Annotated in this window: 57 protein-coding genes, 2 tRNA genes and 1 riboswitch (1 of these 60 only partly in view); of the genes, 25 read left to right on the top strand and 34 right to left on the bottom strand. The window is 63.9% G+C overall.

The genetic code is table 11. The features are described from left to right. Window positions 1–298: 298 nt before the first annotated feature. Both NKH60_RS00550 and NKH60_RS00555 read right to left on the bottom strand, forming a co-directional pair. Window positions 299–1,366 carry a cyclic nucleotide-gated potassium channel gene (locus NKH60_RS00550; protein ID WP_352831094.1) on the bottom strand — a complete coding sequence of 356 codons (1,068 nt, stop codon included), beginning with the start codon at window positions 1,364–1,366 and terminating at the stop codon, window positions 299–301. A 446-nt stretch (window positions 1,367–1,812) separates the two neighbouring features. Next, window positions 1,813–1,897: transfer RNA gene (locus tag NKH60_RS00555), tRNA-Leu, on the bottom strand. Window positions 1,898–2,072: 175 nt separating this feature from the next. Between NKH60_RS00555 and lipB the strand changes: the two genes are divergently transcribed. Continuing rightward, window positions 2,073–2,816 (top strand): lipoyl(octanoyl) transferase LipB, encoded by a 744-nt coding sequence (gene lipB, locus NKH60_RS00560; RefSeq protein WP_352870848.1) that lies wholly within the window; start codon window positions 2,073–2,075, stop codon window positions 2,814–2,816. Between the two features lie 388 nt (window positions 2,817–3,204). Here lipB and NKH60_RS00565 read toward each other — a convergent pair whose 3' ends face one another. The 24 genes from NKH60_RS00565 to NKH60_RS00680 all read right to left on the bottom strand — a co-directional run bounded on the left by NKH60_RS00565 (window position 3,205) and on the right by NKH60_RS00680 (window position 26,690). Beyond that, the gene (locus tag NKH60_RS00565) at window positions 3,205–3,888 is read right to left on the bottom strand and encodes an ABC transporter ATP-binding protein (RefSeq protein WP_254818120.1); all 684 of its coding nucleotides are present in this window, start codon (window positions 3,886–3,888) and stop codon (window positions 3,205–3,207) included. Then, window positions 3,885–5,171: a lipoprotein-releasing ABC transporter permease subunit gene (locus tag NKH60_RS00570; protein ID WP_352539627.1), complete on the bottom strand. Its 1,287-nt coding sequence runs from the start codon at window positions 5,169–5,171 to the stop codon at window positions 3,885–3,887. The genes NKH60_RS00565 and NKH60_RS00570 overlap by 4 nt, the downstream gene beginning before the upstream one ends. Beyond that, window positions 5,168–6,496: a proline--tRNA ligase gene (gene proS / locus NKH60_RS00575; RefSeq protein WP_352539626.1), complete on the bottom strand. Its 1,329-nt coding sequence runs from the start codon at window positions 6,494–6,496 to the stop codon at window positions 5,168–5,170. The genes NKH60_RS00570 and proS overlap by 4 nt, the downstream gene beginning before the upstream one ends. Window positions 6,497–7,056: 560 nt before the next feature. Continuing rightward, on the bottom strand, window positions 7,057–7,341 hold the full coding sequence (locus NKH60_RS00580) for a DUF1467 family protein (RefSeq protein WP_352470241.1): 285 nt from the start codon (window positions 7,339–7,341) through the stop codon (window positions 7,057–7,059). Further along, window positions 7,338–7,742: a methylmalonyl-CoA epimerase gene (gene mce / locus NKH60_RS00585; protein WP_352539625.1), complete on the bottom strand. Its 405-nt coding sequence runs from the start codon at window positions 7,740–7,742 to the stop codon at window positions 7,338–7,340. The genes NKH60_RS00580 and mce overlap by 4 nt, the downstream gene beginning before the upstream one ends. Window positions 7,743–7,862: 120 nt before the next feature. Continuing rightward, window positions 7,863–9,533 (bottom strand): ribonuclease J, encoded by a 1,671-nt coding sequence (locus NKH60_RS00590; protein WP_352831097.1) that lies wholly within the window; start codon window positions 9,531–9,533, stop codon window positions 7,863–7,865. A 119-nt stretch (window positions 9,534–9,652) separates the two neighbouring features. Beyond that, window positions 9,653–10,474 (bottom strand): biotin--[acetyl-CoA-carboxylase] ligase, encoded by an 822-nt coding sequence (locus NKH60_RS00595; RefSeq protein ID WP_352870852.1) that lies wholly within the window; start codon window positions 10,472–10,474, stop codon window positions 9,653–9,655. Between the two features lie 4 nt (window positions 10,475–10,478). Further along, window positions 10,479–11,915, bottom strand: coding sequence for an NADH-quinone oxidoreductase subunit NuoN (gene nuoN / locus NKH60_RS00600; RefSeq protein ID WP_352870854.1), 1,437 nt, complete (start codon window positions 11,913–11,915; stop codon window positions 10,479–10,481). A gap of 17 nt (window positions 11,916–11,932) precedes the next feature. Then, entirely contained in the window at window positions 11,933–13,438 is a 1,506-nt protein-coding gene (locus tag NKH60_RS00605) for an NADH-quinone oxidoreductase subunit M (RefSeq protein ID WP_352681670.1), read from the bottom strand. Continuing rightward, on the bottom strand, window positions 13,438–15,411 hold the full coding sequence (nuoL, locus tag NKH60_RS00610; protein ID WP_352817111.1) for an NADH-quinone oxidoreductase subunit L: 1,974 nt from the start codon (window positions 15,409–15,411) through the stop codon (window positions 13,438–13,440). The genes NKH60_RS00605 and nuoL overlap by 1 nt, the downstream gene beginning before the upstream one ends. A gap of 10 nt (window positions 15,412–15,421) precedes the next feature. Continuing rightward, window positions 15,422–15,730 (bottom strand): NADH-quinone oxidoreductase subunit NuoK, encoded by a 309-nt coding sequence (gene nuoK, locus NKH60_RS00615; RefSeq protein ID WP_023676620.1) that lies wholly within the window; start codon window positions 15,728–15,730, stop codon window positions 15,422–15,424. Window position 15,731: 1 nt separating this feature from the next. Further along, window positions 15,732–16,352: an NADH-quinone oxidoreductase subunit J gene (locus NKH60_RS00620; RefSeq protein ID WP_352831101.1), complete on the bottom strand. Its 621-nt coding sequence runs from the start codon at window positions 16,350–16,352 to the stop codon at window positions 15,732–15,734. A gap of 118 nt (window positions 16,353–16,470) precedes the next feature. Beyond that, window positions 16,471–16,962, bottom strand: coding sequence for an NADH-quinone oxidoreductase subunit NuoI (nuoI, locus tag NKH60_RS00625; RefSeq protein WP_352745068.1), 492 nt, complete (start codon window positions 16,960–16,962; stop codon window positions 16,471–16,473). Next, window positions 16,959–17,216, bottom strand: coding sequence for a hypothetical protein (locus NKH60_RS00630; RefSeq protein ID WP_352745070.1), 258 nt, complete (start codon window positions 17,214–17,216; stop codon window positions 16,959–16,961). Before NKH60_RS00630 ends, nuoI begins: the two co-directional genes overlap by 4 nt. Then, complete coding sequence (nuoH, locus tag NKH60_RS00635) at window positions 17,216–18,259, bottom strand: NADH-quinone oxidoreductase subunit NuoH (protein ID WP_352831103.1); 1,044 nt, start codon at window positions 18,257–18,259, stop codon at window positions 17,216–17,218. The genes NKH60_RS00630 and nuoH overlap by 1 nt, the downstream gene beginning before the upstream one ends. Window positions 18,260–18,261: 2 nt before the next feature. Next, window positions 18,262–20,343, bottom strand: a complete 2,082-nt coding sequence (gene nuoG / locus NKH60_RS00640) for an NADH-quinone oxidoreductase subunit NuoG (protein ID WP_352870858.1) — start codon at window positions 20,341–20,343, stop codon at window positions 18,262–18,264. Window positions 20,344–20,417: 74 nt separating this feature from the next. Beyond that, window positions 20,418–21,113: a helix-hairpin-helix domain-containing protein gene (locus NKH60_RS00645; protein WP_352831107.1), complete on the bottom strand. Its 696-nt coding sequence runs from the start codon at window positions 21,111–21,113 to the stop codon at window positions 20,418–20,420. A gap of 80 nt (window positions 21,114–21,193) precedes the next feature. Continuing rightward, window positions 21,194–22,498, bottom strand: a complete 1,305-nt coding sequence (gene nuoF / locus NKH60_RS00650; RefSeq protein ID WP_023676626.1) for an NADH-quinone oxidoreductase subunit NuoF — start codon at window positions 22,496–22,498, stop codon at window positions 21,194–21,196. Window positions 22,499–22,508: 10 nt separating this feature from the next. Continuing rightward, the gene (gene nuoE, locus NKH60_RS00655) at window positions 22,509–23,576 is read right to left on the bottom strand and encodes an NADH-quinone oxidoreductase subunit NuoE (protein WP_352831109.1); all 1,068 of its coding nucleotides are present in this window, start codon (window positions 23,574–23,576) and stop codon (window positions 22,509–22,511) included. Further along, a complete protein-coding gene (locus tag NKH60_RS00660) occupies window positions 23,577–23,957 on the bottom strand; it encodes a hypothetical protein (RefSeq protein WP_352831111.1) in 381 nt (126 codons plus the stop codon). Continuing rightward, the gene (locus tag NKH60_RS00665) at window positions 23,954–25,144 is read right to left on the bottom strand and encodes an NADH-quinone oxidoreductase subunit D (protein WP_352850166.1); all 1,191 of its coding nucleotides are present in this window, start codon (window positions 25,142–25,144) and stop codon (window positions 23,954–23,956) included. Before NKH60_RS00665 ends, NKH60_RS00660 begins: the two co-directional genes overlap by 4 nt. Next, window positions 25,145–25,747: an NADH-quinone oxidoreductase subunit C gene (locus NKH60_RS00670; RefSeq protein ID WP_352831114.1), complete on the bottom strand. Its 603-nt coding sequence runs from the start codon at window positions 25,745–25,747 to the stop codon at window positions 25,145–25,147. 5 nt (window positions 25,748–25,752) lie between these two features. Continuing rightward, window positions 25,753–26,334 (bottom strand): NuoB/complex I 20 kDa subunit family protein, encoded by a 582-nt coding sequence (locus tag NKH60_RS00675; RefSeq protein ID WP_023720749.1) that lies wholly within the window; start codon window positions 26,332–26,334, stop codon window positions 25,753–25,755. Then, window positions 26,325–26,690 (bottom strand): NADH-quinone oxidoreductase subunit A, encoded by a 366-nt coding sequence (locus tag NKH60_RS00680; RefSeq protein WP_023676631.1) that lies wholly within the window; start codon window positions 26,688–26,690, stop codon window positions 26,325–26,327. The genes NKH60_RS00675 and NKH60_RS00680 overlap by 10 nt, the downstream gene beginning before the upstream one ends. A 335-nt stretch (window positions 26,691–27,025) precedes the next feature. Here NKH60_RS00680 and NKH60_RS00685 point away from each other — a divergent pair, with 335 nt between their 5' ends. The 8 genes from NKH60_RS00685 (at window position 27,026) to NKH60_RS00720 (ending at window position 37,256) form a co-directional block, all read left to right on the top strand. Further along, window positions 27,026–28,225 (top strand): winged helix-turn-helix domain-containing protein, encoded by a 1,200-nt coding sequence (locus tag NKH60_RS00685; RefSeq protein ID WP_352470229.1) that lies wholly within the window; start codon window positions 27,026–27,028, stop codon window positions 28,223–28,225. A 29-nt stretch (window positions 28,226–28,254) separates the two neighbouring features. After that, window positions 28,255–28,458, top strand: a riboswitch (cobalamin riboswitch). A gap of 38 nt (window positions 28,459–28,496) precedes the next feature. Next, the gene (locus NKH60_RS00690) at window positions 28,497–28,931 is read left to right on the top strand and encodes a DUF1636 family protein (protein WP_352458247.1); all 435 of its coding nucleotides are present in this window, start codon (window positions 28,497–28,499) and stop codon (window positions 28,929–28,931) included. Further along, window positions 28,928–29,968: a cobalamin biosynthesis protein CobW gene (gene cobW, locus NKH60_RS00695; protein WP_352831116.1), complete on the top strand. Its 1,041-nt coding sequence runs from the start codon at window positions 28,928–28,930 to the stop codon at window positions 29,966–29,968. The genes NKH60_RS00690 and cobW overlap by 4 nt, the downstream gene beginning before the upstream one ends. Window positions 29,969–29,985: 17 nt before the next feature. After that, on the top strand, window positions 29,986–33,630 hold the full coding sequence (locus tag NKH60_RS00700) for a cobaltochelatase subunit CobN (protein WP_352831118.1): 3,645 nt from the start codon (window positions 29,986–29,988) through the stop codon (window positions 33,628–33,630). Next, on the top strand, window positions 33,627–35,096 hold the full coding sequence (cobG, locus tag NKH60_RS00705) for a precorrin-3B synthase (protein WP_352831120.1): 1,470 nt from the start codon (window positions 33,627–33,629) through the stop codon (window positions 35,094–35,096). Before NKH60_RS00700 ends, cobG begins: the two co-directional genes overlap by 4 nt. Next, window positions 35,093–35,740, top strand: a complete 648-nt coding sequence (locus tag NKH60_RS00710) for a precorrin-8X methylmutase (RefSeq protein ID WP_502893717.1) — start codon at window positions 35,093–35,095, stop codon at window positions 35,738–35,740. The genes cobG and NKH60_RS00710 overlap by 4 nt, the downstream gene beginning before the upstream one ends. Beyond that, window positions 35,737–36,495 (top strand): precorrin-2 C(20)-methyltransferase, encoded by a 759-nt coding sequence (locus NKH60_RS00715; RefSeq protein ID WP_352831122.1) that lies wholly within the window; start codon window positions 35,737–35,739, stop codon window positions 36,493–36,495. Before NKH60_RS00710 ends, NKH60_RS00715 begins: the two co-directional genes overlap by 4 nt. Continuing rightward, window positions 36,492–37,256, top strand: coding sequence for a precorrin-3B C(17)-methyltransferase (locus NKH60_RS00720; RefSeq protein ID WP_352831124.1), 765 nt, complete (start codon window positions 36,492–36,494; stop codon window positions 37,254–37,256). Before NKH60_RS00715 ends, NKH60_RS00720 begins: the two co-directional genes overlap by 4 nt. Here the strand turns inward: NKH60_RS00720 and NKH60_RS00725 are convergent. Beyond that, window positions 37,220–38,005: a cobalt-precorrin-6A reductase gene (locus NKH60_RS00725; RefSeq protein ID WP_352831126.1), complete on the bottom strand. Its 786-nt coding sequence runs from the start codon at window positions 38,003–38,005 to the stop codon at window positions 37,220–37,222. The genes NKH60_RS00720 and NKH60_RS00725 overlap by 37 nt on opposite strands. On the opposite strand from NKH60_RS00725, the gene cbiE reads away from it, so the two are divergent. The 9 genes from cbiE (at window position 38,004) to NKH60_RS00770 (ending at window position 45,057) form a co-directional block, all read left to right on the top strand. Further along, window positions 38,004–39,245, top strand: a complete 1,242-nt coding sequence (cbiE, locus tag NKH60_RS00730; RefSeq protein ID WP_352870864.1) for a precorrin-6y C5,15-methyltransferase (decarboxylating) subunit CbiE — start codon at window positions 38,004–38,006, stop codon at window positions 39,243–39,245. The genes NKH60_RS00725 and cbiE overlap by 2 nt on opposite strands. Then, on the top strand, window positions 39,242–39,622 hold the full coding sequence (locus NKH60_RS00735; RefSeq protein WP_352539604.1) for a cobalamin biosynthesis protein: 381 nt from the start codon (window positions 39,242–39,244) through the stop codon (window positions 39,620–39,622). The genes cbiE and NKH60_RS00735 overlap by 4 nt, the downstream gene beginning before the upstream one ends. After that, entirely contained in the window at window positions 39,619–40,383 is a 765-nt protein-coding gene (gene cobM / locus NKH60_RS00740) for a precorrin-4 C(11)-methyltransferase (protein WP_352831130.1), read from the top strand. The genes NKH60_RS00735 and cobM overlap by 4 nt, the downstream gene beginning before the upstream one ends. Then, complete coding sequence (gene cobA, locus NKH60_RS00745; RefSeq protein ID WP_352831131.1) at window positions 40,380–41,186, top strand: uroporphyrinogen-III C-methyltransferase; 807 nt, start codon at window positions 40,380–40,382, stop codon at window positions 41,184–41,186. Before cobM ends, cobA begins: the two co-directional genes overlap by 4 nt. Further along, entirely contained in the window at window positions 41,183–42,496 is a 1,314-nt protein-coding gene (locus NKH60_RS00750) for a cobyrinic acid a,c-diamide synthase CobB (protein WP_352831133.1), read from the top strand. Before cobA ends, NKH60_RS00750 begins: the two co-directional genes overlap by 4 nt. Then, a complete protein-coding gene (cobS, locus tag NKH60_RS00755; protein WP_352817159.1) occupies window positions 42,493–43,254 on the top strand; it encodes an adenosylcobinamide-GDP ribazoletransferase in 762 nt (253 codons plus the stop codon). Before NKH60_RS00750 ends, cobS begins: the two co-directional genes overlap by 4 nt. 24 nt (window positions 43,255–43,278) lie before the next feature. Continuing rightward, window positions 43,279–44,289, top strand: coding sequence for a nicotinate-nucleotide--dimethylbenzimidazole phosphoribosyltransferase (gene cobT / locus NKH60_RS00760; RefSeq protein ID WP_352831135.1), 1,011 nt, complete (start codon window positions 43,279–43,281; stop codon window positions 44,287–44,289). Between the two features lie 26 nt (window positions 44,290–44,315). Next, window positions 44,316–44,735 (top strand): hypothetical protein, encoded by a 420-nt coding sequence (locus NKH60_RS00765; RefSeq protein WP_352831137.1) that lies wholly within the window; start codon window positions 44,316–44,318, stop codon window positions 44,733–44,735. 70 nt (window positions 44,736–44,805) lie between these two features. Next, entirely contained in the window at window positions 44,806–45,057 is a 252-nt protein-coding gene (locus NKH60_RS00770) for a hypothetical protein (RefSeq protein WP_352681703.1), read from the top strand. Window positions 45,058–45,158: 101 nt separating this feature from the next. Here NKH60_RS00770 and NKH60_RS00775 read toward each other — a convergent pair. Both NKH60_RS00775 and NKH60_RS00780 read right to left on the bottom strand, forming a co-directional pair. After that, window positions 45,159–45,234: transfer RNA gene (locus NKH60_RS00775), tRNA-Lys, on the bottom strand. Between the two features lie 105 nt (window positions 45,235–45,339). Continuing rightward, window positions 45,340–46,245 (bottom strand): PhzF family phenazine biosynthesis protein, encoded by a 906-nt coding sequence (locus NKH60_RS00780; protein WP_352831139.1) that lies wholly within the window; start codon window positions 46,243–46,245, stop codon window positions 45,340–45,342. Between the two features lie 111 nt (window positions 46,246–46,356). On the opposite strand from NKH60_RS00780, the gene NKH60_RS00785 reads away from it, so the two are divergent. From NKH60_RS00785 to NKH60_RS00800, 4 genes are all read left to right on the top strand, one after another. Beyond that, window positions 46,357–47,649: an efflux RND transporter periplasmic adaptor subunit gene (locus NKH60_RS00785; RefSeq protein WP_352539596.1), complete on the top strand. Its 1,293-nt coding sequence runs from the start codon at window positions 46,357–46,359 to the stop codon at window positions 47,647–47,649. A gap of 2 nt (window positions 47,650–47,651) precedes the next feature. After that, window positions 47,652–48,362, top strand: a complete 711-nt coding sequence (locus NKH60_RS00790; protein ID WP_352681709.1) for an ABC transporter ATP-binding protein — start codon at window positions 47,652–47,654, stop codon at window positions 48,360–48,362. A gap of 2 nt (window positions 48,363–48,364) precedes the next feature. Beyond that, window positions 48,365–49,582, top strand: coding sequence for an ABC transporter permease (locus NKH60_RS00795; protein WP_352815349.1), 1,218 nt, complete (start codon window positions 48,365–48,367; stop codon window positions 49,580–49,582). 114 nt (window positions 49,583–49,696) lie between these two features. After that, window positions 49,697–49,939 (top strand): hypothetical protein, encoded by a 243-nt coding sequence (locus NKH60_RS00800; protein WP_352636669.1) that lies wholly within the window; start codon window positions 49,697–49,699, stop codon window positions 49,937–49,939. Here NKH60_RS00800 and NKH60_RS00805 read toward each other — a convergent pair. Next, the gene (locus NKH60_RS00805; protein ID WP_352831143.1) at window positions 49,936–50,664 is read right to left on the bottom strand and encodes a hypothetical protein; all 729 of its coding nucleotides are present in this window, start codon (window positions 50,662–50,664) and stop codon (window positions 49,936–49,938) included. The two genes, NKH60_RS00800 and NKH60_RS00805, sit on opposite strands and share 4 nt — an antisense overlap. A 7-nt stretch (window positions 50,665–50,671) precedes the next feature. Next, the gene (locus NKH60_RS00810) at window positions 50,672–51,784 is read right to left on the bottom strand and encodes an endonuclease/exonuclease/phosphatase family protein (RefSeq protein ID WP_352539592.1); all 1,113 of its coding nucleotides are present in this window, start codon (window positions 51,782–51,784) and stop codon (window positions 50,672–50,674) included. Between NKH60_RS00810 and NKH60_RS00815 the strand changes: the two genes are divergently transcribed. From NKH60_RS00815 to NKH60_RS00825, 3 genes are all read left to right on the top strand, one after another. Further along, the gene (locus NKH60_RS00815) at window positions 51,783–51,920 is read left to right on the top strand and encodes a hypothetical protein (RefSeq protein ID WP_352470206.1); all 138 of its coding nucleotides are present in this window, start codon (window positions 51,783–51,785) and stop codon (window positions 51,918–51,920) included. The genes NKH60_RS00810 and NKH60_RS00815 overlap by 2 nt on opposite strands. Before the next feature lie 49 nt (window positions 51,921–51,969). Next, on the top strand, window positions 51,970–52,554 hold the full coding sequence (locus tag NKH60_RS00820; RefSeq protein ID WP_352539591.1) for a BA14K family protein: 585 nt from the start codon (window positions 51,970–51,972) through the stop codon (window positions 52,552–52,554). Between the two features lie 175 nt (window positions 52,555–52,729). Then, complete coding sequence (locus NKH60_RS00825) at window positions 52,730–53,014, top strand: PilZ domain-containing protein (RefSeq protein WP_352470452.1); 285 nt, start codon at window positions 52,730–52,732, stop codon at window positions 53,012–53,014. Between the two features lie 10 nt (window positions 53,015–53,024). On the opposite strand, the gene NKH60_RS00830 is transcribed toward NKH60_RS00825, so the two are convergent. The 3 genes from NKH60_RS00830 to NKH60_RS00840 form a co-directional block, all read right to left on the bottom strand. Further along, entirely contained in the window at window positions 53,025–53,648 is a 624-nt protein-coding gene (locus tag NKH60_RS00830; protein ID WP_352831145.1) for a hypothetical protein, read from the bottom strand. Then, the gene (locus tag NKH60_RS00835; protein WP_352539589.1) at window positions 53,641–54,162 is read right to left on the bottom strand and encodes a hypothetical protein; all 522 of its coding nucleotides are present in this window, start codon (window positions 54,160–54,162) and stop codon (window positions 53,641–53,643) included. The genes NKH60_RS00830 and NKH60_RS00835 overlap by 8 nt, the downstream gene beginning before the upstream one ends. 494 nt (window positions 54,163–54,656) lie before the next feature. After that, a protein-coding gene (locus tag NKH60_RS00840; protein ID WP_352831147.1) for a DUF3592 domain-containing protein crosses the window boundary here: on the bottom strand, window positions 54,657–54,983 show its 3' portion. The gene runs 651 nt beyond the window's last position; only the last 327 of its 978 coding nucleotides appear in the window; its start codon lies beyond the right edge, outside the window; its stop codon occupies window positions 54,657–54,659.

Genomic DNA, 54,983 nt, shown 5'->3' on the forward strand with positions numbered 1-54,983 from the left:
GCCATGCCCGCCGATGGCCACTTCGCATAAGCCAAACTGGCGACCGCAATCAGGCAAAAAGCACGTGCCCCGACAACTCCCTGCCGTGCTCGAATTCAACGGGCAAGAGAATCCGCTTTCGAATTTAATGGTGCGGTCGAGATGCCGCGTTGATTTTAAAGCATTTTTCTACGATTCCATGGCGATTTGTATTGAGGGTGGTTCGACAGCGGCAAAGCATGTAGTTCCAGCCAGCCACCATCGGCAGGCAGCTGGCAGCCTTGCCATCGCATCCTCCTCTGACGAACACCTAGTACGGTCAAGCCTTAGGTGCCGCGCCGCGCCGCTCGAGCGCGGTCTTGCGGATGGTTTCTGCGATCTCCGGGCTGCTGCTGCACAGCATCTGGAAATCCGCCGAGTGTAGCGACAGGAGTGAGACCACCGTTGTGGCGCTGACGGTCGCCGAGCGCGGTTCGCCGGTGATCAGCGCCATCTCGCCGAAGAAGGCGCCAGGGCCCAGATCCACCGGGTTCGGCGTCGCGACGCTGACGCGCCCCTCCACGACGAAGAACATCTGGTCACCGGTCTCGCCATTGCGGCAGATCACAGCGCCCGCCGGCACGATGCGAGGTCGCAATGCGCGCACGATCTCGACTAGCGTGGCCGGGCCGAGCTTCTGAAACAACGGCACGGCGGCGACCAATTGCCAATTGCGGACGAAATCCTCGCGACGGACTTCTTGATAAAAGCCGGTGGCAAGAATGCCAGCCCAGAGCGCGAAGATGCCGATGCCACTCATCATGACCGCCCCGGCAAGGACGCGGCCGGCGAAGCTTTCCGGAATAGCGTCGCCATAGCCGGTGGTGGACAGCGTGACCACCGCCCACCACATTGCCTGGGGGATGCTGCCGAACTGTTGCGGTTGGACGTCGCGCTCGATGACATAGGCTGCGAGCGCAAAACCGAAAAGAACGATGCCGAAGACCGTGGCGACGCCGATCAGGTTGCGCGCTTCGTTGGTCAGGATTCTGCCCAGCAGCGGGAAGAACGTTGAATCGCGCAGCGGTTTCAGCAGCCAGACAGCACAGTAGAGGCTCCGGTCAGGCGTGCCGACGAGCAGAAATGCGGCGAGTGGAACCAAAACCGCGAGCACATCAATGGCGATTGCCGGCGTCCTGTCCCGAACGTCTCCCGCCCGGCGCTTGAGCAGTTTCTCCGCCAATTCCAGGAGATAGACACCCCAAATGACCGCGAGCACGGCAGCCAAAGCCAGTCTGCTTCGTCCGGGCATGTCCGGTATCGTGAGCGTAGCCACCGCCACAAGCCCAGTCGCAGCCAGCACCGCGTTGAGCAGCGCGTAAATTCTTAAGAAAGGCAGTACCGACATTCTATGCCCACGAGCGGATACTACCCGCCAGAATAGGATGCCTTCAAGGCAAGCGCAAAGGTGCTTATTTTCGCTGCGATCGTCGCTGGACCATAGGCCATGAACCATCCGATCAGCGTCGAGATCGAGCTGGCCCTCGAACCACACCCAGCGCCGGCTCGTTCTCGGTTGGACCTTTACAGGCCTGATCCTGTACGGATCGGTGTACACTGGCTGCCACTATGCCGTGGACGGCTACGTACCGATCGTTGTTGTATTTGTGATCCGGTGGGCAATCGGACGCTTGGTGCGCGAATAATCATGTGCGCCTATCAATAGATGGCCCGATGGCCTCTTCGCATGGGCAAAACTCGCGATCGTAATCAGGCAAAGGGCACGTGCCCCGACAAGGACGCTCCCCGCCGTGCTCGAATTCAACGTGTAAGAGATTCCGCTTTCGAATTTGATGGTGCGGTCGAGAAGACTCGAACTTCCACGGGTTGCCCCACAGCGACCTCAACGCTGCGCGTCTACCAATTCCGCCACGACCGCACGTGGTAGGAGCCGGAACCAACCGGCCCGCGGCGTGTAGCAAATCGTTTCCGGTGAAACAAGTGCGCGGCCAGCAATAATCGGCCGGACATCGGCATAACTGTTCAAGGGCCGAACGTGCCGGAACTGGACGTTTGTACCGATTGCCGCCATATGAGTGGCGAGACGAGATATCATGACAGAACGCAGCCAGATCGCCACGTCGTTCCTGCCCTTGCCCGGCTCGGCGCCGGTCGAATGGCGCATCGAGCCGGGGCTCACCGCCTATCCCGATGCGCTCGCCGTGATGGAGGCGCGCGCCGAGGCAATCCGCAGCGGCGCCGCCGGTGAGATGGTCTGGCTGGTCGAGCACCCGCCGCTCTACACCGCCGGCACCAGCGCCCGCATCGAGGACCTGATCGAGCCGGACCGTTTCCCGGTCTTTGCCGCCGGGCGTGGCGGCGAATACACCTATCATGGGCCGGGCCAGCGCGTCGCCTACGTCATGCTCGACCTGAAGCGGCGGCGCCAGGATGTCCGCGCCTTCGTCGCCGCACTCGAACAATGGATCATCGGCTCGCTGGCCGCCTTCAACGTACGCGGCGAACGCCGCGAGGACCGCGTCGGCGTCTGGGTGGTTCGGCCGGACCGCCCCGCTTTGCCCGACGGCTCGGCGGCCGAGGACAAGATCGCCGCCATCGGCATCAGGCTGAGGCGCTGGGTGAGCTTTCACGGCATCGCCATCAATATCGAGCCGGACCTTAGCCATTTCAGCGGCATCGTGCCGTGCGGCGTCCAGGATCACGGCGTCACCAGCCTTGTCGACCTCGGCCTTCCCGTGACCATGGCCGACCTCGACCTGGCGCTGAAATCCGCTTTCGAGGACGTGTTCGGGCCCGCCGCGGTGTCGCCTGTCGAAGTGTCCCGCAAGGCCGGCTGAAACACTCGCTCAATGCTGCGCCACTATGCGAAGGCGGCCCTCGCTCATCAGCATCAAGCCCGCCCTTGAGCTCAATTCTCACATCGCGCCGATCCAGATTGCCATGGAAATGAGGAACGTGCTCATGCACACCAGCGAGACGACATCCTGAACAAGATCGGTCATAACTCTCTCCTGTTGTTAGTATGTTCGTATTTTGTTCTAATTTTGTTCGAATGTCAACGATCGCAGTCCGGACGTCACCGGAATTTGCGCCCGGTCAATTCGACAGGGTTAAGAAAGGGTTGAGAGGGAAATGCCGAGCGTTTCGCGGCCGACAGGCGCGCGAAAGGCGGCGGGACGGCGCACGGCAGCTCGCAGGCCGTCATCGCCTCAATTGCAGCGCACCCTAAAGCGGCACGACCTTGCCGTCGGCGAGCGTCACGCGGCGGTCCATGCGCGAGGCGAGCTCGTGATTGTGGGTGGCGATGAGCGCCGCCAGGCCCGATTGCCGGACCAGCGCTGCCAGCGCCTCGAACACATAGGAAGCGGTCACCGGGTCGAGATTGCCGGTCGGCTCGTCGGCCAAAAGCACCAGCGGCGCATTGGCGACGGCACGCGCAATGGCGACGCGCTGCTGCTCGCCGCCGGAGAGCTCGGAAGGACGATGCTGCGCGCGCTTGCCGATCTGCATATAGTCGAGCAATTGCGCCGCCCGCTCGGCCGCCTCCTTGCGCGGCAGCCCTTTTATCAGCTGCGGCATCATGATGTTTTCCAGCGCAGAAAACTCAGGCAACAAATGATGGAACTGGTAGACGAAGCCGACATCGTTGCGGCGGATCGCCGTGCGTTCGTCGTCGGAAAGCCGGCCGCAGGCGCGCCCCGCCAGGATCACGTCGCCGGCGTCCGGTCGCTCCAGCAGCCCGGCAGTGTGGAGCAGCGTCGACTTGCCGGTGCCCGACGGCGCCACAAGCGCCACCATCTCGCCACGCTTCAGCGAAAAATCGGCGCCGTTCAGGATGGTCAGCTTGCGCGGCCCCTGTACATAGTGGCGTTCGACGCTCTTCAGCTCGATAATGGCCTCGGCCATCATTCGTACCTCAGCGCTTCGACCGGATCGAGCCTGGCAGCGCGCCATGCCGGAAACAGTGTCGCCAGGAATGACAGCGCCAAAGCCATGAGAACGACCGAGATCGTCTCGCTGGCATCCATGCGGGCCGGCAGCTGGCTCAGGAAATAAAGCTCGGGATTGAACAGCCGCTCGTTGGCCAGCCAGGAGAAGAACTGGCGGATGCGCTCGACGTTGAGGCAGATCACGATGCCGAGCAGCACGCCGGCGATAGTGCCGACAACGCCGATCGCAGCCCCGGTCATCAGGAAGATGCGCAGGATCGCGCCGCGCGTGGCGCCCATGGTGCGCAGGATGGCGATGTCGTGGCCCTTGTCCTTCACCAGCATGATCAGGCCCGAAATGATGTTGAGCGCCGCCACCAGCACGATCAGCGTCAGGATCATGAACATGACGTTGCGCTCGACCTGCAGCGCGTCGAAGAACGTCTTGTTACGCTCCCGCCAATCGACAAGGCTGATCGGCCGCTGCGCCGCCTCTTCGACCTTCGGCTTCAGCGCGTCGATATTGTCGGGATTGTCGGCGTAGATCTCGATCGTCTGCGCCCTTCCGTCCATGTTGAAGTAAAGCTGCGCTTCGGAAAACGGCATGTAGACGATGGAACTGTCATATTCCGACATGCCGACCTCGAAGATCGCGGTTATCGGATAGCCTTTCATACGCGGCGTCGTGCCGAGCGGCGTGATGTCGCCCTCGGGCGAGATCAGCGTGATGGTATCGCCGAGCACAAGGCCGAGATTTTCGGCCATGCGGCTGCCGATGGCGACGCCTTCGCCGGTGTCGAAGCCGACGATCGAGCCCTCCTTGATGTTGTTGGCGACGATGGTGATCTTGCCGAGATCCTCGCCGCGTATGCCGCGCACCAGCGCGCCGGTGCCGCCGCCGACATTGCCTTGCGCCAGCACCTGCCCGTCGATCAGCGGGATGGCGTATTTGACGCCGGGCACGCCGTTGATGCGGCCAGCGACCTGGGCATAGTCCTCCAGCGGCATGTCGAGCGGCTGCACGATCAGGTGCCCGTTGACGCCTAGGATGCGCGTCAGCAGTTCGGCGCGAAAGCCGTTCATGACTGCCATGACGACGATCAGCGTGGCGACGCCCAGCATGATGCCGAGGAAGGAGATCGAGGCGATCACCGAGATCACCGTCTCCTTGCGACGCGAGCGCAGATAGCGCCACGCCACCAAGCGTTCGAAGCCGGAAAAAGGCCCGGCGCCCGGTGGTCTTGCTGCCGCCGCTTCGTTCATGCGGCGGCACCGAAACGCTTTTTCACGTCGCCGATCGGCAGCGTCTCGCGCTCGCCGGTCCTGCGGTTCTTGATCTCGACCTCGCCGGCGGCGACACCACGCGGCCCGACGATCACCTGCCACGGGAGCCCGATCAGGTCGGCGGTGGCGAACTTGCCGCCCGGCCGCTGGTCGGTGTCGTCGTAGAGCACCTCCTTGCCGGCGGCGGCAAAGGCGGCATTCAGCTCGCCGCAGACGCGGTCGCATTCGGCATCGCCAGCCTTCATGTTGATCAGGCCGACATCGAACGGTGCCACCGCCTCCGGCCAGATGATGCCGTTATCGTCATGGCTGGCCTCGATGATCGCCGCGACCAGCCTGGACGGGCCGATTCCGTAGGAACCGCCAGAAACGAAATGATCCTTGCCGTCCGGCCCGGTCACCTTGGCGCCCATCGGCTTGGAATATTTGTCGCCGAAATGGAAGATATGCCCAACCTCGATGCCGCGCGCCGAGACCCGGTCGCTCGCGGGCACCTTCTCCCACGCCGCCTCGTCATGCATCTCGTCGGTGGCGGCATAGGGCGTCGTCCACGTCGTGACGATGCCGCCGATCTCGGCGTCGTTCGAAAAATCAGTGTCTGCGCCGGGCACTGCCAGCGAAAGATAATCGCGATGGCAGAACACCTGGCTCTCGCCGGTGTCGGCCAGGATGATGAACTCATGGCTGAGGTCGCCGCCGATCGGCCCGGTGTCGGCGCGCATCGGGATGGCCTGCAGCCCCATGCGCGTAAACGTCCTGAGATAGGAAACGAACATGCGGTTATAGGCGGCCTTGGCGCCTTCATAATCGAGGTCGAAGGAATAGGCGTCCTTCATCAGGAACTCGCGCGAACGCATGACGCCGAAGCGCGGGCGCACCTCGTCGCGAAACTTCCACTGGATGTGATAGAGGTTGAGCGGCAGGTCCTTGTAGGACTTGACATAGGAGCGGAAGATCTCGGTGACCATCTCCTCGTTGGTCGGCCCGTAGAGCATATCGCGGTCTTGCCGGTCCTTGATGCGCAGCATCTCCTTGCCGTAGTCTTCATAGCGGCCGCTTTCGCGCCACAGCTCGGCCGATTGGATGGTCGGCATCAGGATTTCGAGTGCGCCGGCGCGATTCTGCTCCTCGCGAATGATCCGGCAGACCTTGTCCAGCACCCGCTTGCCGAGCGGCAGCCAGGAAAAGCTGCCCTGCCCCTGCTGGCGGATCATGCCGGCGCGCAGCATCAGCCGATGCGAGACGATCTCGGCCTCGCGCGGATTTTCTTTGAGGATGGGCAGGAAATAGCGCGACAAACGCATGAACTGGTCCGTGAGAGAGGATGGCGGCGCCGGAATCGGCGCAGCGCAGGCTTGCTTGCCCCGGCTTCATAGCCATTTCATGGCGGAATGGAAACCCGGCCCAGGCGCTGCACAGGCGCCGCAATTGCCGCACGCGGCTTGCTGGGCGTTTCGCAAGCAACGCCTGCCGTACTATTGTGCACTGCAGCACGAGATTGCCTGTTTCTGGGCAAAATTCTTCGTGACATTTTCACCCGCCTTAGGCTAGTGTGCCCCCATAACCGAGAGGGTAGAGAAAAATCTGCCCTCCTACGCGGTCAAAGTCTTGGGAGGATGCGATCTAGGCGCGGTAACTCGCTGCCGCCGGACACCGGAAACAGATCGGACGCGTTTAAATTGCAAGGCCTCGCGCCTTGCATTTTTTTTGTGCAATCATCTGGTTAGCACGACGGATTACCAAACTACATGACGTTGCGTCAGCCCAAACCCGCCCCGGCCTTTACTTTGGGTTGATCTTGCTGGCTCAGCTTGATTTCAGAGCCTCGGCTAGGCTGGGATAGTCGGACACGATCGGTAGCCGGCTAATGCGCTGGGCTCTGGTTAAAATCCGGCACGATGTGCGGGATGTCGTCGATACCGAGGCCAAGCCCTCTCGTGATGCCGTAGAAGATACCCATGAGGACCAGCGTGGCGATCGTCGTGCGCAGCGCGGCGCGCAGCATGTGCGGTCCGCGCGGTGCGCTCGGAACCGTGCCAAGCGTCACGTCCCGATCCTCGTCCTGCGTCCGCATGCTGAACGGCAGGACGGCGAACAACACCACCCACCACGTGGCGAAGAACAGGGCGATAAACGAAACCCAACTCATGCTTGCTCCAGTTCGACCAGCGTGCCGAAGAAATCCTTGGGGTGCAGAAACAATACCGGCTTGCCATGTGCGCCGATCTTCGGATTGCCGTCGCCGAGCACGCACGCGCCGCTGGCCTTGAGACGGTCGCGCGCCGCAACAATGTCATCCACCTCATAGCAGACATGGTGCATGCCGCCGGACGGATTCTTCGCGAGGAATGCGGCGATCGGCGAGGCTTCGCCGAGCGGCTCGAGCAACTCGATCCTGGTGTTGCCGACATCGACGAACACCACCGTAACGCCATGCTCCGGCAGCGCCTGCGGCGCGGTCACGCGCGCGCCAAGCGTATCGCGATAGACCGCCGCAGCCGCGGCCAGATCCGGCACCGCAAGCGCGACATGGTTGAGGCGTCCGAGCATAGAGTGCTCCCGGTTAGGGGAGTAGGGGAATAGGGGAGTACGGGAGTACGAAAAACAAGTTTGGAGAGTGCAAACTATCTGTTCTTCCCTACTCCCCTACTGCCATACTCCCCTACTCCCTCATCTTGTGACGAACACCGTCACCAGCGGCTTCTTGCCCCAGGCTTCGTTGGCCGCGCCGCGCACCGCGCGCCGCACCGCCTCCTGGACTAGGTCGAGGTCTTTTCGGCGCTGGCGGGGGATGGAGTCCACGGCGCCGATTGCCGCATCGATCATCAGGTCTTCCAGGCTCTCACCGCTGCCGTCGGCCTCGGCGACGCCGATGGCGACCAGATCGGGATCGCCGGCAAGCTCGTATTTGTCGTCGAGCACGACATTGACGGCGACATGGCCGGCAAAGGACAGCTTGCGGCGGTCGCGAATGCCCATCGCCTGGTCGGTGCCGATCAGCCTTCCATCCTTGTAGATGCGGCCGAACGGCACCTGGTCGATGATGGCGGCGGCACCCGGATACAGCCTGAGCATGTCGCCGTCGCGCACCTGCGCGACCTGGCCGATACCGGACGTCGACATCAGCGAGCCCTGCGCCACCAGATGCGCCGCTTCGCCATGCACGGGAACGCCGATCTGCGGCCGCACCCATTCATACATCTTGCGCAATTCGCTGCGGCGTGGATGGCCGGAGACATGCACCAGCGCATCGCCGTCCTCGATGATCTTGATGCCGAGATCGATCAGGCGGTTCTTGATTTCGAGGATCGCCTTCTCGTTGCCGGGAATGGTGCGCGAGGAAAACACCACCGTGTCGCCGGCCGTCAGCGCCACCGACTTCATCTCGTCGCGCGACAGCTTGGCAAGTGCGGCAAGCGGCTCGCCCTGGCTGCCGGTGCAGATGATGACGAGGTTTTCGCGCGGGATGAAGCCGTAATCCTCCTCGGCGATGAATTCCGGCAACCCGTCCATATAGCCGAGTTCATCAGCCACATCGATGACTCGCTTCATCGAGCGGCCAATCACCAGGCACTGGCGGCCGGCATCCCGCGCCGCCTTGGCGATGGAGACGATACGCCCGACATTGGAGGAGAAGCTGGTGACGGCGACCCGGCCGTTGGCGTTCTGGATGACGCTCTTGAGGCCCTCGCCCACCGCCACTTCGGACGGCGATTCCCCTTCCCGCATCGCATTGGTGGAATCGCAGACCAGCGCCAGCACGCCCTTGTCGCCATAGGCTCGGAAGCGCGCCTCGTCGGTCATCGGCCCGACCGTCGGCGCCGGATCGATCTTCCAGTCGCCGGTATGGATGACGACGCCGGCCGGCGTCGTGATCGCCAGCGACATCGGTTCGGGAATGGAGTGCGCAACAGGGATGGCCTCGATCTCGAACGGGCCGACGGTGAATTTCTCGCCGGCCCGGTAGATCGTCACCGGGATCTTCGGCGCCCCTTGCTCGCCCTGCCGCTTGGCTTCCAGCAGGCCGGCGCTGAACGGCGTCATCCACACCGGCGTCTTGAGCTTCGGCCAGATGTCGTGGAGCGCGCCATAATGGTCCTCATGCGCATGGGTGATGACGATGCCGCGCAGATTGGCGACATTCTCCTCGATGAAGCGTGTGTCGGGCAGAACCAGGTCGACGCCGGGCAGGGTTGCATCGGGAAAGGTGACGCCGACGTCGACCACGATCCATTCGCGCGCATTGGCCGGTCCATAGCCGTAGAGGGCAAAGTTCATGCCGATCTCGCCGACACCGCCGAGCGGCACGAAGACAAGTTCGGCGTTTTCCGCTGTCGCCATGGTCTTTCCTTCCTTGCCGGTCAAAATTGCGGGCCGGTCAAAATTGTGGGCCGGTCAAAATTGTCGGCCGGTCAAATTCAAGCTGGTCAAATACCTGGCCAGTCAAACGTATTGGCCGGTCAAACGCCGGCCGAGGCAACCGCGCCGAAATGCACGTCGCCGGCGGCGATCGTCAGAACCGAACCTTCATCGTCGCGGATCACGAAACGGCAGTCCTCGTCAATGGTCTCGAAGGTGCCACGCACCACATTACCGTCAATTCTGACAGCAACCTGCCCGCCAAGCCCCGCCGCACGCGCCAGCCACCGCCGCCTGACGGCGGCAAGCCCACGCCCTTCGTTCCACAGCCGCGCATTCTCGCTCCAGGCATCCGATAGCGCCAGAAACAGCGTCTCGGCATCGCAAGCAGACCCCAGCGCGCTGAGCGACGTCGCTGGATAAGGCAAATCCTCAGGGTATGCCACCACGTTGACGCCGATACCGATAGCCACCGCCGAACGGTCGCCATCCAGCATCGCCGATTCCAGCAGGATGCCGGCGAGCTTGGCGCCCGAGGCAAGCACATCGTTCGGCCATTTCAGTTCGAAACGGTTTTTGCCTTGGCTCGCACCATCGAGGCCGATCGCGATCCTGCCCTTCGGCACGACAGCGTCGAGCGCGTCGGCCAGCGCCAGTCCAGCAACGAAGCCGAGCGTCGCGGCAAGCCGAAGCTCGGTGTTGGTGATCACCAGCAACGTCGCTGCCAGATTACCCTCGGGCGTCGCCCAGGCGCGGCCACGGCGGCCACGCCCCGCTTCCTGCTTTTTGGAGACAACCCAGAGTTTGCCCGGATCGCCGGCCCGTGCGTGCTCCAGCGCCAGCGCGTTGGTGGAGCCGACCGTGTCGTGCGCCTCGAGCCGGAACCCGTCCGAAGCCGCGGTTGGAGCCAGCCTGAACGTCATTCCGTCAGAAGAAGGTCTTGGCTGCGGCAGCGGCGTAGGTTCCGATCGGGCCGCCGATCAGCACGTAGAACAGCACGAAGGCGCCACAGACACCGAGCACGACGCGCAGTTCGGACGCCATCGGCACGAAGCCGCCGACCGGTTCGTCGAACCACATGATCTTGATGATACGCAGATAATAGTAGGCGCCCACCACAGACGCGAGCACGCCGATGATCGCCAGCGCGTAGAGGTTGGCGTTGATGGCGGCGAGGAACACGTACCATTTCCCCCAGAAGCCGGCGAGCGGCGGGATGCCGGCCAGCGAGAACATCAGGATGGTGAGGATCGTCGCCATGATCGGATTGGTCGCCGACAGGCCAGCGAGATCGCTGATCTGCTCGACATTGCCCTCCTTTCGCCGCATGGCGAGGATGAAGGCGAAGGTGCCGAGCGTCATCACCAGATAGATCAGCATGTAGATGGCGACGCCGCGCACGCCGTCCTGGCTGTTCGCGGCAAGGCCGACCAGCGCATAACCCATATGACCGATGGAGGAATAGGCCATCAGCCGTTTGATGTTGGTCTGGCCGATGGCCGCGAAGGCACCAAGCGCCATCGAGGCGATCGAGATGAAGACGATGATCTGCTGCCAGTCGGCGGCGATCGGCTTGAAGGCGCCCATGGTGACGCGCACCATCAGCGCCATCGCCGCCATCTTCGGTGCCGCCGCCAGAAAAGCCGTCACCGGCGTCGGCGCGCCTTCATAGACGTCGGGCGTCCACATATGGAACGGCACCGCCGAGATCTTGAAGGCAAGGCCGGCCAGCACAAAAACCAGGCCGAAGACGAGGCCGAGCTGGCGCTCGCCGCCGCTCAGCGCCGCGGCGATCTCCTGGAAGCCGGTGTTGCCGGTGTAGCCGTAGACCAGCGAGATGCCGTAAAGCAGCATGCCCGACGACAGCGCGCCAAGGACGAAGTACTTCAGCCCAGCCTCGGTCGAGCGCAGATTGTCGCGGTTGATCGCCGCCAGCACGTAGATCGCCAGCGATTGCAGCTCGAGGCCGAGATAGAGCCCGATCATGCCGTTGGCCGAGATCATCAGCATCATGCCGAGCGTGCAGAGCAGGATCAGCACCGGATATTCGAACTTGTCGAAACGCTCCGCCTGGGCAAAGCGGACCGACATGACCAGCGTCACCGCCGAGCCGATCAGCGCCAGCACCTTCATGAAGCGGGCGAATGGGTCCTGGATGAAGGCTTCGCCATAGGCATTGCCCTGCCCTGGGGAAAAGATCAGCCAGGCGCCGGCGATCACCAGCACGGCAACAGCAAGGCCGCTCACCGTGACAGTGGTGTTGGCGCGCGAATAGGCGCCGAGCATCAACAGCGCCAAGGCGCCGATGGCGAGGATCAGCTCTGGCGTCGAGAGCGACAGGCTTGAGAGAAGGTCCGGCGTCATGGTTCGCAAACCCCCAGTCAGTTCGCCGCCGCGGTCTGCGCGGCGCCGATGGATGCGGTGACATTGGTAACGAGCGCCTTGACCGATTCGGCGGTCGCGTCGAAGATCGGCGCCGGATAGACGCCGAAGAAGATGACCAGCGCGACCAGCGGATAGATGATCACCTTCTCGCGCGTCGACAGGTCGAGCAGGCCTTTCAGGCTTTCCTTGGTCAGCGCGCCGAAGATCACCTTGCGGTAGAGCCAGAGCGCATAGGCCGCCGAAAGGACGACGCCGGTGGCGGCGAAGAACGCCACCCAGGTGTTGACCCGGAACACGCCGAGCATGGTCAGGAACTCGCCGACGAAGCCGCTGGTGCCGGGCAGGCCGACATTGGCCATGGTGAAGATCATGAACACGGTTGCATATTTCGGCATGTTGTTGACCAACCCGCCATAGGCGTCGATGTCACGCGTGTGCATGCGGTCGTAGACGACGCCGACGCAGAGGAACAGCGCGCCGGAGACCAGGCCGTGCGACAGCATCTGGAAGATCGAACCCTGGACGCCTTCCTGGTTCATCGCGAAGATTCCCATGGTGACGAAGCCCATGTGAGCGACCGACGAATAGGCGATCAGCTTCTTCATGTCCTCCTGCATCAGCGCCACCAGCGAGGTGTAGATGATGGCGACGACGGAAAGCGTGAAGATCAGCGGCGCGAACATTTCGGATGCGATCGGAAACATCGGCAGCGAAAAACGCAGGAAGCCGTACCCGCCCATCTTGAGCAGGATGGCGGCCAGGATCACCGAGCCGGCCGTCGGCGCCTCGACATGTGCGTCCGGCAGCCAGGTATGCACCGGCCACATCGGCATCTTCACCGCGAAGGACGCGAAGAAGGCAAGCCATAGCCAGGTCTGCATATTGGCTGGGAAGTTATGCGTCAGAAGCGTCGGGATATCGGTGGTGCCGGACTGGAAGAACATCGCCATGATGGCGAGCAGCATCAGCACCGAGCCGGCCAGCGTATAGAGGAAGAACTTGAACGAGGCATAGACGCGCCGCTTGCCGCCCCACACGCCGATGATGATGAACATCGGGATCAGGCCGGCTTCGAAGAAGACGTAGAACAAGACGATGTCGAGCGCGCAGAACACGCCGATCATCAGCGTCTCGAGCAGCAGGAAGGCGATCATATAGGCCTTGACGCGCTTCTCGATCGATTCCCACGAGGCGAGGATGCAGAGCGGCATCAGGAAGGTGGTCAGGATGACGAACAGCATGGAGATGCCGTCTACGCCCATATGGTAGGAGATGCCGGAATCCAGCCAGGCAAACTTCTCGACGAACTGGAAGCCGGGCTGCGAATTGTCGAAGCCGGTCCAGATAAACAGCGAAACCACGAAGGTGAACGCAGTCGTGAACAGCGCGATGGCGCGGATGTTGCGGCGCGCGTTCTCGCTGTCGTCACGCACGAAAAGGATGAGCAGCACACCAACCAGCGGCAGGAAGGTGACCAGAGATAGGATCGGCCAGGCGGTCATCAGAGCATCATCCAGGTGACGAGTGCGGCAACGCCGATCAGCATGGCGAAGGCATAGTGGTAGAGATAGCCGGTCTGCAGCTTGACGACCCGGTTGGTGACGTCGACGACGCGCGCCGAAATGCCGTCCGGCCCGAGCCCATCGATGACGGTGCCGTCGCCGGTCTTCCACAGGAAGCTGCCGAGGCGCTTTGCCGGCCGCACGAACAGGAAGTCGTAGAGCTCGTCGAAATACCATTTGTTGAGCAGGAAGGCATAGAGCAGGCGATGGTTGGCGGCGACGCTCCGAGGCATTTCCGGCGCGCGAATATAGAACTGCCAGGCAATCGCAAAGCCGATCAGCATGGCGATGAACGGTGACAGCTCGACCCACAACGGCACTTCGTGGATTTCGTGCAGGATGTGGTTGTCCGGCAGCGTGAACAGCGACGCCTTCCAGAATTCGGCATAGCCCTCGCCGATGAAGGCGCCGTGGAAGATCACGCCGGCGAACAGCGCGCCCGCCGCCAGGATGAACAGCGGCACCAGCATGACCGGCGGCGATTCATGGACATGGTGCATGACCTCGTGGCTGGCCCGCGGCTCGCCGTGGAAGGTCATGAAGATCAGCCGCCAGGAGTAGAAGGAGGTGAAGCAGGCGGCAATGACCAGCAATATGAAGGCAAACGCGGCGACCGCATTGTGGCCGGCGAAGGCCGCTTCGATGATGGCGTCCTTGGAAAAGAAGCCGGCCGTGCCGATGATCGTTACCGGAATGCCGACACCGGTCAGCGCCAACGTGCCGATCACCATCATCCAGTAAGTCGTCGGAATCAGCGTCCTCAGGCCGCCCATTTTGCGCATGTCCTGCTCGTCGGAGACGGCGTGGATGACCGAGCCCGAGCCGAGGAACAGCAGCGCCTTGAAGAAGGCGTGGGTGAACAGATGGAAAATCGCTGCGCCATAGGCACCGACGCCGAGCGCCACGAACATGTAGCCGAGCTGCGAACAGGTCGAATAGGCGATGACGCGCTTGATGTCGTTCTGGACGAGACCGACTGTCGCCGCGAAGAAGGCGGTGAAAGCGCCGATGAAGGTGACCACCGTCAGTGCCGAATGCGACAGCTCGAACAGCGGCGACAACCGCGCCAGCATGAACACGCCTGCCGTCACCATGGTGGCGGCATGGATCAGTGCCGAGACCGGCGTCGGGCCCTCCATGGCATCCGGCAGCCAGGTGTGCAGCGGCACCTGCGCCGACTTGCCCATGGCGCCCATGAACAGGAGCAGGCAGACGACCGTCATCGCAGCCTGCCTGTCGAGTGCATAGCCGAGGAAGGTCAGCACGGCCGCACCTTGCGGCGCGCCTTCCGCCGGAATGAACGTCGCCGCATTGGCGAAGATGGTGCCGAGATTGACCGAGCCGAACAGCACGAACACGCCGAAGATGCCGAGCGCAAAGCCGAAATCGCCGACGCGGTTGACGACGAAGGCCTTGATTGCAGCCGCATTGGCCGAAGGCTTCTTGTACCAGAAGCCGATCAGCAGATAGGAGGCAAGGCCGACGCCTTCCCAGCCGAAGAACATCTGCACGAGGTTGTCGGCCGTCACCAGCATCAGCATGGCGAAGGTAAACAGCGACAGATAGGCGAAGAAGCGCGGCCGGTCCGGATCGTGATGCATGTAGCCGATCGAGTAGATATGGACCAGCGACGACACCGTGTTGACGACGACCAGCATGACCACCGTCAGCGTGTCGATCCTGAGCGCCCAGGACGCCTCCAGCCCGCCCGACTGGATCCAGCGCATCACCGGCACGGTGAACACCTCGCCGCCGCCGAAGCCGACCGAGAAGAAGGCGACCCACGACAGCACAGCCGCGATCACCAGGAAGCCGGAGGTGATGTATTCTGAAGCCTTGGCGCCGAGCGAAGTGCCGAACAGGCCGACGATCAAGAAGCCGAGCAGCGGAAGGAAGACGATGGCCTGATACATGGTGGTTCCGTCAACCCTTCATCATGTTCACGTCTTCGACCGCGATCGAGCCGCGGTTGCGGAAGAAGACGACGAGAATGGCAAGGCCGATCGCCGCTTCGGCCGCCGCGACCGTCAGCACGAACAGTGCGAACACCTGGCCGACCAGGTCGCCGAGCGCCGCCGAGAAGGCGACGAAATTGATGTTGACGGCAAGCAGGATCAGCTCGATCGACATCAGGATGACGATGACGTTCCTGCGGTTCAGGAAGATGCCGAACACGCCGAGCGTGAACAGGATCGCCGATACGGTCAGGTAGTGCGCGATGCCGACGACCATCTCAGACTCCTTCGCCCGTCTTGACCTTGCGGATTTCCACTCCGGTTGCCGCCGTGCGGCCGACCTGGGCGGCGATCGACTGCCGCTTGACGCCCGGCTTGTGGCGCAGCGTCAGCACGATGGCGCCGATCATGGCGACCAGCAGCACCAGCCCCGCCACCTGGAAGTAATAGAGGTAATCCGTATAGAGGATGTCGCCGAGCGCTGCCGTGTTCGAGCGCGCGGCCAGGTCCGGAATGGGTTTGGCGACCGTCGCCACCAGTTTCGGCGCGAATGTATAGCCGCCGAGCACCACGATCAGCTCCGCCGCCAGGATCAGCCCGACCAGCGCGCCGATCGGTGCATATTGCAGGGCGCCTTCCTTCATTTCGGCGAAGTCGACGTCGAGCATCATGACGACGAACAGGAACAGCACCAGCACCGCGCCGACATAGACGACGAGCAGGATCATCGCCAGGAACTCGGCGCCGGTCAGCATGAAAAGGCCGGCGGCGTTGAAGAAGGTCAGGATCAGGAACAGCACCGAATGCACGGGATTGCGCGCCGATATGACCATGAACGCCGATGCCACCGCGACAAAGGCGAAGAGGTAGAAAAAGGCCGCCTCTAGTCCACTCAGCATGGGTTCCCCCGGGTTTCCTGTCAGAACAGGACGTTCGTCCTGTTTTTTGCCACCGCCTCCGGTCGGCAAGTTGCGTGTTCCTTAAACGAGGGCCCTCGCCCCGTCCATGCGTCAAATATCAGCGGTAAGGCGCATCCAGCGAGATGTTGCGCGCCAGTTCACGCTCCCAGCGGTCGCCATTGGCCAGGAGCCTGTCCTTGTCGTAATAAAGCTCCTCGCGCGTCTCCGTCGCGAATTCGAAATTCGGGCCCTCGACAATGGCGTCGACCGGGCAGGCTTCCTGGCAGAAGCCGCAGTAAATGCATTTCACCATATCAATGTCGTAGCGCACGGTGCGCCGCGTGCCGTCATTGCGACGTGGGCCGGCTTCGATGGTGATGGCCTGCGCCGGGCAGATCGCCTCGCATAGTTTGCAGGCGATGCAGCGTTCCTCGCCGTTCGGGTAGCGGCGCAGCGCATGTTCGCCACGGAAGCGCGGGCTGACCGGCCCCTTTTCATGCGGATAGTTGATGGTCTCCTTCGGCGCGAAGAATTGGCGCATCGACAGGAAGAAAGCGCTGACGAAGTCCTGCAAAAGCAGTGACTTGGCGGCCTGGGATAGCGTACTCATTCAGCACCCCCAAAGATCTGTGTTGCAGCGATTGCGCCGATAAATCCGAAAAAGACAGGCATCAGGAAACGGTATGCAAGTCTCGTCATCGACGCCAATATCTGCTTGTCCCAGCCAAACACCGGCACTCGGTAGTTTGCTGCCAACCTTTGGTCCTGTTGCCGCAAAACGTAGGGCAGCACAACGACGTTGCCAAAGAGCGCAACAAGCACGCCGACAGCTGCGCCTAGAAAACCAACGATCAGACTGCCCATCACGCAAACCCCGTGATCTTGAGGAAGGCGGCGGTGGCGACCACCATGAACAGCGAGATCGGCAGGAAGACCTTCCAGCCGAGCCGCATCAGCTGGTCGTAGCGGTAGCGCGGCACGAACGCCTTCACCATGGAGAACATGAAGAACACCAGGCAGACCTTGAGCACGAACCAGATCAGCCCCGGCACCCAGGTGAACGGCGCGAAGTTGAAGGGCGGCAGCCAGCCGCCAAGGAACAGGATGGTGGCCAGCGCGCACATCAGGACGACGGCGACATATTCGCCGAGGAAGAACAACAGGAACGGCGTCGAGGAATATTCGACCATATGGCCGGCGACGAGTTCCGATTCGGCTTCCACAAGGTCGAAGGGCGGCCGGTTGGTCTCGGCCAATGCCGAGATGAAGAAGACGATGAACATCGGGAACAGCGACAGCCAATGCCAGTCGAGGAAGGTGTTGGGCAGGCCGAGCCGTGTGCCCAGCCCGTCCTGCTGCGACAAGACGATGTCGGACAGGTTGAGCGAGCCGACGCAAAGCAGCACGGTGACAATGACGAAACCGATGGAGACTTCGTAGGACACCATCTGCGCCGCCGAGCGCAGCGCGCCGAGGAAGGGGTATTTCGAATTGGACGCCCAGCCGCCCATGATGACGCCATAGACCTCGAGCGAGGAGATGGCGAAGACATAGAGGATGCCGACATTGACGTTGGCGATCGCCCAGCCTTCATTGACCGGTATGACCGCCCAGGCAGAGATCGCCAGCACCGCCGACACCAAGGGCGCCAGCAGGAAAACGCCCTTGTTGGCGCCGGACGGGATGACCGGCTCCTTGAAGACGAATTTCAGCAGATCGGCGAACGCCTGCAGCGTGCCCCACGGGCCGACGACGTTCGGTCCGCGGCGCAATTGCACCGCCGCCCAGATCTTGCGGTCGGCGTAAAGCACATAGGCGACGAAGATCAACAGAACGATGATCAGCACGACCGACTTCAAAAGGATCAGCAGCGCCGGCAGCACGTAGAAGGAGAAGAAGGTGTCCATGTCTACTCCGCCGCCTGCCTGAAGCCGTTCTTCGCCAAAGCCGAGCACTCGGCCATCACCGCGGAAGCCCGCGCGATCGGGTTGGTCAGGTAGAAATCCTTGACCGGCGAGGTGAAGGTGCCCTTGTTCAGCCGCCCGCCGAGCTTGGCAACCCTGGCGATGTCGGCCGGGTCGCCGGCCGCGACATGGTCGATGCGGGCAAGATGCGGGTATTCCGCATAGAGCTTAGCGCGCAGCTGCGGCAGCGAATCGAACGGCAGCTTCTTGCCAAGCACATCCGATAGTGCCCGAAGGATCGCCCAGTCCTCGCGTGCCTCACCGGGCGCGAAGCCGGCACGGTTGGTCTGCTGCACGCGCCCCTCGGTGTTGACGAAGGTGCCCGACTTCTCGGTATAGGCGGCACCCGGCAGGATGACGTTGGCGCGGTGTGCGCCCTTGTCGCCATGCGTGCCGATATAGACGACGAAAGCGCCGCCGGTCTTTGCCATGTCGATTTCGTCGGCGCCGAGCAGGAACAGCACATCGGTCTCGCCCAGCATGCCGGCGACGTTCCTGCCGCCCTCGCCCGGCACAAACCCGACATCGAGGCCGCCGACGCGTGCCGCGGCAGTGTGCAGCACGGCAAAGCCGTTCCAGTCGGCCCTGGCGGCGTTGACGGCGACGGCGAGCTTCGCCGCCTGGCCGAGCACGGCCGCCCCGTCCGGACGCGCCAGCGCACCCTGTCCGACGATGATCAGCGGATGCGTCGCCTTCTTCAGCAGTTGGAAGAACTTGCCATTGCCGTCGGCCAGATCCTTCAGCGATTCCGGCCCGGCGCCGAGCTGCTCGTAATCATAGCGCGTATCGCCGACATCGCCGATGACGCCGACTGGCAGATTGCCGGCCCGCCAGCGCTTGCGGATGCGGGCGTTGAGCAAGGATGCCTCGAAGCGCGGATTGGCGCCGATGATCAGCACCGCATCGGCCTGTTCGATGCCTTCGATGGTCGGGTTGAACACATAGCTCGCCCGGCCGAGCGACGGATCGAGTGCGGCGCCGTCCTGGCGGCAGTCGGTGTTCTTCGAGCCGAGCGAAGCCATCAGAAGCTTCAGCGCGTAGATCTCCTCGACGGCGGCAAGATCGCCGGCAATGGCACCGATCTTTTCGGGTGCGGCATTCGACACCGCTTCCTTGATCGCGGCAAAAGCCTCGGCCCAGCTTGCCGGGGCCAGTCTGCCCTCCTTTCGCACATAGGGCCGGTCGAGGCGCTGCGTGCGCAGACCATCCCAGATGAAGCGGGTCTTGTCGGAAATCCACTCCTCGTTCACCGCCTCGTTGGTACGCGGCAGGATGCGCATCACTTCGCGGCCTCGGCTATCGACGCGGATCGCGGAGCCGACGGCGTCCATCACGTCGATGGATTCGGTCTTGGTCAGTTCCCACGGCCGTGCCTGGAAGGCGTACGGTTTGGAGGTCAGCGCACCAACCGGGCAAAGGTCGATGACATTGCCTTGCAGTTCCGAAGTCATCGCGCTTTCGAGATAGGTGGTGATCTCGGCATCCTCGCCGCGGCCGATCAGGCCGAGCTCGGAGATGCCGGCAATCTCGGTGGTAAAGCGGACACAGCGCGTGCAATGGATGCAGCGGTTCATGATGGTCTTGACCAGCGGCCCGATATACTTGTCTTCGACCGCCCGCTTGTTCTCATGGTAGCGCGAGGAATCGACTCCGAACGCCATCGCCTGGTCCTGCAGGTCGCACTCGCCGCCCTGGTCGCAGATCGGGCAGTCCAGCGGATGGTTGATCAGCAGGAATTCCATCACGCCTTCGCGCGCCTTCTTGACCATCGGCGTGTTGGTGAAGATTTCCGGCGGCTCGCCGTTCGGGCCGGGGCGCAGGTCGCGCACGCCCATGGCGCAGGACGCCTGCGGCTTGGGCGGACCGCCTTTCACCTCAATCAGGCACATGCGGCAATTGCCGGCGATCGACAGCCGCTCGTGGAAGCAGAAGCGCGGCACTTCCGCGCCGGCGTCCTCGGCCGCCTGCAGCAGCGTGTAGTGGTCGGGTACAGTGATCTCTTTCCCGTCGACCTTGAGCTTTGCCATTTCGCCTCAAACCCCTGCGGACGTTCCGCAATCTTTCCTTCCGGGCGCAGCCGAGACCGCGCACGATATTGAATTCACTTTTTGGCCCCGGCCAACGCGGCCGCCTGACCGATCCAGCTGTCGCGGCCGATGCGGCCCTTCAACGACAGGTAATCTTCGACCCAGGCGATCTCTTGCGGCGTCCACGCGGCGATCTGGGCGTATGTCCAGATGCCAAGGCCGTTCAGCACCTTTTCCAGTTTCGGCCCGATGCCCGATATCGCCTTGAGGTCGGCCGGCTCGGCTGGCCGATCCATCGGCTTGGGCTGCTTGAAATCTTCCGGCATCAGCCCAGCCGACGCATCCGCTGCAACGGTGCTGGCATTCGCCAAGCTCCGTGCAGCGGTGCTCGTCGCAATGTCAGTCACATCGTTGGCGAAGGACTGCGCCTCGGCAATCAGGGTTTTGGTCGCCGCGCGCGCCTTGGTCGAGGAGCTTTTGCCGGTCGCGGAAAAGCGTTCCGTTCGCGCCTCGAAATCCTCGGCGACCGGTTGCCAAAGCCGCTGCGAGGTCTCGGCGGCGCCTGAAAGCACGCCCATCCAGATACCAAAGGCATGGTTGGCAAGGCCGATGCCGAGTGCCGTCATCGCCGCCGCGCCCGCGACAGGATGCGCCAGGAGATTGACGGCATTGGCCATCTCCTTCGGCATCATCCTGGTCAGATCCTGGTTCATCTTCAACAACGGGTCCATATCGGGCGTAAAATCGTCGGGTGTCGAAAACAGCGACATAGGTGGTCTCCTGGTCGTTTCCGTCTGCCCCGCGCTCGTTTCCTCGTTTCGGGCATTCGCCCGCAATTTTTTGAATTCTTCTATTCCGCCGCCGCCAGCACCGGTTCGGCGCGGTGTGCGTTGCGCGAAAACTCGTCGATGCGCCGCTCCACCTCGCCGCGGAAATGCCGCATCAGGCCCTGGATCGGCCACGCCGCCGCATCGCCCAGCGCACAGATCGTGTGGCCCTCGACCTGCTTCGTCACGTCGAGCAGCATGTCGATCTCGCGCTTCTGCGCCTCGCCGCGCACCAGCCGTTCCATCACCCGCCACATCCAGCCGGTGCCCTCACGGCAAGGCGTGCACTGGCCGCAGCTCTCGTGCTTGTAGAAATAGGACAGCCGCGCGATCGCCTTCACGATATCGGTCGATTTGTCCATGACGATGACAGCCGCCGTGCCGAGGCCCGATTTCAGGTCGCGCAACGCATCGAAATCCATCGGCGCGTCGATGATCTGCTCGGCCGGCACCAGCGGCACCGAGGCGCCGCCCGGAATGACCGCCAGCAGGTTGTCCCAGCCGCCGCGGATGCCGCCGCAATGCGTCTCGATCAGTTCGCGGAACGGGATCGACATCGCCTCTTCGACGGTGCACGGATTGTTGACGTGGCCGGAGATGCAGAACAGCTTGGTGCCGACATTGTTGGGCCGGCCGAAGGACGAGAACCAGGCGGCACCGCGGCGCAGGATGGTCGGCGCGACAGCGATGGACTCGACATTGTTGACCGTCGTCGGGCAGCCATAGAGGCCGACATTGGCCGGAAATGGCGGCTTCAGCCGCGGCTGGCCCTTCTTGCCCTCGAGGCTTTCGAGCAGCGCCGTTTCCTCGCCGCAGATATAGGCGCCGGCGCCATGGTGCATGTAAATGTCGAAATCGTAGCCGGAGGTGTTGTTCTTGCCGATCAGCTTGGCCGCATAGGCCTCGTCTATGGCGCGTTGCAGCGCCTCGCGCTCGCGGATGAACTCGCCGCGCACATAGATGTAGGCGGCGACCGCGCCCATGGCGAAGCCGGCAAGCAGGCAGCCTTCGACCAGCGTGTGCGGGTCATGGCGCAGTATGTCGCGGTCCTTGCAGGTGCCGGGCTCGGACTCGTCGGCATTGACGACGAGATAGCTCGGCCGGCCGTCGCTTTGCTTGGGCATGAACGACCATTTGAGCCCGGTCGGGAAACCGGCGCCGCCGCGGCCGCGCAGGCCCGATGCCTTCATCTCGTTGACGATCCACTCGCGCCCCTTGGCAACGATGCCGGGCGTGTTGTCCCAGGCGCCGCGCGCCATGGCGCCGGCCAGCGACTTGTCGAAGCGGCCGTAGATGTTGTTGAAGATGCGGTCTCTGTCCTGAAGCATTGCTCGTTCCTCAGACCGGCTTCTTGCCGGTCGGCCGGCTCTTGTTTCCGGGCGACGCCTTGGCCGCCTTGGCGGCAGCCTTCGCCGGTTTGACCTTGGCCTCCGGCGCCTTGAAGGCAGACGCCGGCTCGGCCTTGTTCTTGGGGCCCTTGCGCTGTTTCGAGACGTCCTCGACCTGCGGCTCGGCCTTGTTGGCATTGGCGGCCGAATGCAGAGGCGCTGCGACGCTCGCCGCCTTCTCCACCGCGGGCGCGACTTTCGTGGCCGACGGCGATTTCAGCGCCGGGTTGGTCTCGACCGCGTCGGTTTTCGGCTTGCTGGCATTCGAGGGCGCAACCGGCGCCGGTGCAGGCGCGGCCGAAGCCGCTGGCGGAACTGGTGCTGCGGCGGCAGCCGCCGGCTCTGCATCCTTGGCGGCCTTGGTCGCCGCCCTGGTTTCCCGGTCGCGGGTCGCCTTGAGGATCGCCTTTTCGCTCTTGAGGGTCGTCAGGCCACTGGCCGGCTCAGAGGTGATGCGGCCGTTTTGCGGTCCTGGCGTCACCGAAGCACCTTTGCCGGCGTCATAGAGGTCGATGATCTCGGCAAGCCGCTCCGGCGTCAAATCCTCATAGGTGTCCTTGAATATCATCACCATCGGTGCGTTGACGCAGGCGCCGAGGCACTCGACCTCCTCCCACGACAGCGTGCCCTTGTCGTTGGTGTGGAATTGGTCGTGATGGATTTTCGAGCGGCACACATCCATCAGCGCTTCCGAGCCGCGCAGCATGCAGGGCGTGGTGCCGCAGACCTGGATATGAGCGCGGGTGCCGACCGGATTGAGCTGGTATTGCGTATAGAAGGTGGCGACTTCCAGCCCACGGATATAGGGCATGTCGAGCATGTCGGAGATCGTCTCGATCGCCGCCTTGGTCACCCAGCCTTCCTGCTCCTGCGCCAGCATGAGCAAGGGGATAATCGCGGATTGCTCGCGCCCCTTCGGATATTTCTTGATCCACTGCTTCGCCGCCGCCGCATTCGCCCGGTTGAAGGCGAAGGAGGCTGGCTGGAGGCTGGCTTCTGCGAGACGGCGGACTGACATTTAGCTTTTAACTCTGTTGTAGCAGTCGAAATAAAAACGAGGGTCGGACCTGGCCAAGACCGCGGTACTCTCATCGTTTCCGATCTTTCCCCGGGTAGTGTCGACATAGTCGCGATATTCGCGATACCGATCCGAGCAATCCGCGCCAAGGGCCACATTCCAATCCGGATATGCCGTATCGGCATAAAGATACCAACCGGAATCCAGATCCCAAAGTCGGCCCGTCGTGGTTACCCTGCACATGACATCTGTCTTCACGCCCTCAAGGCGGCAGGACACCCAATAGGCTTCCGCCGAGCGGCCCCAGGCGGCAACGGCACCCATGCCTGCCACTCCGGCAGCAAAACCGGCAGCAACATGCAGGGCGCTCCGCATCTTCACCGATCCACCTCCCCGAAGACGATATCGAGGGAGCCAAGCACAGCGGTGACGTCTGCCAACATGTGGCCGCGGCACAAAAAGTCCATGGCTTGCAGATGCGCAAAGCCCGGCGCGCGCAGCTTGCAGCGATAGGGCTTGTTGGTGCCGTCGGAGACGAGATAGACGCCGAACTCGCCCTTTGGCGCCTCGACTGCGGCATAGACCTCGCCGGCCGGCACGCGGTAGCCTTCGGTGTAGAGCTTGAAGTGATGGATCAGCGCTTCCATCGAGCGCTTCATCGCCGCGCGCTTCGGCGGCACCACCTTGCCGTCAAGGTTGGACACCGGGCCGGCGCCCTCCTTGCCGAGCAACAGGTCGACGCACTGGCGCATGATTTTCGCCGACTGCCGCATCTCTTCCATGCGCACCAGATAGCGGTCGAAACAGTCACCGTTCTTGCCGATCGGAATGTCGAAATCCAGCTCGGCATAGCATTCGTAGGGCTGCGATTTGCGCAGGTCCCACGGCGCGCCCGAGCCGCGCACCATGACGCCTGAAAAACCCCAGGCCCAGGCGTCCGCCAGGGAGACGGTGGCAATGTCTACATTGCGCTGCTTGAAGATACGGTTGCCGGTCAAGAGCGAGTCGAGGTCGTCGACCGATTTCAGGAACGGGTCGATCCAGCTGCCGATGTCCTCGATCAGCTTCTGCGGCAGGTCCTGGTGGACGCCGCCGGGGCGGAAATAGGCCGCGTGCATGCGCGAACCCGAGGCGCGCTCATAGAACACCATCAGCTTTTCGCGCTCGACGAAGCCCCACAGCGGCGGCGTCAGCGCGCCGACATCCATCGCCTGCGTCGTCACGTTGAGGATATGCGACATGATGCGGCCGATCTCGGAGTAGAGAACTCGGATCAACTGCCCGCGCTTCGGCACCTCGATGCCGAGCAGCCGCTCCGCGGCAAGCGCGAAGGCATGCTCCTGGTTCATCGGCGCGCAATAGTCGAGCCGGTCGAGATAGGGCACGGCCTGCAGGTAAGTCTTGGCCTCGATCAGCTTTTCCGTGCCGCGGTGCAACAGCCCGATATGCGGGTCAACGCGATCGACGACTTCGCCGTCAAGCTCCAGCACCAGGCGCAAAACGCCGTGCGCCGCTGGATGTTGCGGGCCAAAATTGATGTTGAAGTTGCGAACGGAGGTTTCAGCCATTTACTGCTTTGCCTTTTCATCCCCCGGAAGCACGTAATCCGTACCTTCCCACGGAGACAGAAAATCGAAATTGCGGAATTCCTGCTTGAGCTCCACCGGCTCGTAGATGACGCGCTTGGCTTCGTCGTCGTAACGCACCTCGACGAAGCCGGTCAGCGGAAAGTCCTTGCGCAGCGGATGGCCTTCAAAGCCGTAGTCGGTCAGGATCCGCCGCAGATCGGGATGGCCCGAAAACAGCACGCCGTAGAGATCGTAGGTCTCGCGCTCGAACCAGTCGGCGCCGGGATATATCCCGGTGATCGACGGCACGAGCGTCTCTTCGTCGGCCTGGACCTTGAGCCGGATGCGGATATTCTGCCTCGGCGACAGCAGGTGATAGACGACGTCGAAGCGCTTTGCCCGTGACGGATAATCGGCGCCGCAGACGTCGATGATCGAAATGAACTGGCATTTCGGGTCGTCGCGCAGGAAGGTCACCACCTCGATCAGGTCGCGCGGCTCGACCGAGATGGTGAGTTCGCCATAGGCGAACACCGCCTCGCCGATCCGGCCGATCAGCTTCTCGCCGAGATAGGTCGAGAGGTCATTCAACGCCTGGGTCATGCCGCTCACCGCTCGATCGTGCCGGTGCGGCGGATCTTCTTCTGCAGCAGAAGGATGCCGTAAAGCAGCGCTTCAGCGCTCGGCGGGCAGCCGGGCACGTAGATGTCGACCGGCACGATGCGGTCGCAGCCGCGCACCACCGAATAGGAATAATGATAATAGCCGCCGCCATTGGCGCATGAGCCCATCGAGATGACGTAGCGCGGCTCCGGCATCTGATCGTAGACCTTGCGCAGCGCCGGCGCCATCTTGTTGGTCAGCGTGCCGGCGACGATCATGATGTCGGACTGGCGCGGAGACGCGCGCGGCGCCACCCCGAAGCGCTCGCTGTCATAGCGCGGCATCGACGTGTGGATCATCTCGACGGCGCAGCAGGCGAGGCCAAACGTCATGAACATCAGCGAGCCGCTGCGCGCCCAGGTGATCAGCGCCTCGGTCGAGGTGACGAGAAAGCCCTTGTCGGCGAGCTCGTTGTTGATCTCCAGGAAGAATGGATCATCCTCCCCCACCGGCCTGCCGGTGTTGGGGTCGATGAGACCCTTGGGCTTCGGCGCGACGAGCGTGCCGGAACTGTCGTTCAATCCCATTCCAGCGCTCCTTTTTTCCATTCATAGGCAAAGCCGATGGTCAGCACCGCCAAAAACACCATCATCGACCAGAAACCGAGCATGCCGATCTGGCTGAACGACACCGCCCACGGAAACAGGAAGGCCACCTCCAGATCGAAGATGATGAACAGGATCGACACCAGGTAGAAGCGGATATCGAACTTCATGCGGGCGTCGTCGAACGAGTTGAAGCCGCACTCGTAGGCGGAAAGCTTTTCCGGATCGGGGTTGCGGTAGGCCACCAGGAACGGTGCGGCGAGCAGCGCCAGCCCGACGATCAGCGCCACGCCGATGAACAGGACGATGGGCAGGTACGAACCTAAAAGTGCGTTCATGCTGCAGTTTCCGTTGGCGGCCAATCCACTCTGATTACAGCACCGGACCCACTTGCGGAAGCGTGACAGTTTAACCACTGAACCGTTTTAAGGGGGCTCTATGCTGCAACGCGGCGAGGGTTAGCGCAGCGCTTTCGGCGAAGCAAGTCAAACCTTGTTCAAATCGCGGTGCTGGACGGCATATCCGGGAAAACTGGTCCGATCCGCTCCTGTTTGATTTCCTTCACTTTTTACTCCACTTTTCTCTCCTGACATGGATGCCGCCAAAACCCTGTTAGCATGGCACGGAATCGCAGGTCATTTTCTCTGTCTAAAATCGTCCGGATGCCGCCTTCATGAAGGAAAAAATCTCGCTCGCCATGGCCCGCCGCATTGCGCTCGCGGCACAGGGATTCAATGACCCGCGCCCCACCGGCACGCCTGACCGCCGGCATCTGGCCCGCGTGCTTGCCCGTACCGGCCTGCTGCAGATCGATTCCGTCAGCGCCGTGGTGCGCGCCCACTATATGCCGCTCTATTCGCGGCTTGGCCCCTACAAGCTGGCGCTGCTCGACGACGCCGCCGTAACGCGCAAGCGCATGGTCTTCGAATATTGGGCGCACGAAGCCTCCTTCTTGCCGGTCGAGACCTATCCGCTGATGCGCTGGCGCATGCAGCGGGCCGAGTGCGGCGACGAAATGTACAGCGGACTGGCCAAATGGGGCCGCGAGCACGCCGCCTATATCGAAGACATCTATCGCGAGGTCGCCGAACGAGGCCCGATCGCGGCGTCGGCTTTCGAAGGGCAGAAGGGTTCGGGTGGCTGGTGGGGCTGGAGCCATGCCAAGCACGCCTTCGAATGGCTGTTCTGGGCCGGCCGCATCACCACGGCGCATCGCCGCGGCTTCGAACGGTTCTACGATCTGCCGGAGCGCGTGCTGCCGCCAACAATACTGAGTCTGCCAACGCCCTCCCCCGAAGACGCTCACCGCGAATTGCTGCGCATCTCGGCCCGTGCCCACGGCATCGCCACGGCAGGCGACCTGCGCGACTATTTCCGCCTCTCGCCCGCCGACATCAAGGGTCGCATCGAGGAGCTGGTCGAGGCCGGCGAGCTGTTGCCGGTGAGCGTCGACGGCTGGAACAAAACAGCCTATCTCCACAAGGACGCCCGTTTGCCGCGCAGGATCGAGGCGCGCGCCTTGCTCGCGCCGTTCGATCCTGTCGTCTTCGAACGATCGCGCACCGAGCGGTTGTTCGACTTCCACTACCGCATCGAGATCTACACGCCGGCCGAAAAGCGGCGGTATGGCTATTATGTGCTGCCATTCCTGCTCGGCGACAGCATCGTCGGGCGCGTTGACCTCAGGGCCGACCGGCCGGCCGGCGTATTGCGCGTCCATGCCGCCTATGCGGAGCCCGGCGCCCCGCCACAAACCGCTGCCGAACTCTTCAAGGAATTGAAGCAGATGCAGGGCTGGCTCGGCCTGGAACGCATCGAGGTGACCGCTGCCGGCGATTTGGGCCGGCCGCTCGCGGATATCGCCGCGCCATAGACGTGCGTTGACACAACTGCCTCCACAAGCCTAAATCCGTTCCAGACGGTCCCCTGCCCGCAACGGCAGGGGCCAAGAGGGAATGCGGTGCGAAATCTCGATTTCAAATCCGCGGCTGTCCCCGCAACTGTAAGCGACGAGCCAAGGCCGAAAACCACTGGGATATTCCCGGGAAGGCGGCACCCAGGCGATGACCCGCGAGCCAGGAGACCTGCCGTCTAGGACCTAAGAATCCGATCGCCTGGCGGGTTTTCCGGGCAAGGAGCCTGATTTGGAACGCGACAGCAGTTTTCCGGCTGAGACAGCGGATTTATTGTCCGGCCATGGTGATTCCCCGGCCGGCGTTACCGTCATCGTCTGCTCGTCCTGCCGTGACGAGACCGGTTCGGACGCTCATCCGCGCGCTGGCGAACTGCTCGCAGAGGACACGCGCCGCGCTGCTTCCAGCGAAAACATCAAAATCCGCACCGTCGAATGCCTCGGCAATTGCAAGCGCCGGCTCAGCGCGGCCATGCTGCGCGACGGCTGCTGGAGCTACGTCTTCGGTGATCTGACCACGACCAGCGGCGCCGATCTCGTCACCGGGGCAAAGCTGTTCGCCACCTCGACGGATGGGCTCATTCCATGGCGCGGCCGTCCCGATTGCCTGAAGCGCGGCCTGGTTGCCCGCATCCCTCCCCTTGACCTTTTGAAGGACCTGACATGACCGCTGCCTCCCTTTCGCGCGTTCCCTGCACCGTGGTCACCGGCTTTCTCGGCGCCGGCAAGACGACGTTGATCCGCCATTTGCTCGAAAACGCCAAAGGCAAGCGCCTGGCCATCATCGTCAACGAGTTCGGCGACATCGGCATCGACGGCGAGATCCTGAAGGGCTGCGGCATCGACACCTGCCCCGAGGAAAACATCGTCGAGCTGGCCAACGGTTGCATCTGCTGCACCGTCGCCGATGATTTCGTCCCGGCGCTGGACCAGATCCTGTCGCTGACGCCGAGGGTCGACCACATCCTGATCGAGACATCCGGCCTCGCTTTGCCCAAGCCGCTGGTCCAGGCCTTCCAGTGGCCGTCGGTGAAAAGCCGCGTGACGGTGGACGGCGTCATTGCCGTGGTCGACGGACCGGCGCTGGCTGATGGCCGCGTAGCCAACGACATGGACGCCCTGCAGGCCCAGCGCGCGCAGGACCAGACGCTCGACCATGACGATCCGGTCGAGGAAGTGTTCGAAGACCAGCTCGCCTGCGCCGACCTGATCATCCTGTCGAAGAGCGACCTGATGGACGCAGCCGGCTCGGCCCGTGCCAATGCCGTCATCGGCAAGCACGTTGCGCGGGCGGTGAAGATCGTACCGACTTCGCAAGGCAAGGTCGACCCGTCGGTGCTGCTCGGCCTCGGCCTCGCCGTCGAGGACGACATCGAGAACCGCAAGACCCACCACGACGACGAGCTCGACCACGAACATGACGATTTTGACTCGTTCGTCATCGACATCACGTCTGTGTCCAACCCGGACGAGCTCGCACAACGGGTCGCCACGGCGGCGGAGGAAGAAAACGTGTTGCGCGTCAAGGGTTTCGTCGAAGTCGGCGGCAAGCCGATGCGGCTCCTGCTGCAGGCCGTCGGTCCGCGCGTCAACCACTATTACGACCGCGCCTGGACCGCCGAAGACGACCGCCGCTCGCGCCTGGTCGTCATCGGCCTGAAAGGGCTGAACCGCCCGGCCATCGAGCGTATCCTCGCCGGCTGACCCAGGTACGAGCCGCGATGCACATCCTCACCACCACATCCGCCTCGCTCGACGATCTCGCCGAGCCTGTCGATCTCAGGCAAACGCCTGCGGATGTCGTGGCGCTGTCCTTCACCGACAGCGACCTGGCCGGGCTGGCGGCGGCGTGGAAGGCAGATGCGCACCGCCTGCCGTCGATGCGGCTCGCCGCCTTGCGCGACCTGCGCCATCCGATGTCCGTCGACCTGTGGATCGACAGCGTCGCCCGCCACGCCAAGGTCATTCTGGTCCGCATCCTCGGCGGCTATGACTGGTGGCGCTATGGCTGCGACCAGCTCGCCGCTATCGCGCGAAATCGCGGTATCAAGCTGGCGCTGCTGCCGGGCGAGAGCCACGACGAGGATTTGCGGCTGATCGAAGGCTCGACGCTGCCGCGCGAGGAGTTGGACGGCCTGCTTGGCTATTTCCGCGAGGGCGGACCGGCAAATATGACGGCGCTGGTGCAGAGGCTGGCAAGTCTCGCTGGATCGGGTGCGGCTGTAGCCGAACCTGTCAGCGTGCCAAAGGCGGGATTTTACGAGCCGGGACTGGGGGTCGCAGAACGCGGCGTCCCCCTCCTCCTCGAGAGGAGGGTCCGGCCGCAGGCCGGGGGCGGGATCCTCTCCGAAGCGCGCCTACACAAAACGTCGACCACTGCCGTGACGACCCCACCCGGCCGTGCGGGCCACCCTCCCCTCGAGAGGGAGGGGGACGTCGTGCCAATTCTCTTCTACCGTTCGATGCTGCTCGCGGCCGATGTCGCGCCCATCGACGCGCTTTTCGAAGCCCTGCGCCACCGCGGCATGGTTCCCGTGCCTATGTTCGTCTCCAGCCTCAAGGACCCGGCGTCGCTCGCCTTTGTCGAAACCGCGCTCGCAACCCTGAAGCCTGCCGCCATCATCACCGCCACAGCTTTCGCCTCGGGTGCCGAGCCCGGCGTTGAAACCCTGTTCGACCGCGCCGGCGTGCCCGTGTTCCAGGTCATCGTCGCAACCACCCGCCGCGACATCTGGCAAACCAATCAGCGCGGCCTGGCGCCCGCCGACCTTGCCATGCATGTCGTCCTGCCCGAGCTCGACGGCCGCATCCTGGCCGGCGCCATTTCATTCAAGGGCGAAAGCGAAACCGACCCGGCGCTGGCCTTCCGCGCCTTCGCCAACCGGCCTGAGCCCGACCGCGTGGCGCAAGTGGCGAACCGTGTCGAGGCCTTCGTGCGCCTGCAGCGGACGCCGCGTGCGGAGCGCAAGCTCGCCATCCTGATCCCCGACTATCCGAGCGCCCCCGGTCGCACCGGCTACGCGGTTGGTCTCGACGTGCCGTCCAGCGTGCTGGCAATGCTGCGCGACCTCAGCGAACAGGGCTACGCCGTTGAAAGCATTCCACAAACGCCGCGCGAGTTGCTGGATGCGTTGGAAAAGGACAGCCAAGGGCTGGCATTGAAGGAGTATTTGACCTTCTCGACGGAATTGCCGCCGTCGGCCATCGCTGCGGTGGAAGCCGCATGGGGAAATCCAGAAGATGAGACAGGTTTGTGCGAGGCACCCCCCTCTGTCCTGCCGGACATCTCCCCCTCAAGGGGGGAGATTGGCAGTTTCGCCGACGGCTCTCTCTCAACATCCTTGGTGATTGGCGAAAGCCGAGACAACAGCGCAATCTCCCCCCTTGAGGGGGAGATGTCCGGCAGGACAGAGGGGGGTGTTCGAGCGCCTACGGCAAAATTCCCCTTCCGCGCAGCCACCTTCGGCAACATCACCGTAGCCCTCGCCCCCGATCGCGGGCGCTCCATGAACCGCCGCGCCGACTATCACGACCCGACGCTGCCGCCGCGCCATGCGCTGGTCGCCTTTGGGCTCTGGCTGCGCAAGTCGCTCGGCATCCATGCAATTGTCCATGTCGGCGCCCATGGCACGCTGGAGTGGCTGCCCGGCAAGACCGTGGCGCTCAGCGAAAACTGCTTTCCCGAGATAGTCACCGGTCCCCTGCCCGTCATCTATCCCTTCATCGTCTCCAACCCGGGAGAGGCAGCGCAGGCCAAGCGGCGCATTGCCGCCGTCACGCTCGGCCATCTGCCGCCGCCGCTGACCGGCGCCGGGCTGGACGAAAACCAGCACAGGCTTGAACGACTGGTTGACGAATATGCCCAGGCCGACGGGCTCGACCGTCGCCGCCGCGACCGCCTGGCGAAGCTGATCGTCGAGACGGCGGAAAAGACCGGCCTCGCCTCAGAGGCAGGCGTCGCCAGGACCGATGCGGCCGACGAGGCTTTGCGCCGCATCGACGCCTGGCTCTGCGATCTCAAGGATTTCGCCATCAAGGACGGCCTGCACATTTACGGCCGCTCGCCGGAAGGCGAGGCTGATCCGTTGTGGCGGCAAAGCGCGGCAGCTGAAAAAACCGCGCTGCTTGCCGCCCTCGACGGCCGCCACGTCGCTGCCGGTCCGGCCGGTGCGCCGGCGCGTGGCCGGAGCGATGTGCTGCCGACCGGCCGTAATTTGTTTACCGCCGACCCGCGTACCATGCCGACGCCGACCGCCTATGATCTGGGCAAGATGGCAGCGGAAGAAGTGGTCCGCAGCTACATGCAATCGCATGGCGACTGGCCGCGCTCGCTGGTCATCGACCTGTGGGGCTCGGCCTCGCTGCGCACCGGCGGTGAGGAGATCGCGCAAGGACTGGCGCTGATGGGCTGCCGGCCGCAATGGGATTCCGCCACCGGCCGCATTACCGGCATAGACGTGCTGCCGCCGGCAACACTCGGCCGTCCGCGCATCGATGTCACCTGGCGCATATCGGGCCTGTTCCGCGACATGTTCCCGACCCAGATCGCGCTGATCGACGCCGCGGCCAACGCGGTGGCGACCCGCGACGAGGACGATTCGGAAAACCCGCTCGCCGCTAGGACCCGCATCGACGGCAAGATCAGCCCGCGCATTTTCGGCACCTCGCCGGGCACTTACGGCGCGGGCATCGAGGACTTGTTGTCGAGCGGCGACTGGGCCGCGCGCGAAGAGATCGGCCGCACGTATCTCGCCGCCACCTCGCACGCCTATGGCGGCTCCGAGGGCGAAGGCATTTCGGCGCCCGGCGCGTTCGAGGATCGCCTCGCCGAGGCCGACCTTCTGGTTCATACCGGCGACGACCCCGGCCGCGACATCCTCGAAGGCTCGGCCGACGTCGCCTTCATCGGCGGCTTTTCGGCAGCGCTTGCCGCGCTCGGCAAGAACGCCGACGTGATCGTGCTCGACACCACGGACCCGCAAAAGCCCAAGCCGCGCTCGATCAGTGAGGCCGTATCCCGGGTAGTTCGCGCCCGCGCGGTCAACCCGCGCTTCATCGCCGGCCAGCTGCGGCACGGGCCGCGCGGCGCCTCGGAATTCGCCGAGACGGTCGACCGGCTGGTCGGCTTTGCCGAGACTACCCATGCCATATCGGGCACGCTGATCGAGGCAGTGCACGACGCCTATCTTGGCGACCCCGTGGTGCGCGCCTTCATCCTGCGCGAGAACCCGGCGGCGGCGAAGGTGATCGCCGAGCGTTTGCTGTCGGCACGGCGGCGCGGGCTCTGGCATCCGCTGCGCAATTCGATCGATGACGATCTCGCCGCACTGATTGCCGAAGCGCAAGCGCTGGGAGTGGCGGCATGAACGCTTTCTCGCGCCGTGGCGCCTGCCCCGCTTTGTCGGCGCCGATGCAAACCGGCGACGGGCTGCTGGTGCGGCTCAATCCGGTCGCTGGAGGACTGTTGCCGAAGTCGTTGATCGGACTCTGCGAATCCGCCTTGCGCCATGGCAACGGCATCATGGAAGTGACCGCCCGCGGCAGCCTGCAGATCCGCGGCCTGACGCCGGCAAGCGCGCGGCTGCTGGCGATGGAGGTCGATGCGCTCGGCATCGCTGTGCGCACCGGCGTGCCGGTCGAGACCGGCCCGCTGGCCGGGCTCGACCAGGAGGAGATAGCCGACCCGCGCCCGATGGCGGAGCGGATTCGGGCGGCAATTGAGGACGCCGGTGTTACGCAACGTCTTGGCCCGAAGGTGTCGGTGATTGTTGACGGCGGCGGGCAGCTGACAATGGATGCGGTTACGGCCGATGTCTGGCTGGTCGCGGTGCGGGCCGCCGACGGAATTAAGTGGCGGGTATCGCTCGCCGGAGATGCGCAGGGTGCCACGCCGCTGGCGATGTCCGAGGAAGATGCGGCTTGTGACATCGCCGTCGCCATTCTCAGGATGGTTGCCGAAAAAGGCCGCGATGCCCATGCGCGGGATTTGACGGCGAGGCAGCTGAGATCTCTCGCAAGTTGGCGATCCGTCGCGCCCCCCTCTGTCCTGCCGGACATCTCCCCCTCCAGGGGGGAGATCTGCAGCTTCGCCGGCGGCTTCCCCCCAGCACCTTCGGCGATTGGCGAAAGCGGAGACGAAGGCGCAATCTCCCCCCTGGAGGGGGAGATGTCCGGCAGGACAGAGGGGGGCGCGACGGATCGCCGGCCCATCGGAATTTTCGATCTGGCAGCCGGCAGTACCTCCCTCGGCATCGGCCTGCCGTTCGGCAGCATACCAGCGCCAAAACTTATCGATCTCACCCAATACGCCCTCACCCTCGGCACCACCGAAATCCGTCTGGCGCCGGGTCGCGCGCTGCTTTTGCTTGGCCTCTCCCCAGCCGCATGTCTTTCCCTCCAGAAAACCGCCGCAGCCCTCGGCTTTGTCACCGACGCAGCCGATCCGCGCACCAGGATCGCCGCCTGCCCCGGCGCACCCGCCTGCGCCTCCGGCCGGATCGCCACCCGCGACATCGCCGAGATCATCGCTACAGAAAACCGCGACATCCTTGATTCCTCGCTGACGCTGCACATCTCCGGCTGCGCCAAGGGCTGTGCCCATCCCGGTCCGGCGGCGCTGACCCTGGTCGGTGGCGAAAACGGAGCCGGACTTGTCGTGGACGGGACGGCAAAGGCATTGCCCGCCGGATACAGGCCGGGCTACGACGCCGCGCACGGCATCGGCCGCGTTGCAGCGGCGATCCGCAGCGCACGACATTCCGGCGAGACTGCTGCCGCCTGCCTGGCAAGGCTCGGCGCGGCCGGCATCACCGAAATCTACCGACAGGAATGAGCATGCCCGCCCAGAACGCCTACGACTACATCCATGATGGCACGGCGATCTACGAGCGCTCCTTCGCCATTATCCGCGCCGAGGCCGACCTTTCGCGCTTTTCCGAAGCCGAGGCCGAAATCGCTATCCGCATGATCCACGCCTGCGGCCAGGTCGATGCTTGCAGGCACTTCGTTTTCTCGAGCGATTTCGTCGCCGCCGCGCGCACGGCGCTGGCGGCCGGCGCGCCGATCTTCTGCGATGCGCAGATGGTCTCGCATGGCGTCACGCGCGCCCGGCTGCCGGCCGGCAATGAGGTGATCTGCACGCTGCGCGATCCGCGGACCGCCGACATCGCGAAAAAGATCGGCAACACCCGCTCGGCCGCCGCGATCGACCTGTGGGGCGAGCGCATGGCCGGTTCGGTCGTCGCCATCGGCAATGCGCCGACAGCCCTTTTCTATCTGCTGGAAAAGCTGCGCGACGGCGCGCCGAAGCCGGCGGCGATCATCGGCATGCCGGTCGGGTTTGTCGGTGCCGCCGAATCGAAGGATGCGCTGGCCGAAAATTCCTATGGCGTGCCTTACGCCATCGTGCGCGGCCGGCTGGGCGGCAGCGCCATGACCGCCGCCGCACTCAATGCATTGGCGAGGCCGGGCCTATGAATACGATTGCAAAAGGCAGGCTTGTCGGCGTCGGCACCGGACCCGGCGACCCGGAACTCTTGACGCTGAAGGCAGCGCGCGCGCTCGCCGAGGCCGATGTCGTCGCGCATTTCGCCAAGCGCGGCAACAACAGCAATGCGCGCGCCATTGTCGGCGCGCATTTTCGCCCTGATCTGATCGAACTGCCGCTGCTCTACCCGGTGACGACCGAGATCGACAAGGACCACAGCGATTACCGCTCGCAGATAACCGATTTCTACGAGCAATCGGCCGAAAAGGTCGCCGCGCACCTCAGCGCCGGCAGGATGGTCGCTGTGCTTTCGGAAGGCGACCCGCTTTTCTACGGGTCCTACATGCATCTTCATGTCCGGCTGGCGCACCGCTTTCCGAGCGAAGTCATTCCCGGCGTCACCGCCATGTCCGGCTGCTGGTCGGCGACCGGCCTGCCTATCGTCCAGGGTGACGACGTGCTGACGGTGCTGCCGGGCACCATGAGCGAATTCGAGCTGACGCGTCGCCTCGCCGATACCGACGCTGCGGTGATCATGAAGGTCGGCCGCAACCTGCCCAAGATCAGGCGCGCGCTGGAGGCAACCGACAAGCTGGCGCGGGCCATCTATGTCGAGCGCGGCACCATGCCGGGCGGCGTCTCGATGCGGCTGGTCGATAAAAAGGACGACCAGGCGCCTTATTTCGCCATCGTGCTGGTGGCCGGCTGGTCGGGCCGGCCAAGCGCATTGAAAGCCGAAGCATGAGCGGCCGCCTCACTGTCATCGGCCTCGGGCCCGGCAACGCCGACCAGGTGACGCCGGAGGCAAGCCGTGCCGTTGCCGAGGCAAAATTCTTCTATGGCTATAAACCCTATCTCGACCGGCTCGATCTGCGTCCCGACCAGATTCGCGTCGCTTCCGACAATCGCGAGGAACTCGCGCGCTCCAGGGACGCGCTGCTGAAGGCTGTGGAAGGCCACGATGTCGCCGTCGTGTCGGGCGGCGATCCCGGCGTCTTCGCCATGGCCGCGGCCGTCTGCGAGGCGATGGAGGCGGGCCCACCCGAATGGCGCGCGGTCGACATCGCCATCGTGCCCGGCATCACCGCCATGCTCGCCGTCGCCGCCCGCATCGGCGCGCCGCTCGGCCATGATTTCTGCGCCATCTCCCTGTCCGACAATCTGAAGCCGTGGGATCTGATCGAGCTACGCCTGCTGGCGGCAGCCGGCGCTGGCTTCGTAATCGCGCTCTACAACCCGATCAGCAAGGCGCGCCCATGGCAGCTAGGCCGCGCCTTCGAATGCCTTGCTGCGATCCTGCCCGGCACCACGCCGGTGATCTTCGGCCGTGCCGCCGGCCGTCCCGACGAGCGCATCGAGGTTTTTCTGCTGGCCGACGCCGATGCCGCGAAGGCCGACATGTCGACCTGCATCATCATCGGCTCGCCGGAAACCAGGATCATCAAGCGGGGTGACAAGGCCGTGCTGGTCTACACGCCGCGTTCGGCAACGGGCCCAAGAACATGACCGACCAGAACATGATCGACCATCTCGCCAAGAGATTCGACGGTCTCAGCCGACGTGACGTCCGGCAGCGCCGGCCTGCGGATCATCACCACCTCGATTCCCAGCGCTCGCGCCGCCGCGATCTTGCCGTAGGTCGCCTCGCCGCCGCTGTTTTTGGAAACAACGACTTCGATGTGGTGTTGCAGAAGCAGTGCATGTTCGTCGACTTCCCGAAACGGCCCGCGCGCCAAGAGATAGGTCGCGCGGGGCACAGCGAGCCTGGGCTCGACCGGGTCGACACTGCGGATGAGATAATGATGCTGGGGAGCGGCCTTGAAGGCAGCGACCTCCTGTCGCCCGAGCGCCAGGAACACGCGGCGCGGCACCGATCCCAGAGCCGTCACTGCGCTGGCAACGGTGTCGACCAACATCCAGCGATCACCTTCGACCGCCTCCCATCCGGGACGCCTGAGCGCAACGATAGGCACGCCGGTCATGCGCGCTGCTTCCGCCGCATTGGCAGAGATTCGCGCCGCATAGGGATGCGTGGCGTCGATCAGCAGGTCGATCTTGTTCTGGCGGAGATACGCCGCCAGCCCGCCGGCACCGCCGAAGCCGCCGACCCGCACCGGCACCCCCTGCGCGGCCGGCTTTTCGGTGCGGCCGGCCAGCGACAGCATGACCGAAATATCCGCGCGCGCGGCCAGCTTTCCGGCCATTTGCCGGGCTTCCGTGGTTCCGCCGAGGATCAGAATGCGGTGGGTCGTCATGCCTGCTGAAGCTCCGCGCGGCGCCAAGCTCACCTCAAAGTGGCTCACGATCATCGGCATCGGCGAGGACGGTGTAGCGGGTCTCGGCGACGAGGCCAAGCGGTTGATCGCGGAGGCCGAATTCGTCTTCGGCGGCAAGCGCCACCTTGCCCTCGTCGCGTCGCTCGCCAAAGGTGAAGCGCGCGCCTGGCCGACACCTTTCGATGCCGAGATGCGCGACGTGCTGGCGCTCTCCGGCAGACGCGTCTGCGTGCTGGCCTCCGGCGATCCCCTCTACCACGGTGTCGCCGTCACCCTCGCCCGCAAGGTCGCGGCAGAGGGTATGCGGGTGATCCCCGCACCCTCGGCCTTTTCGCTGGCCGCCTCACGCCTGGGCTGGGCGCTGCAGGACGTCGAGACCATTTCGCTGCATGGCCGCTCGCTCGACCTGATCCGGCCGTTGCTGCATTCTTGCACCCGCATTCTCGCGCTGACCTCGGACAGCGATGCACCGGGAGCGATTGCCCGTCTCATGACCGAACTTGGCTTCGGCGCTTCGCGGTTGATGGTGCTGGAGGCGCTGGGTGGGCCGAACGAAAGCCTGCGCTCGGCGAGCGCCGGCACTTTCGACCTCGAAAAGATCAACCCGCTCAACGTGCTCGCGATCGAAGTTGAATCGACTTCGCAAGCACGCATCCTGCCGCTGACACCGGGACTTGCCGATCATTTGTTCGAGCATAACGGCCAGATCACCAAACGCGAAGTGCGCGCCGTCACCCTGTCCGCTCTCGCGCCAAGACGCGGCGAACTGCTGTGGGACATCGGCGCCGGATCGGGCTCCATTGGCATCGAATGGATGCTGGCGCATCCCTCCATGCGCGCCATTGCCGTTGAGGCCGATCCGACCCGCGCCGCGCGCATCCGACGCAACGCCGCGGCTTGCGGCGTTCCCAGTCTCACCGTCGTCGAAGGTTCGGCACCGCAAGCTCTTGCCGGGCTGGAGACGCCCGCGGCGATCTTTATCGGCGGCGGCGGCAGCGATGCCGGCGTGCTGGAAGGAGCCACCGATGCCTTGCCTGCCGGCGGCCGCCTCGTCGCCAATGCGGTGACCCTGGAGATGGAGGCGCTGCTGCTTTCCCGTCACGCCGCGCACGGCGGCCAGCTCGCCCGCATCGCTGTATCCCGTGCTTCGCCGGTTGGTTCGATGCAGGCCTGGCGGCCGGCTATGCCGGTCACTCAATGGAGTTGGGTCAAGCCATGATGGTCGCGGGCATCGGCAGCCGCAAAGGCGTCAGCGCAACGGACGTGCTTGCCGCGGTAGAAACCGCGCTGGAGGCGCACGGGCTTGCCCTGCCCGCGCTTTCGGCCCTCGCGACCGCGTCTCTCAAGCAGGATGAGGCGGCAATCTTCGACGCCGGACGCGAACTCCGCCTTCCGGTAATCGTTGTCGGGCAGGACGAACTCAAAGCCGCATCTACGACCAGCCGTTCCGACCTATCGCAGGAGCATGCCGGCACGCCGTCAGTTTCCGAAGCCTCGGCGCTTGCCGCCGCCGGCAAAGGCGCAAAACTGCTCGGGCCGCGCACCGTGCTCGGTGCTGTCACTTGCGCCATCGCCATCAGCGGAGAGGCGGCATGACCGTTCACTTCATCGGTGCCGGCCCGGGTGCTGCCGACCTCATCACCTTGCGCGGCAGCCGCCTGCTCGGCAGTTGTCCCGTCTGCCTCTATGCCGGATCGATCGTCGCGCCCGAGCTGTTGCAGCACTGCGCGCCCGGAACGAGGTTGATCGACACCGCGCCGATGTCGCTCGACGAGATCGAGGCCGAATATCTGGCCGCCCACGCGGCCGGCAATGATGTCGCCCGCCTGCATTCCGGCGATCTTTCGGTGTGGAGCGCCGTTGCCGAGCAGATCCGCCGGTTGGAAAAGCACGGCATTCCCTACACGCTGACGCCGGGCGTGCCGTCCTTCGCCGCTGCGGCGGCAGCGCTGCGCCGCGAGCTGACCATTCCAGAAGTCGCGCAAAGCCTAGTGTTGACCCGAATCTCCGGCCGCGCCTCGAAAATGCCGCCCGGCGAAACGCTGGCCGGCTTCGGCCGCACCGGCGCCACGCTGGCCATCCACCTTGCCATCCACGCCATCGACCGGATCGTCGCCGAACTGACGCCGTTCTATGGCGCCGATTGCCCGGTGGCGGTCGTCTTCCGTGCTTCCTGGCCGGACGAGCGCGTGCTGACCGGCACGCTGGCCACCATCGAGGCGCAACTGGCCGCCGATCCGATGGAACGCACGGCAATGATCTTCGTCGGCCGCTCGCTGGCGGCGGAGGGCTTTGGCGAAAGTTCACTGTATGACGCGCACTACCAGCGACGCTTTCGCGGACGGGACGGATTGTGAGCGGCAGCAACAGAAACACTACGGTCGAGCAGGCGCTCACCCGGCTAAACTTCAAGCCGCGCCAGCTTGAGCCCGGGCATGTCTGGCTGGCCGGCGCCGGCGCTGGCGATCCCGGCTGCCTGACGCTGGAAGTGCTAGCCGCCCTCGGACAGTGCGACGCGCTGGTTTATGACGCGCTGGTCTCGCCAGAAGTCGTCGCTGTCGCCGAGGGCGCGGAACTGTTCTATGCCGGCAAACGCGGCGGCAAGCCGTCGATGAAGCAGGACGACATCACCGCTCTGCTGGTCCGGCTGGCGCGCGAGGGCCGGCGCGTCGTCAGGCTGAAGGGCGGCGACCCCTATATTTTCGGGCGTGGCGGCGAAGAGGCGCTGGCGCTGGCCGGGGAAACTATCCCGTTCCGCATCCTGCCTGGCCTGACGTCCGGCCTCAGCGCGCTGGCCGCGACCGGCATTCCCGGCACCATGCGCGGCATCAACAAGGCGCTGATCCTGGCGACCGGCCATGCCGCCGGCACCGATGATGATCTCGACTGGGCGGCAATCGCCCGCACCGGCCAGCCGGTGGTCATCTATATGGGCATGGCCAACCTGCCGCTGATCGCCGCTTCGCTGCTCGAGGGCGGCCTGCCACCTTCGACGCCCGCCGCGGTCATCGTTGCCGCGACGACGCCGCAGGAGCGTATCGTCGTCGCCACGCTCGCCACGATTGCGGAAGAGGCAGCGGCCGCCGGTCTGACCTCGCCGGCGCTGATCGTCGTCGGCGGTATTGTCGCGATGCGCGCGGCACTGGCGGGTGAGCCATGACCCGCGCCATCATCATCGGCGCGCCGCGCTCGGGCTCGGGCAAGACCAGCGTCACCATCGGCATTTTGCGCGCACTTGCCCGGCGCGGCCTGAAAGTGCGCGGCGCCAAATCCGGCCCGGACTATATCGATCCTGGCTTCCACACCGCCGCCACCGGCTTGTCCGGCATCAATCTCGACAGCTGGGCAATGCCGCCCGCCCTGCTCAACGCGCTGGCCGGCGAAGCGACCGAAGATGCCGACTTCATCTTCCTCGAAAGCGCCATGGGCCTGTTCGACGGGATTCCGGCTGCTCCAGGCCGTTCCGGCTCGGCCGCCGACCTTGCCCGACTCTACGGCCTGCCGGTGCTGCTGGTGCTCGACGTTTCCGGCCAGTCGACCACGGCGGCGGCCGTCGCCAAGGGCTTTGCTATTTATGACCCCGATGTGCGCATGGCCGGGGTCGTGCTCAACCGGCTGGGCAGCGAGCGCCACCGCCGGCTATGCGGCGATGCCATCGAGGCACTTGGCCTGCCTGTCGTCGGCGCCATCCTGCGCGATCCCTCGCTCAACCTGCCCGAGCGCCATCTCGGCCTCGTCCAGGCCGGCGAATATGAGAATCTGGTGGCGCATCTCGACCGGCTGGCCGACATGGTCGAGCGCTCGCTCGACCTCGAGGCCATCATGGCGCTGGCGGCGCCATTCACGCCCGCGCCGGGCAATTTCGGCGATGCGCTGCCTCCCCCCGGCCAGCGCATTGCACTCGCCGAGGACGCCGCCTTCACCTTCCTCTATCCGCATGTCGCCATGCATTGGCGCAAGGCCGGCGCCGAAATCGTGCCGTTCTCGCCGCTCACCGATGAGGCGCCAGGCGACGATTGCGATGTCTGCTGGCTGCCCGGCGGCTATCCCGAGCTTCATGCCGGCCGCCTCGCGGCCGCGGCGAATTTCAGGGCCGGCATGGCGCGGTTCGCCGCCACGCGGCCGGTGCATGGCGAGTGCGGCGGCTTCATGGTGTTGGGCGAAGCGCTCGAGGACGCGTCGGGCGAGACGCATCGGATGCTTGGCCTCCTCGGCCATTCGACCAGCTTCGCCAAGCGCAAGATGAATCTCGGCTACCGCGAGGCGCGGCTGCGGTCCGGCTGTCCGCTCGGCAGCCAAGGCACGCTGATCCGCGGCCATGAATTCCACTACGCGCAGATGATTGCGACCGGCAATGACGAGCCGCTGGCCGACCTCGCCGACGGTCAAGGAAATCCGCTCGGCGCCTCCGGCTACCGGCGCGGCAATGTCAGCGGCACGTTCTTCCATGCCATTGCGAGGGGCGGATGAAGGCCTCGCAACAGCAAATTCTCGATGATATCGCGCTTTGCCTCGTCTTCTTTACCCGGCTGCCGCTGCCGAGAGCCGACTTCCGTGGCCGCAGCCTTGCCGCTGCGATCTGGGCTGCACCCGTTGCCGGTCTCGCCGTCGCTCTGGTCGGTGCGCTGGTCTACGCCGGCGGCACGAGGCTCGGCCTCGCCGCTGGCCCTGCTGCAGCGTTGGCCCTTGCCGCGATCTTGCTCGCTACCGGCTGCCTGCATGAGGACGGGCTTTCGGATGTCGCCGACGGATTTGGCGGCGGCAAGACACGCGACAAAAAGCTGGAGATCATGCGCGACAGCCGCATCGGTGCCTACGGCGCTTGTGCACTTGCTGTCTCGCTGCTGATCCGCTGGAGCGTGCTCTCTGGATTCGCCGGCCCGGCTCATGTCTTCTGGGCCCTCATTGCCGCGCATGCCGCGTCGCGCGGCCTGCCCCCCGCCTTCATGCACCTGCTGCCACCGGCCCGCAGCGACGGCCTCTCGATTGATGCAGGCGCAGTCACGGCCGAAACCGCCGGTATCGGTACCGTACTCGGTGCGATCGCGCTGCTGGCGCTTGGGTTCGGCGCTGCCGTTTTCGCGATCATCCTGCTCGGTCTGTTATTCGCCGCCTTCCGCGCGCTTTGCCTGAACCAGGTCGGCGGCCAGACCGGCGACACCGTCGGCGCCCTTCAGCAGCTGGGCGAGATCGCAATCCTGCTCGTCGCTTCCGTTTCCCTTTCCTGACTCTGTTTCGGAGATTTTGCCCCCATGCCTTTCAAATCGCTCGATGAACTGCGCGCCGCCTGCCTCGACCTGCCCACTGGCAGCGATGCCGCCGCAAATGCCGTCGCCCGGCGCCAGGACACGCTGACCAAGCCGCAAGGCAGCCTCGGCCGGCTGGAGACAGTAGCCGCCTGGCTGGCGCGCTGGCAGGGCCGCGACATGCCAAAGCTCGACCGCGTCAAGGTTTTCGTCTTTGCCGGCAACCACGGCGTCACCGCGCAAGGCGTGTCGGCCTTCCCGTCGGAGGTCACCGTGCAGATGGTGGCGAATTTCGCCGGTGGGGGTGCTGCCATCAACCAGCTTGCCCGCATTGCCGGCGCCGAACTCGACGTCATCCCGCTCGACCTCGACCGCCCGACCGGCGACTTCACGCAAGAGCCGGCGATGGACGACGAGGCCTTCCTCGCCGCCGTCTCCGCGGGCTACGACGCGATCAGCAAGGAACTCGACCTCGTCTGCTTCGGCGAAATGGGCATCGGCAACACCACGCCGGCGGCGGCCATCTCGACCGCGCTGTTCGGCGGCGGCGCGGAGCGATGGACAGGGCGTGGCACCGGCGTCGACGACGCCGGCCTCGTGCGCAAGATCGTCGCCATTGAGGCCGGCCTGAAGCGCCACGCCCCGGCGCTGGGCGATCCCCTGAAGGTAGCGGCAGCCCTCGGCGGCCGCGAGCTTGCGGCGATCTTGGGCGCTACACTGGCGGCGCGCCATCTCGGCGTGCCGGTGCTGCTCGACGGCTTCGTCTGCACCGCCGCCGCGGCACCCTTGGCCGGGCTGCATCCTGCCGGCCTTGCCCACACCATGGCCGCTCATGTCTCGGCCGAGTCCGGCCACCGCCGCCTGCTCGAAGCGCTCGGTCTGCCGCCGCTGCTTGATCTCGGCATGCGTCTCGGCGAAGGCTCCGGCGCTTGCCTGGCGGTCAACATCGTCCGCTCGGCGCTCGAATGCCATGCCCGCATGGCAAGCTTCGCCGAGGCCGGCGTGTCGGAGAAGTAAGGCGGAGCCAAGCGCGGATCGCGTTGATGAACAAACGCTCACAGATCTTCGGAGACCCCAAACAGGGGCTTCGCGATATTCTTGCTCGGATCATCAGAGATTTCGATAGCAAGAGCGGCGCCTTTGCCGGGCTGAAATACAATTCGCCGTGGATACTCGCCACCGAGGATTGGGCAGAGCGATCGGGCCATACGGTCGAAGAGCTATGCGAGATGATTTCTCAATGGCGAATCTCAATCTTTTCTGGCGAGCAGACAGACCCGAGAATCGTTCAGATTTTTGAAGATCTTCGCAGCGCCGCGGAAGATTGGCGAACCGAGACAGACTACATCGATCCACCGCTTCCCTACGATCCTGAAGAGGCAAAATTCCCCAATCGCAAAGAACTGAAAGCGCATACCCTCAGGGCTTGGGGATTCTTTGGGATTATCGACGCAGTGGCATAGCTATGATGCCAAGGACCTTAGGTTCTGCGGAATTTTTGAGAACAGATTTGGTCACGATGTTACAGTCACAATGACCTTTAAGCTTGGATATGGTGGGCCTATCCGGCTGGATTTTCACTTTCCTTACTACGCAGACGATGAACCTACATCCTTTGGACTGGGCGGTCTCTCGGGCGAGGCGCTATTCAATGCACTTCGACTGCCCAGGCATCCTGAACTCGAATGGATCGCAGGCAAGAGCAAAACAAACTTCGATGCCGTCGACGGCGTGATAGCCATAACGCGAGCAATCCTGACCTATCTGAGGCCCACCATCCAATAGTCGGGCGAGCCGACCGCAGCTGGCTGATACGTGCAAACCTGCAAAACGCCGTCTCGCGTTCCCAGCTCGTTAAGGTCCTTCCACCAAATCCTGGAGATTTTTGGTGGGTGCGCACAGGATTGAACTGTGGACCCGCTGATTAAGAGTCAGCTGCTCTACCAACTGAGCTACGCACCCACTCGGCCGGCAAAACCGGCGTTGGCGGGCATATAGCCGCCGATATCCGCCATGTCCAGCCCCGTGGGATTCATTTCCCGACAAATCGCCGAAGTGCCGCGCCCGTCAAACAAAAAGCCTGCCTTCAGCCACCTTCACCGCATGGCCGCCGATGCGGGCGGCCGCCAGTTTGCCGCCTTCGACATTCAGTTCGAGGCGAATGCGCGAAGGCCGGCCCATCTCCAGCCCCTGCTCGATCCACAGTTGTGAAACGCCGTCCGTCGGGCCGTCGAAATGCATGATCGCGCCGGCGAAGGCGGCCGCCGCTGAGCCGGTCGCCGGGTCTTCGTAGGACGGATTGCCGGGCACCATCATGCGGACATGGAAGGCGCTGTCGTGATGCACCGTCTCGCGGCAATAGACATAGGGGCTGGCGAAGGCCCATTCGCTCTTGCGTGGTGCGAGCTCCGACCAGGCCTGGTTGTCCAGCCTGATCCGGGCGGCCGCCTCCAGATTGGCGACGGGGATGGTCACGTAGGGCACGCCCGCCGACCAGAACGAAACGCGGTGGTTCTCGAAGCCGATCTCGTGCGGCCCAAGGCCAAGGGCCGCGCCGATCGCCTCGGGATCGGCCGACAATGCCAGCTGCGCCGGCAGTTTCGCCAGGTCGAACTCGGCAAAGGTCGAACCGTCGTGCTTGCTGACAGCGCAGCGCACCGGGCCAATATTCTCCTCGAGCACGAAGATGCCGGCGGCCTCTCCCGCAATTTCGGCGAGCGCTATCGCCGAGCCGACGGTTGGGTGGCCGGCGAACGGCATTTCATAATCGGGCGTGAAGATACGGATGCGGGCCCGGTGCTTCGGGTTGTCCGGCGGCAGCACGAAGACGGTTTCGGACAGGTTGAACTCGCGCGCCACCGCCTGCATCGTCGCAACGTCCAGCCCATCACAGTCGAGCACCACGGCCAGCGGATTGCCGGCCAGCCAGTTGGTGGTGAATACGTCGTAAAGCAAGTAATTCCGCGGCTGCATCTCAGTAAGTCCTCTGCCTCATTCCAAACATGAGCGAAATTTAATTTGAATTTTGAACCATAAGGCCTGATTTGTGCACCGATGGGATATCACTGAACATAGGGGTCCGGCGTGGACCAGATTGTCAATCTGCCAAAGACGGAATCCGCTTCCGCCATCGAGACGGCGCTCGGGCTCGACCACCAGGGCCTGAAGACAAAACGCCGTCGCGGTTGGGGTTACGCAGTGTTCGCACTGCTTGCCGTCGCCGCGAGTGTCGTCGGCTACCAGTGGTATGCGGGCTCGCCCGCCAAGATCGAGTATACCACGACACTGGCCGCCATGGCCGACCTTACCGTCGCCGTTTCGGCTACCGGCGCGCTGCAGCCTCTCACCCAGGTCGATATTTCCAGCGAACTCTCCGGCGTCGTCCGCTCGGTTTCGGTCAACGAGAACCAGCTGGTGAAGAAGGGCGATGTGCTGGCCGCGCTCGACACCGCAAAGCTGGAGGTGCAGATCGAGCGCGCCCAGGCCTCCGCCAAGGCAGCGGCGGCGAGCGTCGAGGACGCCACCGTGACCCTGGCCGAAAACGAAAAGGCGCTGGTGCGCGCGGCGCAACTGACCAAGCGCGGCATGGCGACGGACCAGTCGCTCGAAGCGGCAACCGCCACCCGCGACCGCTCGAAGGCGGCGCTTGATATCGCCAAAGCCAACCTCGCCATGGCCAATGCCGATCTCAAGGCGCAACAGACGGATCTTGCCAAGAGTACCATCTACGCTCCGATCGACGGCATCATACTGACGCGCTCGGTCGACCCCGGCCAGACGGTCGCCTCCTCGCTGCAGGCGCCGGTGCTGTTCGTCATCGCCGCGGATTTGAAGAACATGGAATTGAAGGCTGCGGTCGACGAGGCCGATATCGGCGCCGTCAAACCCGGCCAGCATGCGCGCTTCACCGTCGACGCGTTCCCCGAACGGCCATTCGACGCCGAAATCCGCGACATTTCCTATGCCTCGGTCACCACCGACGGTGTCGTTACCTATGATGCAAGGCTCGACGTCGACAATAGCGAGCTTCTTTTGCGGCCCGGCATGACAGCCACCGTCTCGGTCGTCACCAAGCAGGCCAAGAACGTGCTCACCGTGCCATCGATCGCCTTCCGCTACCGGCCGGCGCAGACGGCGGAGCGCGGCTGGAGCCTCACCGACCTGTTCACCGGCCGCATGGGACGCCCCGGCGGCAACCGCCAGCACCAGGCGGCGGCGAAGCCCACCGACGGCTCGCGCACGCTCTACGTGCTGGAGAATGGGCGGCCGCATCCGGTCAACGTCAGGGTCGGCTCGACAGACGGAGAACTGACCGAGATCGTCTCCGGCCTGGAGGAAGGCGCGCAAGTCATTACCGCCTCGCAGCAGCGGAGCTGATCGTGGCATCGGGCGCGACCACCCTCATAGGCTTCGACAAGGTCTGGAAAAGCTATGGCCAGGGCGAAGCCCGGGTGCATGCGCTGGCCGGCGTCGACCTCGCCATCAGGCGCGGCGAATTCATCGCCATTATGGGCCCGTCCGGTTCGGGCAAATCGACGGCCATGAACATCATTGGCTGCCTCGACACGCCGACCGCTGGGACCTACAGCTTCGAAGGCATCGACGCCGGCCGTCTCGATCGCAATCGCCGCGCCGTACTGCGCAACCTCTATGTCGGCTTCGTCTTCCAAGGCTACAACCTCTTGCCGCGCACCACGGCGGCGGAGAATGTCGAACTGCCGCTGATCTACCGCGGCGTTGGTGCCCGCGAGCGTCGCGGCCTTGCCATGCAGGCGCTTGCCGAGGTCGGCCTTGTCGGCCGCGAGCATCATACGCCAGCCGAGCTGTCCGGCGGCCAGCAGCAGCGCGTGGCGATCGCCCGCGCCATCGTCACCAGGCCGACGCTGCTCGTTGCCGACGAGCCGACCGGCAATCTCGACACCGCACGCACGCACGAGATCATGGAACTCCTGACGCAGCTGAACAGCGAGCTCGGGCTGACTATCGCCATGGTCACGCACGAAGCCGATGTTGCCGGCTATGCGCAGCGCACGATCCGTTTCCTCGATGGCCATGTCGCCTTGGACACAGCCAATCTCGAGATGGCCTAGCCATGATCTGGGAAACCGTTCGCCTCTCGCTCCGCTCCATCCGCCGCAACGTGCTGCGCTCGTTCCTGACGCTGCTCGGCATCGTCATCGGCGTCGCCGCCGTCATCGCCATGCTGACCATCGGCTCGGGCACCACCGAGAAGGTCAAATCCGACATTTCCAAGCTCGGCAGCAATCTGCTCGTCATCCGTTCCGGCCGTCCGGCCGGGCCTGGCGGACCTGGAGGGCTCGATCAGGTCGTCCGACCGCTGGGCGACAAAGATCTCGCAGCGCTTGTCGCGCATCTGGACGGCGCGCGTGCCATCTCGCCGGCGTCGCAAAAGCAGGTGCGCGTCATTTTCGGCACCGAAAGCCTGACCTCGGGCGTCACCGGAACCGACAGCGTCTATCTCGATGCCCGCGACTGGAAGCTGGTTTCGGGCCGTCCGTTCAGCGATTCGGAAACCCGCTCGGGGACCGGCGTCTGCCTCATCGGCGAGACGGTGCGCCAGCAGTTCTTCGGCGCCGGCGACCCTGAAGGCGAGATCATCCGCGTCAACCGCACTTCCTGCAAGATCATCGGCTTGCTCGAACCGAAGGGCTATACCGGTTTCGGCCAGGACCAGGACAATGTCGTGCTGATGCCGCTCGCCGCCTATCAGCGTCGCATTGCCGGCAATCGCGACATCGATTCGATCTATGTCGCCGCCGACGACCGTACGCCAACCACGGTGCTGCAGCAGCGCGTCGAGGACATCTTGCGCGACACACGCCGCATCACGCCCGACCGCGACGATGATTTCTCGATCCGCGACATGACCCAGATCGCCGATGCCATGGCCAGCGCGACCACCACCATGACTGGCATGCTCGGCGCCGTCGCCGGCGTCAGCCTGCTCGTCGGCGGCATCGGCATTATGAACATCATGCTGGTGTCGGTAACCGAGCGCACGCGCGAGATCGGCATCAGGCTCGCCATCGGCGCCCACGAAAAGCACATCCTCATCCAGTTTCTGGTCGAGGCAACCGTGCTGTCGCTGCTTGGCGGCATCATCGGCATCCTGATCGGCCTGGCGCTGGCCGGCCTCGCCTCGCTAACGCTGACGATCCCGTTTGCGCCAAGCCCGGCGGTCATCCTGCTTGCGGTCGGCTTTTCCGCGCTGATCGGCATGGTGTTCGGCTTCTTCCCGGCGCTGCGCGGCGCGCGGCTTAACCCGATCGACGCGCTGAGGCATGAATAGGCATTGCAGCAAGTGTCGCCTCCAGACGCTGCCAATTTTTTATGCAACCTGCCCTTGTCGCAGCACATTCTGCAATGATAACAATGCTGTTGGGGACTAAGGGGGGAACAATGGATGAGCAAGAAAGCGCGACTGGCTCTGGCGATTGTGATCGTCGAAGCCGCCTTGGCAGGGCTTTGGTGGAATTTGATCCTTTATGGGATGGACAACCCCGATCGCGTCACCGCTGACTTCCAGCAGGTAATTGGGCAGACGATGGGAACGGCGATGGGCGCGCTCCTGGGTCTCGGCGTGCTGTTGTATTTTGTTGCCGCCCGCAACGACCGCAAGGCTATTGAAGGTAGGCTACGACGTTAGAGTTGGAAACCTTGCTCGCTCGCAAAGTGCCATTCGATCAGCGGTCTCATATGCGGCATCAGCCCGTCCGGCAGGTCGGCTGCATTGCGGATGATGACGGGGCCTTCGATTTCAGGCTCTGATTCGGCGGCGACGAATGCACTGATCCGCTGTGCCAGGTCGTCGGCGGAGGCCGTCTCGCGGTAGCGGCGAAAGATCACCGTGCCGGTTGCCGTCGACAGGGCGTAATAGCGCCTGCCGCGTGTCGCACCTGATAGATCGAGCCCGGTTTCCTCCAGTACCTCGCGGATCATGTTGAAGTCGACGTCAACAATGCCGTCGCGGAAATCGGTTGGCTCGAACGAACCGGCGGCGAAGTAGACGCGCCCGGCATTGACCGTATGCGGTGCCATACGGATCGCCACCAACGCGTTGTCGCCGGCGACCAGCATGGCGTGCGCGTAGGCATGTTCGGCGCCAGGCACCTGTCGATTGCTGCGCCAAAGCATGAAGGTCGAATAACGCACCGCATGGCAACGGCCGACTAGGCGATTGTCGCGATAGCTGAGAGCGGAAAGCAGCACCACGGTGCCGTCGAAAAGCGCCGGCTTGGCCGCGGTCTCACGCCGCCAGTTCGCCGCGATCGCGTCGGCATGATCGCGCTCGAACGGATGCGGGCCGGAATCGAGCCTGACGTCGATGGCATCGACCGGCAGGATGACGTTGCGCGGCAAATCGAAACTCACGCCTGTCTCACACCATGTCGAGGGCAATTGCTACTGGGCAATGGTCGGATGCCTTCGGCCGGTCCCACCCGGCGCGTGGGAAGCGCTCGACCTCCTGGCCCGCCGGAAATATGGTGCGCCAAGGCTGCCCGCTACGGATGATATCGGGAACGGCGGTGGCGTTCTGCCTGGCTAGCGCCCTCGACAAAAGGATGTAGTCGAGCTGGCAGAGATGCCGCTCTTCCGGTCCGCGCGTGTGATAGAAAGTCCAGCGGTCCATTTCCGGCCGCCGCTCGACCGTGTTTTCGCAAAAACCGCCGGCAGTGAGCACGTCGATGCAGGACCGGGTCTCGTCGATCACCTCGAAGCGATGGCCGTCGAAAACATCGCCAGTGATCTTCACGCGCTGCCGGTAGTCGTTCATGTCGCCGCAGATTGCCCAGCGCTTGTCGGCGGCATTATCCTTACCGAAGCGCTCCTCGATGATCCGGCGCACCGCTTGCGCCTCGGCGATGCGCAGCGGCATTGTCGCCTCGCGGCCGTCGAGGCCGTTACGGGGCGAGCCCATCGACTTGAAATGCACGAGATACAGCGTCAACGGCGCGCCAGCGACCGTCAGATCGATTTCCAGGCAGTCGCGTCGGAAGATGCGTTCATTGGCCTGGTGACCAAGCGCTGCCAATTCCGCCGTGTGCAGGCCGAATTGCTCGAACGTGACATAGGCGTAGCTAGTCATGCGCACGAATTCGATTGGCTGGCCCTGCGCGGTCTCGTTGCGCATCATCACGGCGACGTCGATGCCGCGCGAATCATTGCCGGCGGTGGTGTATTTCTGCCGGTAGCCTTGCCCCACCATCTTGAACAGATAGCCATATTCGAAGGCCCTCAGCGCCTCGATATTGTCGACTTCCTGCATGCAGATGATGTCGGCGCGGGTGGCCGCGATCGCCAGCGCCGTCAACTGGCGCGTGTCGTCGGATTGCGCGATCGCCCGCGCCTGCTCGAGCATCTTGTATTCGGCCTCGCTCTGGATGTCGAAAAGCGCCAGTGTGCGATCTTCGTTGAGCTGATTGCGGTATCCGGAATAATCAAACCTGTTCATTAGGTTTTCGACGTTGAAGGTGGCAAGGCGCAGCGACATGGCTTTGAGCTTTGCCCGCAAGCGCGCCCGAAAACAAGGGCGCAGAAACCAGGCGGCTCTGATTGATCGCGCGCTCGCCATGGTTGACGGAACCTTTTTGTTCATCTTCCGTTCAGATGGAAAGTTCCATCAATAGGCCCTTCCCCGAGGTTTCTGGGCGTGGGGCCTGAATTTCGGAGAGTGCGATGAAACCGCTCTTTTTATCTTCCGTCAGATCCGGGCTGATGGCCCTCGGTCTGATCGCCAGCCTCTCGGCCCCGTCGCTTGCCGGGCCGATGCCCAAACCCCTGCTGCCGGTGGCGGGCAACGCTGCCGACATCGTGCAAATTCGTGAAGATTGGGCAGGCGGCAATGACAGGCAGATCTGGCGTTGGCGCAATCGCGGCTTTCGGCAATGGCACGGCGGCGACGATTGGAGATGGCGGTCCCACAATTTCCGCGGCCGTCATTTTTCGAGACACTGGGACAATGGCGGCTGGGACGACAGCTGGCGCTGGCGCCACCATCGCCGCCATTACCGCGGCGGCTACTATGATGATGGTGCGGGTGCCGCGATTCTTGGCTTGGGCCTGGGCCTCGGCCTTGGCAGCCTGTACAACAGCTACAACTACTACGACGCGCCGCCACCGCGCCGCTATTATCGCGCAGGGCGGCTTTCCAGTGCTCATGTCCAATGGTGTTACAATCGCTACCGGTCGTACCGCGCCTGGGACAACACCTTCCAGCCCTATTACGGGCCGCGCCAGCAATGCTACTCGCCCTATAGGTAAGCAGGCCGACAACAAGCATCATTCGGCGCCGTGCTTCGCGGCGCCTTTTTCTTCCAGCCAGGAACCGCGAACATCGCCCAGTCCCGACTGCTGATAACGCTATTTTTATCAGGCAGGTCTAATAATCCTCCCGATCAGAACGCCCGAGACGCGAAAAATGGCTGGATTGCGTGCGATGGCCGAGGACGAACAGAGGGACAAACACCGGCAGCGCGTCTTGAAGGGCGCGACGATCCTGACCGGCGTGAGCAATTCCGAGGTCACATGCACGCTGCGCAACATGCACGCCGGCGGCGCCGAATTGAAGGTCTCGATCGACGCGCGCGTGCCCGATGAGTTCCTGCTCTATGTTCCGACCGACGGCATTGCCTACAAGGCCGTGGTCCGCTGGCGCCGCGAGGATCGTATCGGCGTGATGTTCACCGGTACCGAACCAAAGCCCAGTTGGCACTACGGCTGAGATCCCGGCGCTATCCGGGTGGCAGGACTCGCAGTGTCTGCTCGTCAAACAGCGGCTCATCCTGGCCGACGCGAACGAATAGAAGCTTTCGCAGTTCGGGTGATTGCACCTCGAAATACTGAATGCCGTCCGGGGCTTCGCCCCATTCGCCGCAAGGCGGTACGCCGACCTCGTCAGGGTTGGCGACGGTCTTCAATTCCTCACGATAGGCGGCATTGGGACTGAAAACATACCGGAGGATGCGCGCGGGCGTCGCCCCTTCGGTGTAAGGCATGAGCACGCAACGTGTGCTGATGGCTTTCTCGGTCTTCTCCGTAAAAATGCGCTGCAACGCAGCATCGGCGGCCTCGCCAGGCAGCATATCGAAGACTTCGACGACAGGATCGGCCGGCCCGCCGTCGCTGTATTTGATGGCAAGAGCATTGCCGCCAAGCTCGAAATGAATCCGGCGAAGACCGAAATCGCAACGCTGCACCCAGGCAGCCAGCCCGACATCCCTGTCCGCCAGCCGTTCCCAAGCGCATTTGTCGACAGGCGGACGCGACGGCTTGCTTTGGTCGGCACGAGCGCCGGTTGCCATGGCAACAAGGACCGGCAGGGCGCAGATGCAGGCCGGCAGTCTCTTGCTATTCATCGCTGCAACCCGACAAGGTAAAGGCATCCCAGGCTGAACCGTCGGGATTGGCATTGGCGAAATCGGGCCATTCGGTAAAAATCGCGCCGAAGTCAGGCAACAGCAACCCTGCCGGTGCCGGCGAGGCTTCGCGGGAATTCAACTGCTCGGCACCGCCTGCATTGAACGCATAGACTTGCCCATCCCACACTCTGCACAGCCCGGTGCCGTCCTCGAGACCAGCCTCACGATCGTCGTCGGTGCAGGTGTGCCGGATCGTGCCCACAGGAAAGGAGTACTTGCCATTGGTCCAGGTAATGTCCGACGGCAGACGAATGTCGGTATTGGGCACGATCAACGAAAAGACCTCGGTCGTCAGCGCGGCCGGCTCGTTGTTGGTTGGCCGGAACTGTATCGTCGCTCCCGAACGCGGCTCGCGATAGGTCGCATGGCTGAGCGAACATTCTGTTGCGTTCGCTGCTTGCAACAGGCTCAGCATGCTCAGAAAAATAGCTGCTGCTTTGCGGATGATCATTTAAGTCCCTTGGAGCAGCATCATTGTGAAGTTTGAGCATCGATGCTTTAGCATGGCCCAAGGCCGCGTCGAAAAGAAAGAATCGATGATGCGAAATCTCTTGATGCTCATTTCGATCTTAACATTTACGTGCGGCAGCGCCTTTGCCACGGAACCCTATGTGGGCACATGGTCCGGGGACAGATCGAACTGTACCGCCGTTGCGGATGTTCAACGCCAGACTGTCTACACATTGTACCGCGACGCGCTGTCGGTCCCTGCTCTCGGCTGCGAACACGCATCGTTTCTCAAGACGCCTACGGGCTGGGTGGCTCGGGCCAGCCAATGCTACGGATCCGACCCGTCGGCCGAAGAGCCGTTCTCCCGTGTCATCCATATTGTGGTCGACGGGGCGACGGTGAGATTGACATGGCCTGGCTTCGACAGCGGAGTTCTTGTCAGATGCTGAAGACAGGCGTCTTTTTCCGCTGGATATGCAGCCTAGGACAGCAGCTTCAGATGACGCCTACCAGCAGCGCGGCTCCACCGAGGAGGCCAACTGCGCAGACCCACAGGAGCCAGAGCCCGCTCACCCTGCATTCGAGAACCGCTGCAACCGGGTTGTCGGGATCGTAGTGGACCTCGACCTTGTCGCCCTGGAGGTAGCGCTGCGATCGACCGCTGACGAGGCTCGGCAGCGAAGCCGTCACGTTTGCGCCGAACGCGATGCGATCGGCGGCGTAGCGCTGGCCGGCGACGCTATAGCTGTAGACGACGCGGGATTTGAAGACTGTCCGCCAGGGCCGATAGCCGCCTCCGGACCTGTCGCGGGTCTCGAATTT

Origin of the sequence: Mesorhizobium sp. M1006, assembly GCF_040318825.1 — a bacterium.
In the GTDB taxonomy this organism is placed as follows: Bacteria; Pseudomonadota; Alphaproteobacteria; order Rhizobiales; family Rhizobiaceae; genus Mesorhizobium.

What these genes read in the sequence shown, in the direction of transcription:
- NKH60_RS00550 (WP_352831094.1), bottom strand. Translation starts at nt 1,366, where the DNA reads ATGTCGGTACTGCCTTTCTTAAGAATTTACGCGCTGCTCAACGCGGTG.
- lipB (WP_352870848.1), top strand. Translation starts at nt 2,073, where the DNA reads ATGACAGAACGCAGCCAGATCGCCACGTCGTTCCTGCCCTTGCCCGGC.
- NKH60_RS00565 (WP_254818120.1), bottom strand. Translation starts at nt 3,888, where the DNA reads ATGATGGCCGAGGCCATTATCGAGCTGAAGAGCGTCGAACGCCACTAT.
- NKH60_RS00570 (WP_352539627.1), bottom strand. Translation starts at nt 5,171, where the DNA reads ATGAACGAAGCGGCGGCAGCAAGACCACCGGGCGCCGGGCCTTTTTCC.
- proS (WP_352539626.1), bottom strand. Translation starts at nt 6,496, where the DNA reads ATGCGTTTGTCGCGCTATTTCCTGCCCATCCTCAAAGAAAATCCGCGC.
- NKH60_RS00580 (WP_352470241.1), bottom strand. Translation starts at nt 7,341, where the DNA reads ATGAGTTGGGTTTCGTTTATCGCCCTGTTCTTCGCCACGTGGTGGGTG.
- mce (WP_352539625.1), bottom strand. Translation starts at nt 7,742, where the DNA reads ATGCTCGGACGCCTCAACCATGTCGCGCTTGCGGTGCCGGATCTGGCC.
- NKH60_RS00590 (WP_352831097.1), bottom strand. Translation starts at nt 9,533, where the DNA reads ATGGCGACAGCGGAAAACGCCGAACTTGTCTTCGTGCCGCTCGGCGGT.
- NKH60_RS00595 (WP_352870852.1), bottom strand. Translation starts at nt 10,474, where the DNA reads ATGACGTTCAGGCTGGCTCCAACCGCGGCTTCGGACGGGTTCCGGCTC.
- nuoN (WP_352870854.1), bottom strand. Translation starts at nt 11,915, where the DNA reads ATGACGCCGGACCTTCTCTCAAGCCTGTCGCTCTCGACGCCAGAGCTG.
- NKH60_RS00605 (WP_352681670.1), bottom strand. Translation starts at nt 13,438, where the DNA reads ATGACCGCCTGGCCGATCCTATCTCTGGTCACCTTCCTGCCGCTGGTT.
- nuoL (WP_352817111.1), bottom strand. Translation starts at nt 15,411, where the DNA reads ATGTATCAGGCCATCGTCTTCCTTCCGCTGCTCGGCTTCTTGATCGTC.
- nuoK (WP_023676620.1), bottom strand. Translation starts at nt 15,730, where the DNA reads ATGGTCGTCGGCATCGCGCACTACCTGACCGTATCGGCGATCCTGTTC.
- NKH60_RS00620 (WP_352831101.1), bottom strand. Translation starts at nt 16,352, where the DNA reads ATGCTGAGTGGACTAGAGGCGGCCTTTTTCTACCTCTTCGCCTTTGTC.
- nuoI (WP_352745068.1), bottom strand. Translation starts at nt 16,962, where the DNA reads ATGAGTACGCTATCCCAGGCCGCCAAGTCACTGCTTTTGCAGGACTTC.
- NKH60_RS00630 (WP_352745070.1), bottom strand. Translation starts at nt 17,216, where the DNA reads ATGGGCAGTCTGATCGTTGGTTTTCTAGGCGCAGCTGTCGGCGTGCTT.
- nuoH (WP_352831103.1), bottom strand. Translation starts at nt 18,259, where the DNA reads ATGGACACCTTCTTCTCCTTCTACGTGCTGCCGGCGCTGCTGATCCTT.
- nuoG (WP_352870858.1), bottom strand. Translation starts at nt 20,343, where the DNA reads ATGGCAAAGCTCAAGGTCGACGGGAAAGAGATCACTGTACCCGACCAC.
- NKH60_RS00645 (WP_352831107.1), bottom strand. Translation starts at nt 21,113, where the DNA reads ATGTCGCTGTTTTCGACACCCGACGATTTTACGCCCGATATGGACCCG.
- nuoF (WP_023676626.1), bottom strand. Translation starts at nt 22,498, where the DNA reads ATGCTTCAGGACAGAGACCGCATCTTCAACAACATCTACGGCCGCTTC.
- nuoE (WP_352831109.1), bottom strand. Translation starts at nt 23,576, where the DNA reads ATGTCAGTCCGCCGTCTCGCAGAAGCCAGCCTCCAGCCAGCCTCCTTC.
- NKH60_RS00665 (WP_352850166.1), bottom strand. Translation starts at nt 25,144, where the DNA reads ATGGCTGAAACCTCCGTTCGCAACTTCAACATCAATTTTGGCCCGCAA.
- NKH60_RS00670 (WP_352831114.1), bottom strand. Translation starts at nt 25,747, where the DNA reads ATGACCCAGGCGTTGAATGACCTCTCGACCTATCTCGGCGAGAAGCTG.
- NKH60_RS00675 (WP_023720749.1), bottom strand. Translation starts at nt 26,334, where the DNA reads ATGGGATTGAACGACAGTTCCGGCACGCTCGTCGCGCCGAAGCCCAAG.
- NKH60_RS00680 (WP_023676631.1), bottom strand. Translation starts at nt 26,690, where the DNA reads ATGAACGCACTTTTAGGTTCGTACCTGCCCATCGTCCTGTTCATCGGC.
- NKH60_RS00685 (WP_352470229.1), top strand. Translation starts at nt 27,026, where the DNA reads ATGAAGGAAAAAATCTCGCTCGCCATGGCCCGCCGCATTGCGCTCGCG.
- cobW (WP_352831116.1), top strand. Translation starts at nt 28,928, where the DNA reads ATGACCGCTGCCTCCCTTTCGCGCGTTCCCTGCACCGTGGTCACCGGC.
- NKH60_RS00700 (WP_352831118.1), top strand. Translation starts at nt 29,986, where the DNA reads ATGCACATCCTCACCACCACATCCGCCTCGCTCGACGATCTCGCCGAG.
- cobG (WP_352831120.1), top strand. Translation starts at nt 33,627, where the DNA reads ATGAACGCTTTCTCGCGCCGTGGCGCCTGCCCCGCTTTGTCGGCGCCG.
- NKH60_RS00710 (WP_502893717.1), top strand. Translation starts at nt 35,093, where the DNA reads ATGAGCATGCCCGCCCAGAACGCCTACGACTACATCCATGATGGCACG.
- NKH60_RS00715 (WP_352831122.1), top strand. Translation starts at nt 35,737, where the DNA reads ATGAATACGATTGCAAAAGGCAGGCTTGTCGGCGTCGGCACCGGACCC.
- NKH60_RS00720 (WP_352831124.1), top strand. Translation starts at nt 36,492, where the DNA reads ATGAGCGGCCGCCTCACTGTCATCGGCCTCGGGCCCGGCAACGCCGAC.
- cbiE (WP_352870864.1), top strand. Translation starts at nt 38,004, where the DNA reads ATGCCTGCTGAAGCTCCGCGCGGCGCCAAGCTCACCTCAAAGTGGCTC.
- NKH60_RS00725 (WP_352831126.1), bottom strand. Translation starts at nt 38,005, where the DNA reads ATGACGACCCACCGCATTCTGATCCTCGGCGGAACCACGGAAGCCCGG.
- NKH60_RS00735 (WP_352539604.1), top strand. Translation starts at nt 39,242, where the DNA reads ATGATGGTCGCGGGCATCGGCAGCCGCAAAGGCGTCAGCGCAACGGAC.
- cobM (WP_352831130.1), top strand. Translation starts at nt 39,619, where the DNA reads ATGACCGTTCACTTCATCGGTGCCGGCCCGGGTGCTGCCGACCTCATC.
- NKH60_RS00750 (WP_352831133.1), top strand. Translation starts at nt 41,183, where the DNA reads ATGACCCGCGCCATCATCATCGGCGCGCCGCGCTCGGGCTCGGGCAAG.
- cobS (WP_352817159.1), top strand. Translation starts at nt 42,493, where the DNA reads ATGAAGGCCTCGCAACAGCAAATTCTCGATGATATCGCGCTTTGCCTC.
- cobT (WP_352831135.1), top strand. Translation starts at nt 43,279, where the DNA reads ATGCCTTTCAAATCGCTCGATGAACTGCGCGCCGCCTGCCTCGACCTG.
- NKH60_RS00765 (WP_352831137.1), top strand. Translation starts at nt 44,316, where the DNA reads ATGAACAAACGCTCACAGATCTTCGGAGACCCCAAACAGGGGCTTCGC.
- NKH60_RS00770 (WP_352681703.1), top strand. Translation starts at nt 44,806, where the DNA reads ATGACCTTTAAGCTTGGATATGGTGGGCCTATCCGGCTGGATTTTCAC.
- NKH60_RS00780 (WP_352831139.1), bottom strand. Translation starts at nt 46,245, where the DNA reads ATGCAGCCGCGGAATTACTTGCTTTACGACGTATTCACCACCAACTGG.
- NKH60_RS00795 (WP_352815349.1), top strand. Translation starts at nt 48,365, where the DNA reads ATGATCTGGGAAACCGTTCGCCTCTCGCTCCGCTCCATCCGCCGCAAC.
- NKH60_RS00800 (WP_352636669.1), top strand. Translation starts at nt 49,697, where the DNA reads ATGAGCAAGAAAGCGCGACTGGCTCTGGCGATTGTGATCGTCGAAGCC.
- NKH60_RS00815 (WP_352470206.1), top strand. Translation starts at nt 51,783, where the DNA reads ATGGCTTTGAGCTTTGCCCGCAAGCGCGCCCGAAAACAAGGGCGCAGA.
- NKH60_RS00810 (WP_352539592.1), bottom strand. Translation starts at nt 51,784, where the DNA reads ATGTCGCTGCGCCTTGCCACCTTCAACGTCGAAAACCTAATGAACAGG.
- NKH60_RS00820 (WP_352539591.1), top strand. Translation starts at nt 51,970, where the DNA reads ATGAAACCGCTCTTTTTATCTTCCGTCAGATCCGGGCTGATGGCCCTC.
- NKH60_RS00825 (WP_352470452.1), top strand. Translation starts at nt 52,730, where the DNA reads ATGGCCGAGGACGAACAGAGGGACAAACACCGGCAGCGCGTCTTGAAG.
- NKH60_RS00830 (WP_352831145.1), bottom strand. Translation starts at nt 53,648, where the DNA reads ATGAATAGCAAGAGACTGCCGGCCTGCATCTGCGCCCTGCCGGTCCTT.
- NKH60_RS00835 (WP_352539589.1), bottom strand. Translation starts at nt 54,162, where the DNA reads ATGATCATCCGCAAAGCAGCAGCTATTTTTCTGAGCATGCTGAGCCTG.